The organism is Chitinimonas lacunae, from assembly GCF_042650885.1.
GTDB classification, from domain to species: domain Bacteria; phylum Pseudomonadota; class Gammaproteobacteria; order Burkholderiales; family Chitinimonadaceae; genus Chitinimonas_A; species Chitinimonas_A lacunae.
Genome location: NZ_JBHSBU010000001.1, coordinates 1486104 through 1543774 on the forward strand (window position 1 = coordinate 1486104; position 57671 = coordinate 1543774).

The 57671-nt window shown below is 60.7% G+C and carries 36 protein-coding genes and 1 pseudogene (1 of these 37 only partly in view); 16 read left to right on the forward strand and 21 right to left on the reverse strand.

The genetic code is table 11. From position 1 onward, the window contains the following. Positions 1–371: 371 nt before the first annotated feature. The 3 genes from ACFOW7_RS06300 to ACFOW7_RS06310 form a co-directional block, all read right to left on the reverse strand. On the reverse strand, positions 372–674 hold the full coding sequence (locus ACFOW7_RS06300; RefSeq protein ID WP_378162207.1) for a hypothetical protein: 303 nt from the start codon (positions 672–674) through the stop codon (positions 372–374). Positions 675–748: 74 nt separating this feature from the next. Next, the gene (locus ACFOW7_RS06305; RefSeq protein ID WP_378162209.1) at positions 749–1102 is read right to left on the reverse strand and encodes a hypothetical protein; all 354 of its coding nucleotides are present in this window, start codon (positions 1100–1102) and stop codon (positions 749–751) included. Between the two features lie 114 nt (positions 1103–1216). Continuing rightward, on the reverse strand, positions 1217–1486 hold the full coding sequence (locus ACFOW7_RS06310) for a hypothetical protein (protein ID WP_378162211.1): 270 nt from the start codon (positions 1484–1486) through the stop codon (positions 1217–1219). Positions 1487–1852: 366 nt separating this feature from the next. Here ACFOW7_RS06310 and ybaL point away from each other — a divergent pair, with 366 nt between their 5' ends. Beyond that, positions 1853–3577: a YbaL family putative K(+) efflux transporter gene (gene ybaL, locus ACFOW7_RS06315; RefSeq protein ID WP_378162213.1), complete on the forward strand. Its 1725-nt coding sequence runs from the start codon at positions 1853–1855 to the stop codon at positions 3575–3577. 158 nt (positions 3578–3735) lie between these two features. Here the strand turns inward: ybaL and ACFOW7_RS06320 are convergent, their stop codons facing one another. Then, positions 3736–4212, reverse strand: coding sequence for an SRPBCC family protein (locus ACFOW7_RS06320; RefSeq protein WP_378162215.1), 477 nt, complete (start codon positions 4210–4212; stop codon positions 3736–3738). A 164-nt stretch (positions 4213–4376) separates the two neighbouring features. On the opposite strand from ACFOW7_RS06320, the gene ACFOW7_RS06325 reads away from it, so the two are divergent. The 8 genes from ACFOW7_RS06325 (at position 4377) to ACFOW7_RS06360 (ending at position 14469) form a co-directional block, all read left to right on the forward strand. After that, positions 4377–7457, forward strand: coding sequence for a S41 family peptidase (locus ACFOW7_RS06325; protein WP_378162217.1), 3081 nt, complete (start codon positions 4377–4379; stop codon positions 7455–7457). 624 nt (positions 7458–8081) lie between these two features. Continuing rightward, positions 8082–9416: a HEAT repeat domain-containing protein gene (locus ACFOW7_RS06330; RefSeq protein ID WP_378162219.1), complete on the forward strand. Its 1335-nt coding sequence runs from the start codon at positions 8082–8084 to the stop codon at positions 9414–9416. Beyond that, positions 9413–9658 (forward strand): hypothetical protein, encoded by a 246-nt coding sequence (locus ACFOW7_RS06335; protein WP_378162221.1) that lies wholly within the window; start codon positions 9413–9415, stop codon positions 9656–9658. Before ACFOW7_RS06330 ends, ACFOW7_RS06335 begins: the two co-directional genes overlap by 4 nt. A 5-nt stretch (positions 9659–9663) precedes the next feature. Continuing rightward, entirely contained in the window at positions 9664–10710 is a 1047-nt protein-coding gene (locus tag ACFOW7_RS06340; RefSeq protein WP_378162223.1) for a DUF2169 family type VI secretion system accessory protein, read from the forward strand. Beyond that, a complete protein-coding gene (locus ACFOW7_RS06345; protein ID WP_378162226.1) occupies positions 10707–11822 on the forward strand; it encodes a hypothetical protein in 1116 nt (371 codons plus the stop codon). The genes ACFOW7_RS06340 and ACFOW7_RS06345 overlap by 4 nt, the downstream gene beginning before the upstream one ends. Further along, on the forward strand, positions 11792–12856 hold the full coding sequence (locus ACFOW7_RS06350) for a DUF4150 domain-containing protein (RefSeq protein WP_378162228.1): 1065 nt from the start codon (positions 11792–11794) through the stop codon (positions 12854–12856). Before ACFOW7_RS06345 ends, ACFOW7_RS06350 begins: the two co-directional genes overlap by 31 nt. 20 nt (positions 12857–12876) lie before the next feature. Then, entirely contained in the window at positions 12877–13863 is a 987-nt protein-coding gene (locus ACFOW7_RS06355) for a type VI immunity family protein (protein WP_378162230.1), read from the forward strand. Between the two features lie 141 nt (positions 13864–14004). Next, positions 14005–14469 carry a hypothetical protein gene (locus tag ACFOW7_RS06360; RefSeq protein ID WP_378162232.1) on the forward strand — a complete coding sequence of 155 codons (465 nt, stop codon included), beginning with the start codon at positions 14005–14007 and terminating at the stop codon, positions 14467–14469. A 90-nt stretch (positions 14470–14559) separates the two neighbouring features. On the opposite strand, the gene fumC is transcribed toward ACFOW7_RS06360, so the two are convergent. Then, positions 14560–15966: a class II fumarate hydratase gene (fumC, locus tag ACFOW7_RS06365; protein ID WP_378162234.1), complete on the reverse strand. Its 1407-nt coding sequence runs from the start codon at positions 15964–15966 to the stop codon at positions 14560–14562. Positions 15967–16460: 494 nt separating this feature from the next. Continuing rightward, positions 16461–17390 (reverse strand): LysR family transcriptional regulator, encoded by a 930-nt coding sequence (locus ACFOW7_RS06370; protein WP_378162236.1) that lies wholly within the window; start codon positions 17388–17390, stop codon positions 16461–16463. A 106-nt stretch (positions 17391–17496) separates the two neighbouring features. Here ACFOW7_RS06370 and gstA point away from each other — a divergent pair, with 106 nt between their 5' ends. The 3 genes from gstA to ACFOW7_RS06385 all read left to right on the forward strand — a co-directional run bounded on the left by gstA (position 17497) and on the right by ACFOW7_RS06385 (position 20569). Beyond that, the gene (gene gstA / locus ACFOW7_RS06375) at positions 17497–18105 is read left to right on the forward strand and encodes a glutathione transferase GstA (RefSeq protein ID WP_378162238.1); all 609 of its coding nucleotides are present in this window, start codon (positions 17497–17499) and stop codon (positions 18103–18105) included. Further along, on the forward strand, positions 18102–19181 hold the full coding sequence (locus ACFOW7_RS06380) for an NAD(P)H-dependent flavin oxidoreductase (protein WP_378162240.1): 1080 nt from the start codon (positions 18102–18104) through the stop codon (positions 19179–19181). The genes gstA and ACFOW7_RS06380 overlap by 4 nt, the downstream gene beginning before the upstream one ends. 374 nt (positions 19182–19555) lie before the next feature. Continuing rightward, on the forward strand, positions 19556–20569 hold the full coding sequence (locus ACFOW7_RS06385; protein ID WP_378162242.1) for a DNA-binding response regulator: 1014 nt from the start codon (positions 19556–19558) through the stop codon (positions 20567–20569). A gap of 600 nt (positions 20570–21169) precedes the next feature. Here ACFOW7_RS06385 and ACFOW7_RS06390 read toward each other — a convergent pair. Both ACFOW7_RS06390 and ACFOW7_RS06395 read right to left on the reverse strand, forming a co-directional pair. After that, positions 21170–22012: a hypothetical protein gene (locus tag ACFOW7_RS06390; RefSeq protein WP_378162244.1), complete on the reverse strand. Its 843-nt coding sequence runs from the start codon at positions 22010–22012 to the stop codon at positions 21170–21172. Positions 22013–23762: 1750 nt separating this feature from the next. After that, the gene (locus ACFOW7_RS06395) at positions 23763–24290 is read right to left on the reverse strand and encodes a hypothetical protein (RefSeq protein ID WP_378162246.1); all 528 of its coding nucleotides are present in this window, start codon (positions 24288–24290) and stop codon (positions 23763–23765) included. On the opposite strand from ACFOW7_RS06395, the gene ACFOW7_RS06400 reads away from it, so the two are divergent. Continuing rightward, positions 24283–24846 (forward strand): hypothetical protein, encoded by a 564-nt coding sequence (locus ACFOW7_RS06400; protein WP_378162248.1) that lies wholly within the window; start codon positions 24283–24285, stop codon positions 24844–24846. The genes ACFOW7_RS06395 and ACFOW7_RS06400 overlap by 8 nt on opposite strands. On the opposite strand, the gene ACFOW7_RS06405 is transcribed toward ACFOW7_RS06400, so the two are convergent. Beyond that, the gene (locus tag ACFOW7_RS06405; RefSeq protein WP_378162250.1) at positions 24843–25328 is read right to left on the reverse strand and encodes a hypothetical protein; all 486 of its coding nucleotides are present in this window, start codon (positions 25326–25328) and stop codon (positions 24843–24845) included. The genes ACFOW7_RS06400 and ACFOW7_RS06405 overlap by 4 nt on opposite strands. A gap of 9 nt (positions 25329–25337) precedes the next feature. Here ACFOW7_RS06405 and ACFOW7_RS06410 point away from each other — a divergent pair, with 9 nt between their 5' ends. Continuing rightward, positions 25338–26717 (forward strand): hypothetical protein, encoded by a 1380-nt coding sequence (locus ACFOW7_RS06410; RefSeq protein ID WP_378162252.1) that lies wholly within the window; start codon positions 25338–25340, stop codon positions 26715–26717. A 591-nt stretch (positions 26718–27308) separates the two neighbouring features. On the opposite strand, the gene ACFOW7_RS06415 is transcribed toward ACFOW7_RS06410, so the two are convergent. The 8 genes from ACFOW7_RS06415 to ACFOW7_RS06450 form a co-directional block, all read right to left on the reverse strand. Then, a complete protein-coding gene (locus ACFOW7_RS06415) occupies positions 27309–28316 on the reverse strand; it encodes an IS30 family transposase (protein WP_378162253.1) in 1008 nt (335 codons plus the stop codon). 314 nt (positions 28317–28630) lie between these two features. Further along, entirely contained in the window at positions 28631–29017 is a 387-nt protein-coding gene (locus tag ACFOW7_RS06420; RefSeq protein ID WP_378162255.1) for a hypothetical protein, read from the reverse strand. Positions 29018–29021: 4 nt separating this feature from the next. Next, entirely contained in the window at positions 29022–30419 is a 1398-nt protein-coding gene (locus ACFOW7_RS06425; RefSeq protein WP_378162257.1) for an RHS repeat domain-containing protein, read from the reverse strand. Between the two features lie 123 nt (positions 30420–30542). Continuing rightward, complete coding sequence (locus ACFOW7_RS06430) at positions 30543–31550, reverse strand: IS30 family transposase (protein WP_378162259.1); 1008 nt, start codon at positions 31548–31550, stop codon at positions 30543–30545. Positions 31551–31783: 233 nt separating this feature from the next. Further along, positions 31784–32056: a hypothetical protein gene (locus ACFOW7_RS06435; protein ID WP_378162261.1), complete on the reverse strand. Its 273-nt coding sequence runs from the start codon at positions 32054–32056 to the stop codon at positions 31784–31786. A 29-nt stretch (positions 32057–32085) separates the two neighbouring features. Continuing rightward, positions 32086–32721, reverse strand: a complete 636-nt coding sequence (locus ACFOW7_RS06440) for a tetratricopeptide repeat protein (RefSeq protein ID WP_378162264.1) — start codon at positions 32719–32721, stop codon at positions 32086–32088. Next, positions 32699–33658, reverse strand: a complete 960-nt coding sequence (locus ACFOW7_RS06445; protein WP_378162266.1) for an RHS repeat domain-containing protein — start codon at positions 33656–33658, stop codon at positions 32699–32701. Before ACFOW7_RS06445 ends, ACFOW7_RS06440 begins: the two co-directional genes overlap by 23 nt. A gap of 109 nt (positions 33659–33767) precedes the next feature. Continuing rightward, a complete protein-coding gene (locus ACFOW7_RS06450; RefSeq protein ID WP_378162269.1) occupies positions 33768–34253 on the reverse strand; it encodes a type II secretion system protein GspG in 486 nt (161 codons plus the stop codon). A 257-nt stretch (positions 34254–34510) separates the two neighbouring features. Here ACFOW7_RS06450 and ACFOW7_RS06455 point away from each other — a divergent pair, with 257 nt between their 5' ends. Beyond that, positions 34511–35479 carry an IS30 family transposase gene (locus ACFOW7_RS06455; RefSeq protein WP_378162271.1) on the forward strand — a complete coding sequence of 323 codons (969 nt, stop codon included), beginning with the start codon at positions 34511–34513 and terminating at the stop codon, positions 35477–35479. A 3-nt stretch (positions 35480–35482) separates the two neighbouring features. Here the strand turns inward: ACFOW7_RS06455 and ACFOW7_RS06460 are convergent. The 4 genes and pseudogenes from ACFOW7_RS06460 to ACFOW7_RS06475 all read right to left on the reverse strand — a co-directional run. Then, positions 35483–35662 (reverse strand): annotated as a pseudogene (locus ACFOW7_RS06460) (transposase); the annotation flags it as partial. A 117-nt stretch (positions 35663–35779) separates the two neighbouring features. Beyond that, on the reverse strand, positions 35780–36175 hold the full coding sequence (locus ACFOW7_RS06465) for a hypothetical protein (protein WP_378162273.1): 396 nt from the start codon (positions 36173–36175) through the stop codon (positions 35780–35782). Positions 36176–36511: 336 nt separating this feature from the next. Next, a complete protein-coding gene (locus ACFOW7_RS06470; protein ID WP_378162275.1) occupies positions 36512–36784 on the reverse strand; it encodes a hypothetical protein in 273 nt (90 codons plus the stop codon). Positions 36785–37041: 257 nt separating this feature from the next. Continuing rightward, entirely contained in the window at positions 37042–39960 is a 2919-nt protein-coding gene (locus tag ACFOW7_RS06475; protein WP_378162277.1) for a sensor histidine kinase, read from the reverse strand. Positions 39961–40334: 374 nt separating this feature from the next. Here ACFOW7_RS06475 and ACFOW7_RS06480 point away from each other — a divergent pair, with 374 nt between their 5' ends. Continuing rightward, positions 40335–57671: the 5' portion of a LysM peptidoglycan-binding domain-containing protein gene (locus ACFOW7_RS06480; RefSeq protein ID WP_378162279.1), read on the forward strand. The gene runs 2556 nt beyond the window's last position; 17337 of the gene's 19893 nt are visible here — the first part of the coding sequence; the start codon lies at positions 40335–40337; its stop codon lies beyond the right edge, outside the window.

The following is a 57671-nucleotide window of genomic DNA, read 5'->3' on the forward strand; positions in this document are numbered from 1 at the left end:
ACCAGAATCACGCTACCTCTTTGATTTTTCAGCCAGGAGCCCGTCATGCTCACCACCCGTTCTGTCGCCGTCAACAAAACCCAGTTCTGGCTTGGCATGCTGTGCAATACGGCCGGTCTGCTGATCCTGGTATTCCATATCCTGCCCAATGCGCTGAAGTGAGGGGATAGCGGCTACCTCGGCGACTGCTCAACCGGACCTTTCCCAGCGAACCGACTGGACCTCCATCAAGTCCAGCCAGCCCCTGAAAGACACGCTCAGGTCGAGCAAAGCGGAAAACAGATGCCTCAGCCGCCGTCAGCGCGCTGAGAGCGAGTGGGAGAAGAGGTGATCGGGCAGTTGAGTGGCCTGGGCATCAGGCCACTATCTCGCTACTTGCGCTCATCGATGGTAATGCGCTCATGCGTCAGCACCCGCAGCTTGCCGACTTGGGGTTCGATCGTGGCGCCTGGGTCGCGCGGGTCTTTCAAAGCCGCCTCGGATGAGGCTTTCACCGTATATTTCACCCCATCGACCTGGACGGTGCGCTTTTCATTGGGCTTGAGTGTCAGTTTGTGCAGGGTGCCTTGGGTGGTTTCGAACTGAACGGTCAACAGCGTGGCCCGTTTCGAGGCGGCCAACACCGGCAGTGACAGGCCGATCAGCAATACCAGCACCAGCTTATGCGTTTTCATCTCTGCTCCTCCATGGGTTGCCGGGACAGACAGCGTGTCAGCCGACGCTCCCGTTCGCTCGCCATATCGTCCCGCTACGGTAGACAGGCCAGTACATGCTTGTGGGACAGGCCCAGGCGCTCCAGCTCATCCTCGATCAGTTTGAACACCAGTACCGCCGGCATCCCCTCGGGACTGTGGCGCGCCACCTTGTACTGAAAGCCGGCCAGACGATGCAGCAATTCGTTGAACCGGCGCAGTTCGCGCGGCTGGCTGACCTCGTCGGTGCCCGGCTCGTAGGTGCCGCGTGCATACAGTGAAATCCGGTGGGATAGGCAGCTCAACCACACCAATTGCTCAAGCTGGCTCTTCTTGCGAAATAGGCGCAGTTGTTCCTGCCAGGCGGGTGACAGCATCGCAGTCTCCGCCGATAGGGTAGCTTCCAGCATTTTTCTTCCTTTTCAATAGATTGCGGCATGAAGTGAAAAAGACCAGCGGGAATAGGCTGGTCTTGGGGTGCCATGGTTGCGACGGACCGGTAGGTCCGCCGCCAGGCAGTCCGGCTATTCCGCCTTGAACTCGACCTTCTTGCTTTCCAGATGGATCTTCTTGCAGACGGCCCGCTGTCCCTGCTCGTCGTGCGAGCCCTGGTAGAGGTAGTAGGTATTGCCGTGCTGGAGCTTTTCGATGCCCTTGTCCACGGTGACTTCATAGGTGTCCCCGCTCTTGTGCGGCCACGGGCCGGTACCCCAGGCCAGCGGATCCCACTTGCCATGAACCTTGTTCGGCCGGCAGATCGTCAACTTCTGCTTGTCGCCTTTGCTCTGTTCCATGTCCAACCTCCTTTATGCGCCCGCCGGCAACAAGGGTCTGAAGCGAAGCGGGCATGGCGCCTGAGACCTGGGGATTTCCCTGTACGCCCGGCACCAGACAGCCGGAGCGCCTGTCTGTGTTATCAATATCCGTGCCAAAAAACATCTCGCTCATCCTCAAGCCAAGAAGCCATTTTTAGACAAAAAAGCATTAAATATCCGTAAATTTGACATGAAAATCCCATGTAAAGCCGGGCGCGCTGACACCTGCCCGACCAGGGCAATCTATCGATTCGATCGCCTCACTGCCTTCCATGGACGGCCATATGACTGATCGTCAGGTTACACTTCCAGTCGCAGTTTTTTGACCTCACCACAGGAGCAGGGATGCCACACGAACTCAGTCTTATCAGCACCATTGCCGCCGGCTTCGGCCTTGCCTTGATCATGGGATTCCTGGCTTCACGACTGAAAATGCCGCCGTTGGTGGGTTATCTGCTGGCGGGCATCATTATCGGGCCGTCAACGCCAGGTTATGTGGCCGATATGGCCCTGGCCGGCCAGTTGGCGGAAATCGGCGTGATGCTGCTGATGTTCGGAGTGGGATTACATTTCTCGATGCAGGATCTACTGGCGGTCAAGCGGATCGCCATTCCCGGCGCCATCGTCCAGATCGCGGTCGCGACGGCCATGGGTTGTGCCACCGGCCTCTACTGGGGCTGGTCGCTGGGTGCTTCGCTGGTGTTTGGCCTGTCGCTGTCGGTCGCCAGTACCGTGGTGCTGCTGCGGGCGCTCGAGGCCAAAGGGGTGCTCGAATCGATCAACGGTCGTATCGCCGTGGGCTGGCTGGTGGTCGAGGACCTGGTCATGGTGCTGGTCCTGGTGCTGCTGCCCCCGATGGCCGGGCTGCTCGGTGGCAAGGTCGAGGTCGCGCATGGGGCGGCGAGCGATAGCAATCTGTGGCTGACGCTCGGTCTGACGCTGGCCAAGGTTGGCGCCTTTATCGCCTTGATGCTGGTGGTGGGCAAACGGGTCTTCCCGATGCTGTTGTGGCAGGTCGCCCGGACCGGCTCGCGTGAGCTGTTCACCCTGTGCGTGGTCGCCGCAGCGGTCGGGGTGGCTTACTGCTCGGCCAAGCTGTTCGATGTGTCGTTTGCGCTCGGCGCCTTCTTCGCCGGCATGATGATGCGCGAATCGGAATTCAGCCATCGGGCGGCCGACGAATCGCTGCCGCTGCGTGATGCCTTTGCCGTGCTGTTCTTTGTCTCGGTCGGCATGCTGTTCGACCCGCGTGTATTGCTCGACGAGCCGCTGCGTGTGCTGGCGGTCGCTGCCATCATCATCCTCGGCAAGACTGTCGCGGCCGTGGTGCTGGTGCTGCTGTTCCGCTATCCGCTCAATACCGCGCTGACGGTCGGAGCAAGCCTGGCGCAGATCGGCGAATTCTCTTTTATTCTGGCCGGTCTTGGCGTGGCGCTGGGCCTGCTGTCGGCAGCCGGGCAAAGCCTGATCCTCGCCGGAGCCTTGATCTCGATTGCGGTCAACTCGCTGGTGTTCTCGCTGATCGAACCGGTACTGGCCTGGATGCGCCAGCATTCCGAACTGGCACGGCGACTCGAACGACGCGACGATCCACTGGCCGAGCTGCCCACCACGGTCGATCAGGCCCATCTGACCGGGCAAGTGGTACTGGTCGGTTACGGCCGGGTCGGCCGCCGCATTGCCGGGATGCTGACCGAACGAGGTATTCCCTATGTGGTGGCCGAGCAGAACCGCGAAATCGTCGAGAAGCTGCGGGCGCAGAATATCCCGGCCGTGTCGGGCGATGCGTCGGACCCGGCCGTGCTGATCCAGGCCCATATCGCCCGTGCCGGCATGCTGGTGATTGCCACGCCCGATACCTTCCAGGTCCGCAAGATGGTGGAAATCGCCCGCACCCTGAACCCCGCCGTCGAAATCATCCTGCGCAGCCATAACGAGGAGGAAGCCCGTCTGCTCAGCCAGGAAAATATCGGCCAGGTGTTCCTGGGCGAAGAAACCCTGGCAGTCGGGATGGGGGGGCATGTGCTGGAGCGGATGGGCAAGTCCAAACAGCCCATTGCGGCCCATTAAGGATTTCTAGAAAAAATCCTGCAAAACGTCTGCAAGACATTTAGCCGGATACAAACAAAAATAAAACCTTATCACAACAACTTGCACAGGCCGCAAAAAACGCCTGCCACAGTGGCAGGCGTTTTTCATTGGGGCGGCGTCCACGGCTCCGGACACCTTCACATCCCCAGATCTCCACGTTCAGCCATCTCGCGGATCACCCGGACCGTATGCACGTCGGCGTCGCGGTAAGCGGCTTTGATATAGGGGATGAATTGGGTTTCTTCGTTGCCGCCGTTCTGTTCGGACAGCGGGGTGTGATAGACAAAGCGCAGAAACAGCCGCCCGGGTTCGGGCTGTTCGATGGTCATGGTCAGCGATCCGCCGCCGTGTTGCTCGCTTGGGGTCGTTTCATAGCGGACGCGCCTTTGCGGCTCGAACCAGATGCGGTCATGCACCAGCAGACTGCCAAAGCGCAGTTGGCGCTCCATAAAGCCTTCTTCACGCAAGGTGATGGTGGCATCGTCGAGATTGTCGAGAAACTCGCCGGGCGATTCGGCGCGGTGGATCAGTCCACGCCAGAGCTGGGCCACGCTCAACGGGGTCAGCATCGGATTATTGGGGTCGTTGATTTCGATCAGATGTTCGAAGTGCACGGCAGGCTCACAGTCTTGGGAATCAGGCGGAACGCGCCTGTTGCAAGTTTACGCCATCGCCGAAGCCCTGGCGCGCCCGGCTGGACGGCTGCCGCACCGGCTCGCCACAATCGCCGCCTTGGCCCCTTGCCGGCCCATCTCCCCTCACAGACAGGACACCCTCGATGCCCCTGCGTTCCGCCCTGTTGGCTGCGCTCAGTATCAGCGCGCTGGCCGACGGCCTTCCCACCCTGACCGAACCCGCCTTGTCGCCCGATGGCAGCACCATTGCCTTTGTCTCGGGCGGCGATATCTGGACCGTCCCCGCCAGCGGTGGCGAAGCCCGGCTGCTGGTGGCCCATCCGGCCACCGAATCGCGGCCGCAATGGTCGCCCGACGGCCGCCGGCTGATGTTTGCCTCGACCCGCAGCGGCAATGGCGATCTTTATCTGCTCGACCTCCAGGACAACCGCACCACCCGTCTGACCTTCGACGACCGGCTCGAACAGCCCGGTGGCTGGTCGCGCGACGGTCAGTGGTTCTACTTCGCCTCGCCTGCCCGCAATATCCAGCGGATGAACGATATCTGGCGCGTCAATGTGGCAGGCGGAATGCCGCAGTGGGTCACGGGCGAGCGCTATGTCGACCAGAGCTATCCGGCCATCTCGCCCGATGGCGACAGTCTGGCCGTGGCCGCACGCGGCTTTGACCAATGGTGGCGGCGCGGCGGCTCGCATATCGATCAGAGCGAGCTGTGGCTGCGGGAGCGCGGCCAATACCGCCGTCTGTCCGAACCGGGCGCCCGCGACACCTGGCCGATGTGGGATGCCAAGGGTCAGCGGCTGTATTTCGTCTCCAACCGGGGCGGTCAGGAAAATCTGTGGCGCCGCAGCCGCCAGGGCAAGGCCGAGAAACTGACCGATTTCCGCCAGGGCCGGGTGCTGTGGCCCAGCATCGCCTGGGATGGCCAGAGCATTCTGTTCGAGCGGGATTTCCGGCTATGGCGTTTTGATATCGTCAGCCGGCGGGCCCAGCCTATCGAGGTCAAGCTGACCGGCAGTGCCACCGGTCCTGGCCAGGAAAAGCTCGCAGTCGCCGACCAGGCCGAAGAGCTGGCCCTGTCGCCCGATGGCCGCCAATTGGCCTTTATCGCCCGGGGCGAAATCTGGCTGGCGCCGCTCGAAGGCGGCAGCGCGCGCAATCTGAGCCGCACGCCGGCGGCCGAACATCAGATCAGCTGGGCGCCTGACGGCAACAGCCTGGTCTATGTCTCCGAGCGCGACGGCCCAGGGCGGCTCTACCGTTTCGACCTCACCAGCAACCGCGAGACCCGGCTGACCCAGCACGGCCAGGGCGACGCCATGCCGCGTTTCTCGCCCGATGGCCGTCAGCTGGCCTTTATGCGCGATGGCGAAGAATTGCGGCTGCTCGATCTGCAAACCGGTACGGAAACTTCACGCTGGCGTGGGCTGGTCGGTCGTCCGCCGGTCTGGAACGACGGCGCCCTGACCTGGTCGCCCGATGGCCGCTGGCTGGCGGTGGCGGCAATCGGTGAGCGGCTCTACCGTACCGTCCAACTGGTGCCGGCCGATCAGGGCGCTGCGGTGCCGGTGAGCCGTTACGCCAGCCCGGCCATGGGCAAACGGGTCTGGTACAAGCCCGATGACCAGGGCAACGGCAACCCGCTGCTGCTGTTTACCCCGGACGGGGGCACCTTGCTGATGCGCCTGTTCCCGCATAGCGACCAGGGTCAGGTCGGTGCAGTCGATCTGGCCGCGCCGCGCCCGGTATTTGCCGGCGAAACGGCGGCCAAGGCCGGTCCGTGGCAGCTTGACCGGGCACTGGAGCGCAACCGGCTGCTGCCGATCGGGCTCGATGTCCAGTATTTCGCCCTCCGCCCCGACGGCCGCCAGCTCGCCGTGGTCGCCACCGTGGCCGGTCGGCAGAACCTGTGGCTCCATTCGCTTGACCCTACCGTGCGCGACAATCCGACCCGTCAGTTGACCCATAGCGCCGGCAGCAAGCAATTCCCGCAGTTCAGTGCCGATGGCCAGACTGTCTACTTCTTGCAGGAAGGCCGTATTCAGGCAGTCGGCATCGATGGCAAAGCCAAGACTCTGCAATTCGACGCCCAGATCGAGGTCGATTTCGAGGCCGACAAGCGCCAGCTGTTTGCCCAGACGCTGCAACTGCTGCGCGAGCATTTCTATGATGGGCAGCGCAAGGAATGGGAGGTGCTGGCCACCCGTTTCACTCCTTACGCCCATGGCGCCCGTACCCGCGACGAGCTGCGCCGCACCATTCTGTTGCTGTTGGGGGAACTCAATGTCTCCCATACCGGCATCTCCGCCCCCAAACGCGACACCATCACCGAAACCGGTCGACTCGCGGTCAATCTGACCTCACGCGGCGGCAAGCTGCTGGTGACAGGCGTGGTGCCCAACGGACCGCTCGATCTGGCCGGGGGGCGGATCGGCGATCTATTGAGCGCCATCGACGGCCAGCCCGTCGATGCCCAGACCAACCCCGACTCGCTGCTCAACGGCAAGATCGGCCTCAAGATCACGCTGACGCTGCAAAACGGCGAGGACGGCACACGCGAGGTGACGGTCAAGCCGATCAACTATGCCGACGAGGCCACGCTGCGCTACCGCGAATGGGTGGAGGTCAACCGCGCCTATGTCGATCGGCATAGCGGCGGCCGGGTCGGTTATGTCCATCTGATCAATATGTCGGATGAGGCGCTGCGGCAGTTTCTGCTCGATCTCGACGCCGACAACCAGAAACGCGACGGCGTGGTGATCGATGTGCGCAATAACTTCGGCGGCTATGTCGATAGCCATGTGCTCGATGTATTGAGCCGCAAGAGCCACTTCAAGGTGGTGCCGCGCGGCCTGCCCCAACTGCCGGGCCGGGCCGGGGTGGGCTCGCCGGCCCTGGAAAAACTGACCGTGCTCGTGACCAACAAGATCACCCTGTCCGATGGCGAAGTCTTTACCGAAGGCTACCGCTCGCAAAAGCTCGGTCCGATCATCGGCGAGCCGGGGGCTGGCTGGGTGATCTTCACCAGCGGCCGCCAACTGGTGGACGGCTCGATGCTGCGCCTGCCGTTCGGCAACGTGATCGCCACCCGCACCGGGGAACCGCTCGAAGGCGTGTCGCGCGGCGTTGATCTGCCGGTTGACCTGCCAATCGGGCTATACGGACGCGATACCCAGCTTGATCTGGCCATCAGGATATTGCTCGACAAAACCCCCAGAAAGTAAAAACAGGACGGCTCCCGTGCTGCGGTTGCAACGGGAGCCGTTTTTTGGATACTCACTCTTTTCTAGAAAATATTCTGCAATATATCTGCAACACATGGGCCGCACATAGAATATAAATAAATAAAATCACGCACTTTCTCTCTCATTCAAGATCAAAGCCTCTTCACCTCCCGTCAAATAAAAATCCAGACGCCCAAGCACGCCAGCTTTCCCTCGCCATTCTTACCGGGCATCTACGCCATTCCCGCCTCATTATTCATCTCTGCTGCTGCCGCCCTCCAATACCAGAGTCAATCGGGCGCAGAGTCGGACGGTCCTTATCCGCAAAAAGCGCGACAAACACAGCAGCAATAATGGTTTACGAAGCTTGGCCTGAAAGCCTTATATGAGCCTGTGAACATATTTCATAAACCATTGTTATGAATTAGGTTTACAAATCTCCTTTTACTTGCCGCTTTTTTCAGGCTGTGAATTGTTTCCGTATCAGCAAGGTCGAAATCGGGCTTACGCTGCAAGCTGTGACTTCGCTATATTTCCAACGCGAGATAGCGCTTTCGCCTGATTACAAATGTCCTAAAAGCGCGCTATCAATTTCCTGCCTCCAACCGGCTTCGCTTTCGCGCCATGACAATCGCTGCTTCCCGTCTTGCTGCATCGCCTCCTGCCGTGCCTGCTGGCGCAGTGCTGCATCCGCTGGCCGGTCGCAATCATGAGCGGCTGGCCGATCAATACGCCGATCTGCTGATGCTGGACTGGCAGCGGCGGGCCAAGGTGCTGCGCAATCCCACTCTCGATTTCCATGCGCTGTGGCAGCACGACGACCGTTTGCAAAGTGCGCTCGATTCGCTGTTATGGCTGGGCGAACCGGCGCGGGCGCCTATGCAGGCCTGGCTGAAGGAGCCCCTGCGCCAGAACGAGACCTTCGCGCTCACGCTGTATGCGCTGGCGGCCAGGGACACTGCCTTGCTCGACACCTGCTGTGCATTGATCGTGGCGATTCCCGATCTGCAAGGCGCGTTTACGGCGGCTTTTCTCTGGGCCCCGGTCTCGCCGCTGTTTATCCAGCGACTGAGCCAGTTGCCACCGGCTTTGCGTATTCAGATCGTCAGCCAGCGCCATTTCCATCTGCCCGGCACCATCGACGACACCCTGGGCTGGATGCGCACGCTCGACCCGACGCCCTCGATTGCCGAGCACGCGCTGCATTTCGTGCGTCATCTGGGCGACCCACAGATGGCGCGGGCGGCGCAATCGTATCTGCGCCATGAGGCAGCCGGGGTGCGACTGGCGGCCACCCAGATATTGCTTTTGCTGTGTTCGGCCGAATACCGACCCCTGGCACGAGACGGACTGTTGGCGCTGATCCATGGCGACGACCCGGTAGTGGCGGCTGCCGCCTTGCGTTGTCTGGCGCTGCATGACCCGATTGGGGCGGCTGCACCGGTCGAGGCGCTGGCCCAGCGCGACGATGCGCGGCGTGTCTATCTGAGCGCCCTGGGCTGGCGTGGCGATCTGGCAGCGGTGCCCATCTTGCTCGACTATCTGGACGATCCGCACCACAGCCGCATCGCGGCGGCCGCGCTGATGCTGCTGACCGGTTCCGACCCGGCCCGCGACGGCTGGCTGGCGCCCCGGCCCGATCAGGCGCGCAGCGAGGCCGAAGACCATATTCCGCCGCGTGACGCTGATGACTCGCTGCCCTGGCCCGATGCCCAGGGCTTTCGGCAGTGGTGGCGACGACAGGCAAGCCGTTTTGCCCGCGACCGCCGCCATTTTCTCGGTCAGCCGCTGACGCTACCGTGGCTCGACGCGGTGCTGTACGGCGGTCCTCTGCCCTGGCGTCGGCTCGCGGCCGAGCATCGTCAGCGTCTATTGCGCGGGCCGCTGTTCCCGACCGAATTGCCGGCGGCCACACAGCGCGCCCTGTTCCCCACTTTGCACGCAAAGGCTTCGCCATGAACCCTGAGATCGAACTATTGCTGACCACTGCCTATGACGAAGCCCCCACCGCCCCGACTCCGGCCCCGCCCGCGATCGAAGATGAGTTGATCTTCGAATCCAACCGGCGCATCACGCTGCGTTGCGGCCGTTCGAGCATCACCCTCTACCCCAACGGCAAGATCGCGCTGCGCGGCGACTATATCCTCAGCGAGGCCGAAGGCATCAACCGGATCGCCGGTGGCCAGATCGAACTGAACTGACCGCCATGTGGGCACTCGACAACCGCACGCCCTATGCCGCCGACAGCGGCTGGCTGCGCGATCCTTCCGGGGCGGAAATCTGGGTGGTGGCGGTCAAGGCGACCTATGACATCCTGCCCGACGGCAGCACCAGACTGGCGGCGCAGCAGCCACCGGTCCACAGCGGCCCGCAGCCGCACCCTGGTCTGGAGAGCCTGTGTTACGGCACCGACCTCGGCCCGAGCAAGGCCGCCACCGATATCCTGCTCAACGGCCACGCCTACGCCCAGGATGGCCAGCCGGTCAGCGAGCTGCTGGTCGGGTTCAAGGTGGGCAATCTGAGCCGTTCCGCCCGTGTCCACGGCGACCGGCAATGGCAGCATGGCTTGCTGTTTGCCTCGATCGGACCCGCCGAGCCGTTTCTCAAGATGCCGCTGGTCTATGAGCGGGCCTTCGGTGGGCCGGAAGGGGATGCGCCGGCGCCGCAGCACAATCCGGTCGGGCGCGGCCTGGTGGCCGATGAGGCGGGACGGCTGTGGCTGCCCAATCTCGAATCGATCGACCAGCCGATCTATCGCCAGGATGACCGGCCGCCACCGGTGAGTTTCGGCCCGATCGCCAGCCACTGGCCGGCGCGGCGCCGCTGGGCCGGCACCTATGACCGGCATTGGCGCGAACAGCGCTATCCGCTGCCCCCCAACGATCTCGACCCGCGCCATTGGCAGCTTGCCCCGCCCGAGCAACAGGTGGCCGGTTATCTGCGGGGCGGCGAGGAAGTGGTGCTGATCAATCTGACGCCACCGGGCTTTGCCGTCGGCGGACGGCTGGCTTTTCGGCTGCCCCGGCTGACCCTGGCCTTCCAGACCCGGTTTGAAGACGGCAGCCGCAGTATCAGCCGCTCGGTGATCCACAGCCTGATCCTCGAACCCGACTTTCCGCGCTTCAGTGTGGTCCACCATATGACCCTGCCCTGTCACCCCAAGGTCAACCGGCTCGACCGCACCCGGATCAGCGAGAAACGCCGCCCACTCGACCCGCCGCCCCTACCCGTCCCGCAGGAAGCGAGCATATGACCCCGGCCATCACGATCGTCGCCGCTGCCTGCGGCTTTCCGTCGGGCCCGACCATGGAACTGGCCGACACGGCCGTGCGCAGCCAACTGTCGTTGTTGCAGGCGCATCCGCACTATCTCGACCGCGCCGGCATTCCCGCCAAGGTGAGCTGTTTTCCGGCCGAGCAGCCTTTTGCTGCGGCACGTTGGGAAACCCTGGCGCTGGCCGCACTCGACAATCTGACCTGTCGGCTCGAACGCCAGCTTGGCAGCGACCGCCCCTGGCCACCCAGTCTGCTGTGGCTGGTATTGCCCGACCCGAACCACCGTCCCGCCCTGCCGGCCGGCCTGTTCGAGCGGCTCAGCTCAGCCGTGCGCCGCTCGCCGCTGCCTTGGGAAACCATCGAGCCGGTGCTGGGCGGCCACGCGGCCGGGATGACCGCGCTGGGGCAGGCAGCAGCAGCGCTGGCGCAGCGGCCCGACGCGCTGGCCGTGATCCTGGCGGTTGAGGCGGACCTGAGCGCCGATGCACTGACCTGGCTCGATCTGCAAGCCCTGCTGCACGGCGCCCATGAGCCCTGGCGCGGTCGTTTCCGGCCGCAGCCTTATGGGCGGATTCCCGCTGAAGGCGCCGCCGCGCTGGCGCTGGCCCGCTTGAACGACCCGGTGGCCGGCTGGGCGACGCTGCTGGGTTGCGCCACGGCCGCGGAACCGATGACTTATCGCTGTCCCGAGCCGTGTACCGGGCTTGGACTGACGCAAGCGGTACGGCAGGCGCTGAGCCAAGCCGGCTCGATCAACCCGATCGACTGTGTGCTGGCTGACCTCAACGGCGAGCCGTACCGGGCCGACCAGTACGGTTTTACGGCGCTGCGGCTCAGCGATGTGCTGCAGGCCGACTGGCAGACCCTCACACCGGCCCTGGCCAGCGGCGACCTGGGCAGCGCCAGCGCCATCGCCCATCTGGCGCTGGCGGCCTATTCGCTGTGGCAGCGGCCGCAGGCCGGCACCCAGCTGGTACTGGCAAGTTCGGACGACCCGCTGCGCGGTGCCGCGCTGTTGGGCGCTACCCAACCGATTCCCGCCCTGCCGGAGGTGCAGCCATGGCGATCACCATCAACGTCAACCGCCTGACCCTGTGTCACCGGGCCAGCCAAGGCATCAGCCACAACACCCTGCCCGATGTCTGCAAGACCCCGGAAAAGGGTCTGCCCATGCCCTACGAGAACGAGGCCTACTCGCATACCCTGGTCCAGGGCAGCACCACCGTCTATGCCGATGGCGGCAATATGATCGCCAAGCTGGGCAGCCGGTTTGCCCGCAGCATCTACGACGAGCAGGGCATCATGGGCGGCATCGTGTCGGGCGTGAATATGGCCGAGGCCGATTGGATCAGCCACTCTTTCGATGTGATGATCGAGCGCAGACCCGCCTGCCGGCTGACTGACAAGATGTTCATGAATCACCGCAACACGGTGAATCTGGCCGGCCTGCGCCAACGCGATCTGCCGGAGGCCGATCAGGAATTCTTCGACGAGCTGTGCGAAATGGCCTGCGACTGCCTCAACGCCCTGCGCGGCCGGCTGGCGCCGGGGCAGACGTTCCAGGACTGCGTCAAGAACAAGATCGACGACACCTACTACGACAACGGCTACCCGCGCGCCGATGCGCCGATGTGGCGCGAAGTGCCGTTTGACCGTGGCAATAACTGGAATATGATCGGCAGCCGCAACAACCCCAATGTGCCGACATCGAACTATATCCGGCCCAATTCGCGCCGGCTCGATGTGGCGCGCACCGACGGCAACGGCAATATCACCCGGCTGTTCGATATGAAGTTCGGTGACGATGTGCTGACACCGGAAGCGCAGCGCGACTACCAGCGTATCGCCCGCGAACGCACCGGCAGCGCCGATAATTTCGAGGAATTCCGGGTCGAGGACCGCTGCGACTGCGACCCGCCCGATCCGACCCCGGCGCCCGTGCCGGTTCCGGTACCTGTGCCCGTCCCGGTTCCTGCGCCCTCCCGCAGCCTGCTCGACGAATTCGGCGAGGCACTGACTTCGACCACCGGCCTCAAGGTGACCGGCACTGCATTGGTACTGATCTTTGTGGTGTCCGAAGTGTCGCGGCTGTTTCCGCCGCGCAATCTGGTGCCGATTCCCTGACCCCCACTTGCCTCTACGCCATGGAACCCCATCAAGTCATCGCCGAGCTGATCCAACGTCAGGGCGGCCTCGCTGCGCTGGACCGGCTTCATCTGCCCTATGCCCGCGCCAATGCCGGCCCGGCCGCCAAGTTCGGCCTGGCGGTCGAGCTGTTCCTGCCCGATATCGACCGCGCCGTGCTGCGCGAGCGGGCCGCGCAATTTCTGAGCGACTACTGGCAGACCTTTCCGGAGCGGGTCAATGCCCTGTTGCTGCGCGACAAGCGGCGGGCGGTCAAATTCAGCGGCGACCCGAGCGCCCAGCTTCGTGCCGATCTCGACAAATATCCGATAGACAGCGGCTATAGCGGCGCGCTGTTCGGCGCAGTCGACATCGGTCTGCCCAATGACGATATTCCGCCCTATCAAGCCTCGGTACTGATCAGCCGGCGCGAGGAACACGAACTGTCCTTCGTCTGTGCCACCTTCCCGATCTGCCAGGACGATATCCCCCGCTTCGAGCTGCTGCTGACGCTGGTACTGCGCTGGTGCGAACTGTGCCAACCCGTCCACGGCTCGGCCGGCTATGCCCTGCTGTTTGCGCCGGGCATGCAGCAGAACACCGCGCAGGCGCTATCGCTGATCAAGCGCTTCCCCGGCCTCGACATCCTCAACAGCCCGCGCTTCTCGCTTGAAACCGGCGCGGTGCACGACCGGATCAAATCGGTCAACTGGCTGACCGTGCTCAATGACGATCTGGTGCAGCAGTCAGGCGGACTCGATGCGATGCGGGCGGCACTGGAGCCGTTTTGCAAGGTGCGGACCTATTCGGGCGGCGTGGTCATCCAGGCCGGCATCGACCCGCAGTTGGGCGACTTGCAGACTGGCAATATTGCCGAAGCCTACCGTCAGGTCGCTCGTCATCTACAGCCGCTGCGCTTTGAAAACTATCGTGATGGCTTGTTCCGGGTGCCCAGTGGACTCGATGCGATAACAGAAACCCTGAGCTGGCTGCGACGGTTCGATTAGCAAAAAACATTCGTTTAGGGTCGTCGGCAGATGCGAAATCTTCCCATTCATGCGAGGCTATGCCGCCGCGTCGCGGTCTAGCCCGCTGCGGGCAATGCGACAGTGGCTGATCCGTACTTCCACTTTCGGAGACTTCTACCTGTGAAAAAATTCGCTGCCCGCCTGCTGTTTCCGGCCGTTCTGGCTGCCTCCGCCCTGGCGCACGCCAATTCCTACGACCCTGCCACCAACCGCCTGACCGTCGATTCGGTCCAGGTCGGTGACACCATCTACACCAATGTGGTGATCTCGGTGGGCCAGATCCACAGCATCGGCGGCAGCCGTCCGGCCACCCCGGTGGCACCGACCTGCTCCTCGGCCAATTTCACCACCGCCGCGTTCAATGCCATCAAGGTCGGCATGACGCTTGATCAGGTCAATCAGACCATGGGCTGCCAATACGATGCGGGCGCCACGATCCGGATTCAGGGTGCAGTGGTCTATCGCTGGCAGAGCCTGACCCCGACGGTCAAGATGGTGCAGGTGTGGTTCAACGCCGACGGCACGCTGGTGACGCCCCCGGGCGGCGAATCGACCGCTGCGTTCAAGTCGTCGAGCGGCTTCTGAGCGATTCATGTCGGGCGACAGCCCGGATAGAAAAAAACAGCCATGCTTTGCCCAGCATGGCTGTTTTACTTGGGACGAGCGCAGACGAGCTTAAGGCCGGGTCATCTCCACCGGCGAAATCCACTGCTCGTACTGCTCGCTGGTCAGATAGCCCAGCGCCAGCGCTGCTTCGCGCAAGGTGGTGCCTTCGTGATGGGCCTTCTTGGCAATCTGGGCGGCACGGTCGTAACCGATATGGCGGTTGAGCGCCGTCACCAGCATCAGGTTCTTGTCCAGATTCTCCCGGATGCGCTCGCGATTGGGTTCGATGCCCACGGCGCAATGGTCGTGGAAGGCCAGACAGGCATCGGCCAGCAATTCGATGCTTTCGAGCACGTTGTGCACCATCACGGGCTTGAACACATTGAGCTGGAAATTGCCCTGCGAGCCGGCAAACGCCACGGCGGCGTCGTTGCCGAACACCTGCACGCACACCATGGTCATCGCCTCGCACTGGGTCGGGTTGACCTTGCCCGGCATGATCGACGAGCCCGGTTCGTTTTCCGGAATGGTCAGCTCGCCGATGCCGTTGCGCGGGCCGCTGGCGAGCCAACGCACATCGTTGGCCATTTTCATCAGCCCGCCGGCCAGGGTGCGCAGGCTGGCCGACACATTGACCAGGGCATCGTGGGCCGCCAGGGCGAAGAACTTGTTGTCGGCGCTGCGGAACGGATAGCCGGTCAGCTCGGCAATATGGTGAGCCGCCCGCTCGCCGAATTTCGGATGGGCATTGAGGCCCGTTCCGACCGCCGTGCCGCCGATGGCCAGGTCATACACGCCCGGCAGCGCCGCCCGCACGCTGGCCAGCCCGAAATCGAGCTGGGCAACCCAGGCGCCGATTTCCTGGCCCAGGGTGATCGGGGTGGCGTCCTGCAAATGGGTGCGGCCGACCTTGACCAGCTCGCGATTGGCTTCGGCCTTGGCTGCCAGCGTGTCGCGCAGCCGCGAGACGGCCGGAAACAGACGGCGGTGCATCTGCTCGACCACCGCGATATGCATGGCCGTCGGGAAGGTATCGTTGGACGACTGACCACGGTTGACATGGTCGTTGGGGTGAACCGGATTCTTGCTGCCCGGCACGCCCCCGGCCAGTTCGATGGCGCGGTTGGAGATCACTTCGTTGGCATTCATATTCGACTGGGTGCCCGAGCCGGTCTGGAACACCACCAGCGGGAAATGCCGGTCGAGCCGGCCTTCGATCACCTCGTCAGCCGCCCGCACGATCAGATTGCCCAGCTCGGCCGGCACTTCGCCCAGCTCGACATTGGCCTGGGCTGCTGCTTTTTTCAGAATGCCCAGCGCCCGGATCATCGGTGCCTGCCAGGTGAAGCGCTCGACCCCGATCGGGAAATTCTCGATGGAACGTTGGGTCTGCGCCCCCCAATAACGATCGGCCGGCACTTCGATGGCGCCCATCGAATCGGTTTCAGTACGGGTATGGCGCTCGGTTTGCTGCATGGAACTTCCTCCTCGGTACAGAACTGGCATTGCCCGACCTCGGCCGGGCAAGCAAAACGGAATCGACCGCTAGCGCTCGATTCCTACGCAAGAACAGACGTTCATCGCCACGACAGGTTTAGGCAAATCCGTCGAGGGTAAAGGCAGGGAGAAACAGTTTCAGCGAAATATTATTTATTTGTTTTTGTTAACAGCTATATATCTAGCAACTGTTTTGCAGGATATTTGTTTTTCTTGAATGTTCCAGTAGCGCCAACACTGGGTATCGAGCAAGGGCGCATCGAAGTGTAGCGGAGATCCCCCTGCCTCGCGCCTCGGCCTCCAGCAAGCCTTCTGCCCCTTGCCGGCGGACAGGCACACGGGCTTTTCGCTTGAACGGGTGTCTGGGCATTCCAACCTGTCTGGCCACCTTGGCTCGGCGGCATGGTCTGAGCGGATTTCCAGTCGATCCGGAATCGGAAGGGTATGGACGTCAAAGCTCAGCCGCGTAGCCCTCACCCAGACTTGGCGACGACTTTGCCGACTTCGGCCAGCAGAAAATCGATCAGTACCCGCACCCGCAGCGGCATATGGCGGTTGCGCGGATAGAGCAGAGAAAACGGCCGCGAGCGGCCGCCGAAGTCCTGCATCACCTCGACCAGCGTTCCCGCTGCCAGATCGCGTTCGACGATAAAGCGGCAGGTCTGCAACAGGCCGCCACCGTGCCGGGCCAGGGTGAGGCCGCCCAACAGGTCTTCGCTGCAACAGATGCCACCCCGGGTTGGCAGATCGATATCGTGGCCCTGCTCCCGAAACAGCCAGTTCACCCGCTGGCCGCTGCTTGGCAGCACGAATTGCAGACAGTCGTGCTGCGGCAGATCGGCCAGGCTGTGCGGCACGCCGGCCCGGGCCAGATAGTCGGGAGAGGCCACGACCACCAGTTCCGCCTCTTCGAGCTTACGTACCACCAGACCCGAGTCGGGCGGATTGCGGCCACGGACCGCCAGATCGTAGTCGTCGCTGGCGAAATCGATATTGCGGTTACTCAGCTGTACTTCGAGCTCCACCGCCGGATAGCGCGCCCGGAATGCCGGCAGTAGCGGCAAGACCCGATAGTGGCCGAAGGGGGTGGGAAGGCTGAGTCGGACGGTGCCGACCGGTGAGGACTGCTGGCCCGTCAATTCGCGCTCGGCTTCGTTGAGCTGGCCCAGCGCCTGACGGCATTGGCGGTAATAGGCTTCGCCGCCTTCGCTGAGGCGGATGCGGCGGGTGGTGCGGACAAACAGCCGGGTGCCGAGTTTTTCCTCCAGGCGCGAAATCGCCCGGCTGACGGCAGCCGGCGTCAGGCCGCAGGCAGTAGCGGCTGCGGTAAAGCTCCCCAGCTCCGCCGCCAGACAGAACAATTCGATACTGCCCAGCATGGTGGCACCGAATTGGCGCGCCATATTCTTTACCTGATGTAATGAATGAAATGCATGATCCCATATTTATCGTGTTTCGCCCGCGCCATACGATGACAGCCGTTTTCACCCACTTCTAGAAAGCCCTGTCATGAAACTGTTCTTCTCTCCCAATGCCTGCTCGCTTTCTCCCCATATCGTCTTGCGTGAGGCCGGCGTGCCGGTCGAGCTGGTCAAAGTCGATCTCAACAGCCATCTGACGGCCGACGGCATCGATTACTACACCATCAATCCCAAGGGTCAGGTGCCGCTGCTTCAGCTTGAAGACGGCAGCTATCTGAGTGAGGGCGCCATCATTGCCCAGTACATCGCCGACCGCGCCGATCACGGCCTGTTGCCGCCGGTAGGCGACCCGGCCCGCTACCGGGTGCTGGAATGGCAGAACTACATCAGCACCGAGCTGCACAAGGCGTTTTCCCCGCTGTTCAACCGAGAGCTGAGTGCCGACACCCATCAGAAGCTGCGCGCATTGCTGCGCAAGAAATTCGAATGGGTCGATGCCCAGTTGCAGCAGCACGGCCCTTATCTCCATGGCGAGCGCTTTACCGTCGCCGATGCCTATCTATTTACCGTCACGCGCTGGGCCGGCTATGTCGGCCTTGATCTGAGCGATCTGGCCTCCTTGCAGGCCGCGCTGCGCCAGATGACCGAGCGGCCCGCGGTCAAGGCGGCCCTGGCAGCCGAAGGGGCCGCCCAATGAACCCCTGGCCCGCCACCGACTTCACCCGTCGCCTGGGCTTGCGCCTACCCGTGGTCCAAGGCCCGTTTGGCGGCGGGCTGTCCTCGGTCGAGCTGACCGCAGCCGTCAGCGAAGCCGGCGGTCTTGGCTCGTTCGGGGCGCATCATCTCGACGCCGCCGCGATCCGCGACACGGCAGCAGCGATCCGGCAACGGACCGGGCGGCCGTTTGCGCTGAATTTGTGGATTCCACACGAACAAAGCGACGCCCCGCCCCTCGACGACCAAGGCTTCGATGGCTATCTCGCCACCCTCGCGCCTTATTTCCAGGAATTGGGCGTCGCACTGCCGACCCGACCGGCACGCTTTATGCCGCCCTATCAGGAACAGGTCGAAGCGTTGCTGGCGGTGCGACCGGCGGTGTTCAGCTTTGTGTTCGGCATTCCGGCGCCCGAGATCTTGCAGCGTTGCCGCGAACTCGAGATCACCACCGTGGGGGCCGCCACCACGGTGGACGAGGCCTGCGCACTCGAACAGGCGGGCGTCGATATGGTGGTCGCAACGGGCTTTGAGGCAGGCGGCCATCGGGTCTCGTTTCTGCGCCGGGCCGAGGATTCGCTGACCGGCACTTTCGCCCTGATTCCCCAGGTGGCGGATGCGGTGCACTGTCCGGTGATCGCGGCCGGCGGCATCGCCGACGGTCGGGGCGTGGCCGCCGCGTTGACCCTGGGTGCAGCGGCGGCACAGATCGGCACGGCTTTTCTCGCCTGCCGCGAATCGAACGCCAGCGCCCTGCATCGGGAGCGGCTGTTCAGCCCCGACGCCCGCCATACCGGCCTGACCCGGGCCTTCAGCGGGCGATTGGCGCGCAGCATCCGCAATCGTCTGATGGAAGAAGTCAAACAGTCCGCGCCCTATCCGATCCAGAACTGGCTGACCGCTCGCCTGCGCCCGGCTGCCACCGAGCAGGGACGGGCCGATCTGATGTCCTTGTGGGCCGGGCAGGCAGCACCGCTGTTGCGGCATCGTGATGCGGCAACATTGCTGGCCGCTTTGCAGCAGGAAACGCTGGCGGCGCTTGGGCGGTTTGGCCGTTGAGGGAAGTGGTTCAGGGGAGGCGGACACTGTCCGCTTCTGCCTGCCTGGGAGAGGAAACCGGTGTGTCATGCACAAAATCCGCGCTTCTCGACACTCGGAGCTGATTGGCGGATCAAAGGGCAATCACGCCGTTTTTTTCCACTCATGGGCCGCAAGTCGCGGATTTTGAGCTGATTTTCGCCAGAAATGGACTGCTGTGGCGGCTTCGCCGGACTTACGCGATTTGGGGCAGGCGGCGGAACGTTGGATAATCGCCCTGATGGCCATCTGCATCGGGGAGGAGCCCCCAATGGTGCGCGATGCAATGGCCAGGTTTCTGCCGGCCCGGCCGCATGGCGCGGGTCCACTTTCACAGCCGTCAGGAAAGCCCGTCCATGTCGTTCTTCAATTCGCAAAAACTTGAACAACTTGAAGCGAAGCAAGCGGACGAAACCGATCGTTCCATCGTATTGGTGGTGGACGATGAGGAACACAACCGCCGGGTCGTCAGCCAGATCCTATCGCCCTACTACACCGTTCTCGAGGCGGTGGACGGCGAAGACGCCCTGGCGGTGATCGACCAGCTTGCCGATCCCGCCATGCTCGCCTGCATCATCAGCGACCAGCGCATGCCACGCCTGACCGGGGTCGAGCTGTTCCAGCGTCTGACCCCGGTATTGCCGCGGGTGCTGCGCATCATCGTTACCGGTTATCTCGATATCAACATCATCGTTGACTCGATCAACAAGGCCGAGATCTACAAATTCATCATCAAGCCCTTCGACCGGCATGATTTCCTGCTGACCACCCGCCGGGCCGTCGAAGCCTACGAGATGCAGCGCAAGCTCGACCGCTACCACAGCGATCTGGAGCAAGAGGTGCAGGAACGCACCCGCCAATTGCTCGAAAAAACCGAAGAGCTCGACCGCGTGCTCAATATGCTGCGCGAGCACCGCGCCCATCACCGCGAACGCCGCGCGGCGGAGGAGTCCTGGAACCGCCGCTACTGCGCCATCAGCGATGAATCGGGCATGCCGTCCTATTACGAAATCGGCTTCGAGTCGCTGGTGCAGAGCGAATGGCGCAGCAAGAACCCGACTTGGCCACAGGCCGAGATTGCCGCCTTCCTGCGCGACAGCGAAAACGAATTCATCGGCGACAAGATCGTGCTGGCCAAACGCCGTATCGAAGGGTTGTGGTTTATCTGGGCCCGCAGCAAGCTGCCCATCGACCTGCTGACCCGACGTGAACTGACCGTGGTCGAGGCGATGGCCGAGGGGCTGAGCCATAAGGAAATCGCCATCCGGCTCGACCTGTCACCCGCAACGGTGCGCTCGCATATCCAGCGCATCCACGAAAAGCTCGAAGTCAAAACCAATGCCGAGCTGATCGCCAAATGCCTGATTTAAGCTGTGGGTCAATGCTGCCGCTCTAATAGCAAATAACCTGCAAAACCTATGCAAGTACAGGCGCAGGTTATATTGAATATTTAAATTTCTTTGCAATAGTCTAGGTTATTTCAACCCAGACGGTTCGAGGAGGCCAACCGGCTCCCCGACCGTCTGCAATCCCAGCGCCAGCAGGCTCGATACCCACCCGGTAAGACCGCCTGATCAGCCACGCAACGACGCGTCCAGACGCCCCGACACGCCAAAGTCTCGTAGGATGCGTCAGGCCAAAGGCCGTAACGCGCCGCTGTTTCCGTCCTCGCTGACAATCGAGCGACAGCATGTGACGGAAGCCCGGTGCGTTACGCCGCTTTGCGGCCAACAGCCCCCTTCCGGGCCGTCGATTCGGACCCCGAGGTGCTCGCTGCAACCCACCCGGCTCTCGGCTTTATCCTCTCTATGTCTGGCTCGGAGCTAACCGGGCCTGCGCTAGCCACAAAGCGCTCCGGACGCTCCGGACGCTCCGGACGCTCCGGACGCTCCGGACGCTCCGGACGCTCCGGACGCTCCGGACGCTCCGGACGCTCCGGACGCTCCGGACGCTCCGGACGCTCCGGACGCTCAAAAGTAAAGCAGATCGCTTGGTGGATGACGGCTTGGTTGCTGGCCGGTCAGTTGCACGATGGTGGCCGACTTGAAGTAATTGATACTGCCCAGCGGCTGGCCCAGTTCGGCGAAATATTGATCCTGCAAGGTGACGGCGCGGAGCTGGAGTTGATAGAGCGTGCGCAGCAGCGGGTCATCGCTGTTCGGATCGAGCCATTCCGAGGTGATCAGGGGCTTGAGGGCCGGCTTGTCGGCGCGGACCAACCATACCTTGGAGGCGGACGCCAGCCACAGGAAATTGCGCAGCTTGTAACTGCGGTCACGGGTCGAGAAATCGCTGTCGGTGCCCTTGCCGCCGTTCTGCTCGACGAAATCCGGGTCGTTCGGGTATTCCTTGGCATGGAACAGGATGCCGAAGTCGCGCACGCCATCACGCTCGAACGCAAAGATATGCCCGTGGAACAGGTCGTTCTTCCCCAGGCTGACCTGATGCCCCCGGCGCGCCATACCGCTGCGTATCGTCTCGAACAGTTGCGGGAAATAGCCTTGCAGTGCCGCATTCTTGAACTGCCACGCCATCTGGCCGCCGCTGCCCCACTTCCTGACCGGCTCGGGCACCGAAACGGCCACCCTCTCCTTGCCCTCGACCCAGACAGCCTGCAATGCCTGGACAAAGGCGCCACTGCTCATGCCGCGCGGCAGGGGCAGTGTGGTGGCCACGCTTTCGGCGTAAGGGCCGCCATCTTCGCGCACCAGCCGATCGACGATCGAGCGGGCCAGCTCGGTACGCTCGCCGGCAAAGGCCGGCAACAGACAGGTCAATCCCAGCGACAGCAACAGCGGTAATTTCTTGTACATCGAACCTCCTCGAAAAAACGGCCAGGAATCCCTCGTCCCGGCCCGGCTGCAAAAGAGAGCGGACTATACAAGATCAGCCCTTTTGCCACCGCCGTCCGGTTTTGTTAGCCCGGGCGAACTGTCTGTTCTTTCGGGGCATTTTTTTGACCCGCACCAAGCTGACGGTAGTGCTGGATCATCCAGCGCTGAAGCCCCCTTCTCACCTCCCAAACTCATCCGTGGCCACTTTTTTGCGTAGCCGGAACAAGCCTCAGACCCAATAGAAAATTTCAGGAAAATCAACTGCAAGACTCAGTAAGCGCTATAAAATAAATTCATAATAATACGCCACATCAATTGCTGAGCAGCCGACAGACTCCGCACCAACCCCTTCCTTATTTCCCCACTCTGTTCCATTTATTCCCGTCGCAGCTTTTTGTACAAGATTGCCGCCAATAACTTTCCCGATTCTTACCATCACAAAGACATCAATATAAGCCCAGGAGGTTTTTGGCTATCTTCATCATCGGCACGAAGAGAATTTACAATTACTCGATCCGGATAAGAAATTCATGGTGTATTTGTGCAATTAAATCCAAATATACCGGCATCAGTCCGCAATATCACAACCGTACAGAAGGCCATTCTTCTTTTGAAAGCATTTCAGCTCGACCGTTCAATTTTTATGATTTTCTGCCAAACAAGACGAATAGTTCAGTCAGTCTGCCCATCAATAAGCAGCTGATCGGAAAGCGTAAACGTGATGCAAAGTGGACAGTGCAGACTCTTGTTCATGAGGTCAGGCAGCATCGAGGGAATTGCTAAGTCTCGGGCTGGAGAATCCGCAGCAGGACAGGTGTTTCGACTCCTGATCCAACTCTGCCGTAAGGCGCCCAAACCGGCGCCAAGCCAGATCTGGCGCGGTTGTTCCAGATGAGCTGATTGAGGTCGAGCCCAGGAGGGAGCGGGCTGCAAAAGCAAGCCGCTTGCCTAAAGAAGGTGGGAATTTGATTTTTAGATAGTTGAACGTACCGCAATTTGTTTTTTGGGATAGGCACGCTGAAATGTTGATACCGGCGGCATAGCGAGTGCTCGGGTTCCTTCTTCCGCTTGTCCTTTTTGTTCAAATATCTACACTAAATGAGCAGGAAAAATAAAAAATCCGGCAAAATTCTCATAAAAAGGCAACGCATACCAATCAATAACCAGAACCGGATGAGTCATATCGAAAATTGTGTTCTCACGGCAACGCGAAATTATTTTTTCTAAAGACGTTGTTGCCATTTTTGCAGAACCCTCTTACTGTGATTCCACACGGTTGTTAATTAAGAATCTCAGCAATAGCACGCCGATGCCTCACCCTCTCTTATTAGAAATGGGCACGGCAGGAGGAAAACCCATGCTGTCTTCCGGTTCTACCGCTCTGGCTGATCTCTCTCTCCGGATCGCACCGCCGTAATCCGTTCCGATTTCTTTTTTCAGGTTCCGGCCTGAGTCATTTCACGTCGCGTCGCCTTTCTCAGCGCCGTCATGCCGGGCCCGGCTTTGCCGTCGGGTCGGCCGCTGGCAGGGAGAAGTGCGTCTGCAACAGGGGATGACCGGTTACTCCCGACCGACCCGACAGGGTCGATGGCATCGCATTACTTATCGAAATCAACAGACTGTTTCTGCTCGCGCCCCGGGGTGCGATGCGGCGGGAGGAAACGCCGCGGCGACAGGGCAAACAGTGTTCAGGAGGTTCCAAAGCATTATGAAAACGAATCGTCTTACCTTAATCGCCGTCTGCGTCGCCACAATAGGCAGCGCACAGGCTGCATCCGATCTCGATCCGGCCAGCCTCAACGAATACATGAATCGCTTCCACCGCGACCCGGCATCCACGATGCGGGAGTTGCCAGCCAAGCGACTCGCTCACCAGCCGCAAGCTCAGGCCAACCAAGCACAACAAGGACAGGATCAAGGTCAACAGAATCCGGGGCAGCAGAACCCCGGCCAACAAAACCCGGGCCAAGGTCAGGGTCAACAAGGGCAAGATCAAGGTCAACAGAATCCGGGGCAGCAAAACCCCGGCCAACAGAACCCGGGCCAAGGCCAGGGTCAACAGGGGCAAGATCAAGGCCAGCAGAATCCGGGGCAACAAAACCCCGGCCAACAGAACCCGGGCCAAGGCCAGGGTCAACAGGGACAAGATCAAGGTCAACAGAATCCGGGGCAACAGAACCCCGGCCAACAAGACCCGGGCCAAGGCCAGCAAAACCCAGGTCAAGGCGGGCAGGATGGCGAACAGTCCTGTGAACAAACGCCGGATCAGGGCAAGTGCCAGCAACCTGACCCCGATCAGGACCAGAACCAGAATCCTGGTCAACAAGATCCGGGCCAACAAAACCCCGGCCAAGGACAAGGACAGCAGGGTCAGAACCCGGGACAACAAGATCCGGGTCAGCAAGGTCAAAATCCTGGCCAGCAAAACCCCGGTCAACAGAACCCTGGTCAAGGCCAAGGGCAGCAAGGTCAGAATCCTGGCCAGCAAAACCCCGGTCAACAGAACCCAGGTCAAGGCCAAGGTCAACAAGGTCAGAATCCTGGCCAGCAAAACCCCGGTCAGCAGAACCCTGGTCAAGGCCAAGGTCAGCAAGGCCAGAATCCTGGCCAGCAAAACCCCGGTCAGCAGAACCCTGGTCAAGGCCAAGGTCAACAAGGTCAGAATCCTGGCCAGCAAAACCCCGGTCAGCAGAACCCTGGTCAAGGCCAAGGTCAGCAAGGTCAGAATCCTGGCCAGCAAAACCCCGGTCAACAGAACCCTGGTCAAGGCCAAGGACAACAAGGTCAGCATCCTGGTCAACAAGGTGTGCTAGCTGCACGTGGTCCGGGACAGCAGAACCCCGGCCAAGGCCAAGGGCAACAAGGTCAGCACCCGGGACAACAGCAGGGCCAACATCCGGGTCAGCAGCAGAACCCCGGTCAAGGCCAAGGACAGCAAGGTCAGCATCCGGGACAACAACAAGGCCAACATCCGGGTCAGCAGCAGAACCCTGGTCAAGGCCAAGGACAGCAAGGTCAGCATCCGGGACAACAACAAGGCCAACATCCGGGTCAGCAGCAGAACCCCGGTCAAGGCCAAGGACAGCAAGGTCAGCATCCGGGACAACAGCAGGGCCAACATCCGGGTCAGCAGCAGAACCCCGGTCAAGGCCAAGGGCAGCAAGGTCAACATCCGGGCCAGCAGCAAGGCCAACACCCCGGTCAGCAGAACCCTGGGCAACAAAATCCTGGCCAGCAGAACCCGGGCCAAGGTCAAGGGCAACAGGGTCAGCAACAGGGCCAACACCCTGGTCAACAAGGCGCTGTGCCGCAGGCAGCCGCTGCCCCGACGGTTGGTGGTCAATACAGCCCGTTCTTCTCGGCTGAAGACATCGCCAGCATGCGCTATGTCGAGCACAAAAACGCCACCCGGCTGTGGATTCTGGGTAATAACCACCAGAACATGACCGCGCTGGCCGCCATCCAGTACGGTAATGACAACCCGGCTCGTCTGGTTGATTTGGGCTACTCGCTGGTATCGAACATCCACACCATGGATGCCCGTAACCTCGGCACCGCCCGGCTCGCTTCGCAACCGTGGTCCGATACCTACTGGCCGCTGTACAACGGTTCGCTGGCAAACCGTTATGCCGATTCGCGTCAGTGGAACTACCCGACCAACACTTGGAAGGATTACTGGAATTTCGCCAACACCACCCTGCCCTTGGCGACCTATCTGGCCGACCAAACCCACCTGCTGTCGCCGGCAGAAAAGTATGACCTACTGGTCGGCGATACCAACTTCGGTCTGACCAAGCAGATGTGGAACGCCGGCAAGCGCTACTACGACAGCTACGGTAGCGTCGAAAGCTGGATGGGCTACTGCCATGGCTGGGCACCGGCGGCTTATGCGGTTGCCCGTCCGAAAAAGTCGATCGAGGTGACGAGTGTCGATGGCCGGAAGATCACCTTCCATCCGTCTGACATCAAGGCACTGACCACCCTGATGTGGGCCACGGCTTCGCCGGCTGTGCGCTTCGTCGGCGGTCGCTGCAACACCAAGAACCCGACCCGCGACGCCAACGGCCGCATCATCGATCAGAACTGCTTCGATACCAATCCGGGTAGCTGGCACCAGGCTGTAGTCAACCAGATCGGTATCAGCAAGCGCAGCTTCGTGTTCGATGCGACCTTCGACTATCAGGTCTGGAACCAACCGGTCCTGGGCTACAAGGTGTCGTACTTCAACCCGCAAACCAACCAGACCTTCGCAACCGCCAAGGAAGCGATGATCGCCCGCTCTGCCTACACCAACGACAAGTTCAAGAGCTACCGTGATGCAACGGCTCACAGCATCGTTGGCGTGCGGATGCAACTGCAATACATGATGGAGACCTCGCCTTCGCATCGCACGACCGATAGCCCGGCCTACGACAGTATTGCAACCACTTCCTACACCTACGATCTGGAGTTGGATGCCAACGGCAAGATCCTCGGTGGCGAGTGGTACAGCAACAACCATCCGGACTTCATGTGGACGCCTGCTCCGAACGCCCGCGCGTTGTCCTATTCCAACCCCAACCTGGCCTGGACTGCTGGTGCACCGCTGCCTGCCGGCTACAAGAACGCCGCTGTTAGCAGCTCACGCTATGCCCAACCGGTCACCAACATCGTAGAACAGATGGTCCGCTGGTCCAGCCAGTAAGCAGTTGAGCAGTAACACGCGCCGGCCAGCTCGGCCGGACCCCGCGTGACAACGGCGGACGCTTAGGCGTCCGCCGTTCTTTTGGTTGAGGAAATGGGAGAAAAATAGCGGAGACTTCTTCCCTATCTTCGACCGCCAATTTCCTCGCACATCTGAATCGCCTTCTGCTTCACGGAATCAGCCACGCCTTGACGACGCGGAGCTCAGCGGCGCAGCGTTGTAGATGTACCAGAGAGGCGAGACAGGCCCATGGGAGGTAGTGATCTCACGTGAATAAGTCTTGAGCAAACAACCCTATGAGCACAACGACGACCACCGTTGTGGTGATCATGTGAACCACTCCGGCAGCAATGAGGACTCTGTCACCCGAACGAAGGAAGCTCATTCCGAACAGCAACTTCCAGATGGTTGCGGTTGACCGGGGAGTTGCGAAGAACATTGAAATCCGCTCCGATGAGCACTCATCTTTGAGGTGGGAATTGGCCCGCCATACAACGATGCAGTGCGATACGAAGTGAAGCACTACCAGGGCTAGAAAAAAGTATTCAGCCACACCTTTTCCAGTTTACGTTGACTAATAGAGGGGCGAATTCAATTTTGAAGTGCAACACCGGCCTTCAAGCGATTGATATGTTCCTGAAATACTTCTTCAGGGGTACGAAAACCCAGACATTTGCGAGGCCTGGTGTTGAGGCTTCGCGCAATGTCGTTGAGGTAGGTTTGAGAGAAAACAGATAGGTCGATACCTTTGGGCAGGTACTCGCGGATGAAGCCATTCATGTTTTCGTTGCTCGGTCGCTGCCAAGGGCTATGAGGGTCAGCGAAATACACCTGAATCTTGAGCCGTCGAGCCAGTTCGGCATGATGAGCCATCTCTTTGCCCTGATCGTAGGTCAGCGTCTTACGGACGCTGGCGGGCACATGGCGAAGTCGTCGTGTAAAGGCTTCCAACGCCGCGTCAGCGGTCGCGTCCGTCATCTTCGCCAACAGGACATACCGGCTGGTTCGCTCAACCAGGGTGCCGACAGCGCTCCGATTGTAGGCGCCCTTGATGAGATCACCTTCCCAGTGACCCGGGATGGCGCGCGACAGCCCCTCTTCTGGCCGATCGTGAATGGAGATCATGTCGATCAAGCTGCGCCGGTCGGTGCCTCGCGCACGGGGGAGGCGCGATTTATGCGACTTCCGTAGTAATAAAATCAATTCCTTGCGTAGCTCGCCGCGAGGAATCGCATACAGCGTCCGGTAAATGGTTTCGTGGCACACACGCATCGTCAAATCATTCGGGTACATCGCCGGTAGCCTGCCCGCAATTTGCGCCGGCGACCAGCCCTGACGCAATTTGTCGATCACCTTGTTCATCAGTGAAGACGCCGGTTTCAGCTTTACCGCACCACGGCGCCGGCACCGATGAGCTAACTGTCCAGCACGCACCGCGTCGTACTCCGCCGTCGGCGCATTACGCCTCAATTCCCGTGACAGCGTTGAGACTGAGCGATTCATCCGACGGGCGATCGTACGCAAACTCTCCCCCGTCAATAATGATCTCTGGAGCTGATTACGCTCTGCCGCTACCAAGTGGCTGTAATGATTTGTCATGCCCACACTCTGCCATGCCATCCGGCTGAGTGTTGCACTTCATTTTAGAGCGCGCCCCTCTAGAGCACATCTGATTAGTTCAATTTCCACAAAGCGACAATTACCAATCCAAACTGTGTCCTTTTAGCTATTGGCGAACTCGAATTAAAAGTACATGCTCTAAATATAGTTTTCAAAAACTAAATTTTTGGTTTTTGCTCTCACGATTTCTTAGAGCATTTCCACTCACCTCGGAGTCTTTACGGACAACACGGTATTAGAGTCAGTGCGTCCCGAGGTCAGAACGCACTGACTCCGAGTTTTCTGGAAAAGCTCTAATGGTATTTTTTCTTGAGTCTTTTCAGATCTCTGCTTAAAATCCCATCGTTTTTGTCGTCAAGTTTTTCTGTTTTACTTGACTGTTTAATACAAAACTCTAGAGTTCCAATAGCTAATTTTGGCTGCCCCAGTTTTTCATAAGAATCAGCTAAGTATGCACATGCAACCTCATTTTCAATGTCTAGGGCGCTTGCATGATTAGCTAATATTATTGCACTTATCAAATCACCAGAATCTGCTGAGTTCTTTGCCTGAATAGACAGTGCCATTCCTTTTGCACGCTGTAAACTACTGTTTATTGTGGCATTGGTAAACCATCCCGCCAAAAAAGCAGTAATTCCTATAAAAACAGCTGCTAGTCCTAGCCGAGCATTATGCCTCATGATTTTATTTTCTCACACCGGTAGTGTTAGTATATTGGTCAACTGCAGCACCCGTACAAAATTTAAGCATTTCTTTGAAAAGCCCAGGTTCCTTTTTTTCCATGCAACTCATAACTGCATCTGACTCATACTCAGCATTATACTTCATGCAAAAGTCTAGGGTCCCTGCTTGGTTAAGCTCCTCCTTGCAAGTTTTTTGGACATCAAACAACTTGGAGTTTGCACTCATGCATTTATAATATTTTACTATTGGAATCTTTTCAAAAAAGAAATTTGCCCAATTAAGACCTTTTGGATCGATTCGGCTTAGGGGATTGCCGCCTACGTAGGCGTAGGTATTTAATCCGCCTTCAAGTCCTATAGGATCGGAGGTAACGTATCGACCCATTGCGCTATCATAATCTCGAAGATAATTATAGTTTCTTCCTGTTTCGCCATCATAATACTGACCAGAAAAACGCAGATTAAAGACGACCTGAACACCATCATTATCGGGATCAGTATTTGCCGCATTTGCACCAAACGGTTCATCCTGATTCCAGCTCCAGACCACCTGCTTAGTGGTTGAGTCAACTAACTGACGCGGCGTAGAGAGATGATCTGTCATCACATAGTAAATTTTTCCTGCTCTGAGCGAAGCGACCGGCCGATTTGCAAACCAGATGATCTCCTCTTTGGCTTTTCCGTTAGCGTCATACTCTCCGATCAGTTCGCCAGCTGGACTATAAACAAAGATCGAGATTTTACCGTCCGGGCCGATTTTCTGAATGCGCTCCCCATTCGCGGCGTAACGATAAGTCCAGGTCTCTCCTTCTACTGTCGAAGTCGCCAAACGATTGGCACGGTTATAGGTATCAACCACTCGCCCATCGTTCAAACGATTGCCCACGGCATCATACTCAAACCGAGTATTGACACCGGTACCATTGAGATGAGTCACCCGATTACTGGCTTTATCAATGGTATAGTCAATTTTATGGTTATTAATGACTTGCGTGGTACGGTTACCTGTCCCGTCATAGCCATATGCATAGTTCGTTGCACCAACCTTGGCATTAGTAAGTCGATCTAACACATCATATTGGTAAGTCTGACTATTCTCGCCAAAACTTAAAGCACTGATGTTGCCATTTGCGTCGTAGTTGATCGACTCATCTTTATTCCCCAACGTCACCCCAGTCGGTCGACCAGCCCCATCCGCTGTAGCCTGCCATATCTGACCATTTCCCCAGGACCATCCTTTAGGTTGACCATTTGCTTGATAAACGATATTTGCCAACAGCATCTGATCATTGATTTTGATGGAACCAATCTCTCCATTTTTCCAATCAACATCAACCTTCAGGCCGCTTGGATAAATATGCTGATGTGGCAAATCGCCCTTATAAGCAAATTGCTGCACAAACGATTTCCCAGCCACATTCAGGGTCTGAGTCGTTAGCCGGCCAGGCGTATCGTAGCCATAAACTTGTTCGGCACTCGGGTTAATGGCTCGGCTTAATCGACCTGCGGAATCATGGCGAATTCAATTTTGAAGTGCAACACCGGCCTTCAAGCGATTGATATGTTCCTGAAATACTTCTTCAGGGGTACGAAAACCCAGACATTTGCGAGGCCTGGTGTTGAGGCTTCGCGCAATGTCGTTGAGGTAGGTTTGAGAGAAAACAGATAGATCGATACCTTTGGGCAGGTACTCGCGGATGAAGCCATTCATGTTTTCGTTGCTCGGTCGCTGCCAAGGGCTATGAGGGTCAGCGAAATACACCTGAATCTTGAGCCGTCGAGCCAGTTCGGCATGATGAGCCATCTCTTTGCCCTGATCGTAGGTCAGCGTCTTACGGACGCTGGCGGGCACATGGCGAAGTCGTCGTGTAAAGGCTTCCAACGCCGCGTCAGCGGTCGCGTCCGTCATCTTCGCCAACAGGACATACCGGCTGGTTCGCTCAACCAGGGTGCCGACAGCGCTCCGATTGTAGGCGCCCTTGATGAGATCACCTTCCCAGTGACCCAGGATGGCGCGCGACAGCACCTCTTCTGGCCGATCGTGAATGGAGATCATGTCGATCAAGCTGCGCCGGTCGGTGCCTCGCGTACGGGGGAGCCGCGATTTATGTGACTTCCGCAGTAATAAAATCAATTCCTTGCGTAGCTCGCCGCGAGGAATCGCATACAGCGTCCGGTAAATGGTTTCGTGGCACACACGCATCGTCAAATCAGTCGGGTACATCGAAGGTAGCCTGCCCGCAATTTGCTCCGGCGACCAGCCCTGACGCAATTTGTCGATCACCTTGTTCATCAGCGAGGACGCCTGTTTCAGCTTTACCGCACCACGGCGCCGACGCCGATGAGCTAACTGTCCAGCACGCACCGCGTCGTACTCCGCCGTCGGCGCATTACGCCTCAATTCCCGTAACAGCGTTGAGACTGAGCGATTCATCCGACGGGCGATCGTACGCAAACTCTCCCCCGTCAATAATGATCTCTGGAGCTGATTACGCTCTGCCGCTACCAAGTGGCTGTAATGATTTGTCATGCCCACACTCTGCCATGCCATCCGGCTGAGTGTTGCACTTCATTTTAGAGCGCGCCCTTGGAAGCTGATTGGTTTCTCTGATTCCCACGATCCCCACCGCTCCCGCCCTTACTTCTGGCCCGTCAGTGCAGAATCAAGGACGCGAGTGTGTTGCCACGTAGGCAGGGATTGGGAGAAACGCATTTGTGTTTCGCATCCATCATATGGATTTTTTGCGAAATTGCAAAAGATTTTCAGTGGATTTTGCTTCCCGCCTTGACTCGGGCGAATTTTATCAGAGAGGCGATCAAACAATAATAAAGCACATTGATAACCATAGACAAAACCAAGGCCGCTTCAGCGCTGGAGACCAAGCCAAAATACCCAACAAAAACACCAGGAGCAATAACGACAAGCAATGCAAGTAAAAAACCAGAATATGCAACCGTATATCCATATTTCTCGACCGCGCCCGCCAAAATAATGGCAAGCCCAGTTGACAGCGCGTACACCCTGGCGTTCAGCATCCGCAGGACTCCATATCACCCGCCGCAAGTCATTTACTTTTTTCCAGATATTCTTTTGCTTGCCAGCAACCAAGCTCGGCCGCCCTATGCATCATCTCTTTTATGCGAGAGATTGATTCGGCGCTGCTCGGCTCCGCCTCTAAGAACAGTGCTGAATAGTAAATGGCCTTGGGCCATTCAGACTTCGTGGCCTCATCTAACCAATACAATTCCAACTCTGGATTGGCCTTTTGTCCACACCAGCCATGAGCATAAATTCTGGACAAATGAAATTGCGCCTCGCCACCCCCTGCACTGGCCAACTCAGAAAACAATCGAAATGCGCGAGCATTATCAATAGCAACACCGTCGCCGAACTGCAGCATGTAGGCCAACTTGAGTTGATAAGCAGAAATCCCCTCGGCTGCTTTCGTCTCAATACTCTGGACGTACCGCTTCTTGTATCGAGCGGCTTGCAGTTCATCTTTCTCCGCACCGTCCCCGTCGCGGTAAATCAATGACAAATAGAGAAAAGCCTCTTCGCAACCCCGTTCGGCAAGTGTCAAGAACTGCGAGATCGCAGCCTCCATATTGTCGTCTTCGTAATTCTGAATTGCCGCATGTAGCAATTCCTCCTGAGCATATGAATTCTGACACTCCCCATTAGTTTGGGTTGCATGTTTCATCAAGCTGGTTCCCAACGTCAGCGCTGCACGTCTCTTGATAGCTATCTGACATCAGCACACCAAATATCGCGCCAAGAGTTGTCAGGTAGCGCGTCCTAAGTTTCGGCAGCCGATCAGGACGGTGATGAAAAACCTCTCTCGCGGCTCTTCTAAGGTACTTTTGCTCATTGTCACTCAGGTTTTTGCAAACCTTCAGCTCCTTCTTGGTGAAGTTGCCTTCCGGATCCAATGGCCTGTTATTAGTAACGTCCCAGCGCTTATTTGGGTGGTCATTGATATGGACATGATACGCAGTCTTACCATCTACCTGCGTGGTGTGTTCCCCATAGTTAGAGCCCCCAGCAGGCCTAGGATTCCCATGGAATTCGACGCCATCTTTTGTAAATATGACTTCGAGTCCAAATGGATCGATATTGCTCAAGGGGTTGTTGAAACCGTAACTGTAGGTGTTGAGCCCACCGCGCAGTCCTATTGGGTCACTTTGGATGTACCGCCCGGTACTCGGATCATAATCCCGGAAGTAGTTATAATTTTTCCCAGTTTCTGCGTCGTAATACTGCCCAGGAAAACGTAGGTTAAAAGTAACTTTAATCTTATCAGTATATGCATCAGCAGCACTGGCACCAAATGGCTCATCTTGCTCCCAGCTCCAAACCACCTGCTTAATGGTTGAGTCAATCAACTGACGCGGCGTAGAGAGATGATCTGTCATCACATAGTAGACTTTTCCTGCTCTGATCGAAGCGACTGGCCGATTTGCAAACCAGATAATCTCTTCTTTGGCTTTCCCGTTAGCGTCATACTCTCCGATCAATTCGCCAGCTGGACTATAAACAAAGATCGAGATTTTACCGTCTGGTCCAATTTTCTGGACCCGTTCACCATTTGCAGCGTAACGATAAGTCCAGGTCTTTCCTTCTATTGTCGAAGTCGCCAAACGGTTGGCACCTGCTGGCCCGACACCCTGAACGGCAGGTCGCCGAAATCCACGTATGCTGTGCGATCTTGAATCGCTTCGTGCTGCTGGGCATGCCTACCACGGTGGTTCACCCCTGAATTCCGTCCGGCAAAGGGGTAACTCGACCTGAGATTGGGTTATGCAACAAAGCCCTATTGTGCAGATAAACGATATCATCCCCTCCTCCATATTCATCAATCCCATTTTCCCCTAGAGAATAGAGCAAAAAAGGCCTTTTTTCCGACGTAGCCTTTCTATAAATGAGTGGTTGATACCATCCGTCCCTCAAAGTTCCCTCATAGTAATTTTTTCGCCTAAGAATATCAGACCATTCTTCACGGCCCGGATATTTCCCTTGTTCTTTCTTGTAGCGCTGAAGCGCATCTCCAATCAGAAATAGAGTGTCCTGTGTTCTTGCATATTCTCGACCAGCCTCATCAACCGTTTGCCTGAACAACCAAAAAAAGACCAAGACCCCAGCAAATATATTTAACACAAAGAGCAACACTGCTTTTTTATTAGGCAGATTCATTTTTCCCTTTGCATTTACAATCAGCACTAAATATTGCGACATTCCTCATAAAGACCATTTAAGCTCAAGGGCTTTGAACGAGATATCCCCCACATTTTTGCAGGCTTTTTACCTAAGCGTAAATATCTATCCTGAAATTCATAAAATTCTCTATTTCTAATTGCTTTATAATTCAGCCCAGCCCGCTTGAGCAGGGGCGAATTCAAATTTGAAGTGCAATCGGGAAGCAAAGAAAAAAGCAGAGGGAGGCGAAGTGCTATAGGATGAGCTTCCGTTTTCCGCCAAGAAAATAAAAACCCATGAATTCCTACAGGCACTTCAGCCAAGCCGAACGATACCAGATAGAAAAAGGGTTGTGGGAAGGAATTTCACAAAAAGCGATTGCGGAGTTGCTGGGTAGAAGCGCGTCCTCAGTGAGCCGAGAAATCAAGCGAAACGGTGGCCAGCCAGGGTATCGAGCCGTGACAGCTCAAGAACGCAGCAGTCAAGTGAAAAGAACTGGCTCGTACATAAAAGAATCTCTGTGGCAAGACGTTGTGCTCAAGCTAAAAGAAGATTGGAGTCCTGAGCAAATCTCGGCTTCATTAGGCCGGGCCATCAGTCATGAGGCCATTTATCAGTGGATTTATGCCAATCCGGAGAATCAGCTGTGGCGCCATCTACGCCGCCGCCAACCGCGTCGGCGTCCATGGCGACGAGGGGTGAAGCGTTGCATCCTGATGAATCGTCGAGATATTTCGAACCGCCCAGCGGTGGTGGAAAGCCGAGAACGGGTGGGTGACTGGGAAGCCGATACGGTGATTGGGGCGGGTCAAGCAGGGGCGATCTTAACGCTGACCGAGCGTAAAACAGGTTTAATGTTGACCTATCCGCTAGCGAAGAAAACGGCCGAGGCGGTCAAGATAGGCATGATCCATTTATTGACACCGATTCGGGAGTGGGTCAAAACGATTACGAGTGACAATGGGACAGAGTTTGCGCGTCATGAACAAATTGCTGAAGCATTAGAAGCGGATTTCTTTTTTGCCAAGCCGCATTCCCCTTGGCAGAGGGGGAGCAATGAAAACGCGAATGGTCTATTGCGCCAATATTTCCCCAAAGGATCACCCTTGGATAAAGTGCGAGAGGCCGAAGTTCACTTTGCTATGCAGCGCTTAAATACTCGCCCGCGAAAGCGGTTTGGCTATGTGGCGCCGCTGCAACAATTCGAAAAGCTAACGGGAATGACGCAAGTCCATAATTTAATTGGAATTGCACTTCAAAATTGAATTCACCAGGCTTTTGACCAAGCCGATGGCCTGCCGCAATGCCAGGCCAAACAGCACCTTGATCGACAGGCAGAACTGGATGGCGGCATCAGAGAAAGTGGGTGGGTGGCCGGGCTTGCCGCTGGCCGGCGCATACCAGTGCATGGCTGGATCGAGCCAGATCAACAGCGAGCCTTGAGGCCGGCGTTGTAGTCACGCCCGTTGGGGGGCTTGTACTGAGCTGGAACGGCTTGGGTCAGGCCCGGAGTTTATCGGCTGGGCTCAGGTGTGAGGAGTCGTGCAATAAAGCCGTTGTAACCCCTAATCAACCAATCGTCCGTTAGCAATAGCATCTTCGATCATCCTTAATGAAACAGGAGGGTATATTTTATCGAATCGACGAACTATGGCCGCTCCTCTCAGATAACGCTCGATCGGCAATAATAATGCTAGCAAAGCATCCATAGAAAGTTCGCTTGGAAAATGTGCCCACACGTTAAATGAGGTTAAATCAACGCCAAATTTCCTATGCAAAACCTCCAAGTCTTCGACAATGCTGTCGCCGCATATCCCAAGATCATGCAACAGCCGAGTGCCTTCAGTCCAAGTTTCAATTATTGAGTCATCATACCCCAAAGCCTTTAAATACGCTCTAGCCAATGCACCTACGGGTTTTTCTAAAGTCATAGCGAAGCTTTCAATCGCACTGAAATGCATCGTAAAGCTCCAAGCCAGCAATCGCAGCCGTAGCTCCCGGCAATAACTTAGAAATGAGCCGCCCGGCACCGCGCAATGCGTGCCTAGCGCTCAAACTAATCTTTTTATTCTTATACAACTCGCCTACCGCCTGACTATACGGAGATGTAGCAGATCCAGCTGGCCCACCTCCTGCAGCACCAGTACGTGGCTTATCTGCAAACGGTCCAAAAGCGCCATTCGCCCCTCCAAGCGCAGCATTCCCGGCAGCCCCAGCCGGGGTTCCTTCATCACACTTTGGAACACGAATATTAAACCGGTTGTGGGTGTTGGTCTGTAATAACACCCTGTAACACATCAGCTCTCTACCTTATTCCCCATAGCAAGCAAAACCTCCTGCGCGTTCTGCCGCAACCAAGGATCAACATCCTTCTGGGAGAGTAGCCAGCGCGCCAATTCGGCCACACGGGAATGGCGCCGGTAGGACAGGATGCCCAGCGCCAACGTTGCGCAGGAAGATTCCTCGGGATAATGCTCGACCAGCTCGACCAGTACTGCATCAGGAACGGCATCCCAATCAGGCTCGTGGGGATAGAGAAGCTGGATTTCTTCATAGAGCGCGAGTGACATGGCTTTGTCCTCCTCAACAAGATGCACAGAACAGCTCAGAAGTGGGTGGAGCAGAAGATACCGATAAAATTATCTTCTGCTTATTCGTGTTTGATATGGCGTCTTAAATTCTCCCACCCAGTCATGTCAACAAGACAGGAAAATCTTCAATTTCCCCTATTTTTGTCAGAATCGAGACAATGGTGCGTTACGCCGATTTGCGGCTAACGAACGCTACAAGTGACGGGTTTTTGACGCCACATTTAAAGAGAGTCGTTTTATTCCTCCTGTACCGGCAACTTCACGGTGAAGCATGAGCCTTCACCTTCGACAGAACTGACCTCGATCAAACCACGGTGGCGTTCGACGATACCAAACGAGATCGACAGGCCAAGACCCGTGCCCTCGCCTACGGGCTTGGTGGTGTAGAACGGCTCGAAGATGCGTGGCAGTACCTCAGGAGCCATGCCGCAGCCATTGTCCTGGAAACTCATCTCCAGCCATTCGCCATTCTGCCGGCTGCGGATCACCAGTTTGCCCTGCGGGGAAGCCGGGTCGGCGCGGCGGCGGCTGACGATGGCCTGATAGGCATTGCTGATCAGATTGAGAAATACCTGACTCAGTTGCGCCGGCCAGCATTCGAGCGTCGGATTGGCCGCCAGTTCGGCATCGATCTGCACATAGGGCGCCAGTTGACCGCGTACCAGATTAAGGGTCGGCTGCAGGCAATCACCGATCCGCACCGCCTTGCGCTCCGCCTCATCGAGACGGGCAAAGGTACGTAGATCACGTACCAGATCGCGAATCCGGGTCGTGCCTTCGATCACCGTATCGGTCTGGCCGATCAGTGCATCGACGCGCCGGTTAAGGCTCGCCACCAGCGCCTCGGGGGCCTCTTCGCCGGCCAGTGCCAGCAGGAATTCGCGGAACGACTCCAGCTCAACCGCCAGCGACTGGGCACCGACATGGGCGAAGTTGGCCGGGTTGTTGATCTCATGGGCAATGCCAGCAGTCAGCGTACCGAGTGAAGCCATTTTCTCGGTCTGCACCAACTGGGCCTGCGCCTGGCGCAATTCGCGCAGCGTCGCGTCGAGCTTGCGGTAGGACTCGGCATTATTGAGCGCGATCGCCCCATAAGCGCACAGAGTGCGGAAGATCAGCCGCTCCAGCTCGCTATAGGCATCGGCCAGTTCGGACTGGATCGACATTGCACCCAGCACCCGGTCCTCGGCACTGAGCGGGGCAAACAGCGCCGTGCGGATACGACGCGGTCCGGGCAGCCGATTGGCGATTTCCTCGCCCGGATCGACATCGCACAGGATTTCGGTCTGTTCGCGCACGGCCCGGGCAGTCAGCGACTCGGGCGAATCGAGTGGGATGCGCATCGGCGCCAGCGGCTGGCCACGTTCGAGACCGACGATCATGTCGAGCGTGCCTTCGGCCTGGTTCAACTGGTAGATCGAGACCAGCTGACAGTCGAGCATTGCCGCCACATGCTGGGTCAGCGCTTCGAACACCTGACGACTGTCGAGGCAACTGGTGATCTTCTGCCCCAGCTCGCCCAGGGTCAGCAGCGTCGAGGACATGGTTTCCAGCGCCCGCGCCCGCGCCGATTCGGACTCGGCCAGTTGACGCTGGTGCTCGGCGGCCAGCTTGGCCTTCTCAGCCTCGTTGCTGAGTTGCAGCGCCTTGACCTGCTGCATCGCCTTCTGGGTGCCTTCGCTTTCGAGCAGCGTGGCACGGCGGCGTTCGTAGTCGAGCGCCTTGGCCAGATCGCCCGCCTGCTCCCAGGCGGTGGCGTAGTCGGCCAGGATGCTGACCTCGGGGATATAGCCCGGAGTGATGTTCTTGACCGCCACATAGCGGTCCAGATAGTGCAAGGCGGCCTGCGGGGCCGGCAGCTCGAGCCGCTTTGACGGCAGGCCATGACGGAGATGGATCGTGGCCAGCACTTCAAGCACCGTATCGTGGGCGCCGTGATAGCCGTTTTCGGACGCTTCGAGCGCCCGTTCGGCCGTGGCAAGCGCTTCGGTGCCGCGTCCAGTCAGCGATAGGGCCAGCGCCTTGCGCCCCAGCACGCTGGGCAGCACGCCACGATGCCCGCCTTCGACCACCGCCGCCTCACTTGCCTCCAGCGCCGCCAGCGCCTGCTCGAAGGCACCGGTTTCCAACTGCACCAGCGCCAGTTCGTGCGTCACCACGGCATAGAGCCAGGAGCGCGACAGCGGTTTAAGACAGGTCGCGGCTTCTTCATACACCGGCAGTGCACCGGCAAAATCGCCGACGGCCCGCATTGCCTCGCCCAGCGAGCGCAGGCTCTGGCCCATGCTGAACGGCCAGCCATGGGGCCGCGCCAGTGCCAGTGCCCGCTCGGCCAAGGCCGACTCGCGGGCGAAATCGCTCTGATTGCCGGCCGCCGTGCTGGCGTTGTTGAAGCTGGTAATGGCCAGCCGGATCAGCCCGAGCGCTTGCAGCCGTTCGGCCGCGCATTCCCAGCCATCGGCGGCATCCTGGTAGCGGCCGTCGCCGCAGGCATCCCAGGCATGGCAGAAATCCAGAAAGCCCGTGACCTCGACCTGGCCGGGCCGTTCACGTGCCCAGGCTTCCAAGGCGTCGATCGACTCGGTCTGTCGTTCAAAATTGGCGAAATAGGCAATCCAGCCCATCGCCGACGCCTGCCGTGCCACATCGCCCGCCTCGCTGAACAGCGCCAGCGCCGACGCCAGACACTGCCGGCGCGCTTCGGGCTGACCGCGATCCCAGGCCAGTTGGGCTGCCAGCAGCAGGCTGTCGCCCTGCCCGATCGGATCATCGGCCCGGGCAAAGCCCTGGCGTGCCTCGGCCAGTTTCTGTTCGGCCACGCCAAGGTCGGCGTACAGCCAGGCAATCTCACCGCGCAGCAGTGCCAGCCGGGCCGCCAAGGCCGGCGACTCGGCCACCTCGTCCTCATCGGCCATCAGTTCGCCCACCGTCCCGTCGGCCAGCACCGTGGCGGCCAGGGTGGTGCGCAGGGCAACGCTCGCACCGAGTTTCTCCTCGGCCAGATCGGCCAGCGCCAGTGCGCAGCGACTGTCGCGTTGACGCAGATGCCAGGCCAGATGGATCAGCACCGGCACCGGCCACTGTTCGGACGGACCAGCCAGGTCGGCCCGCCAGCGCGCCAGCGCGGCGTCATCGAGATAGAGCGCGGGGTTCATAAGACAAGCTCCTCATTATCGGCCGTATTACTGCCACAGCGCCGTTTTAGCGCTTTTTCTGACCGGGTTGATGCATTTGCATGATGGTTGGACAGCCATGATGGCGCTATCGTCCGCCCGTACCGGCCAAATTCGCATGCCGGACGCGCCAGCCACACCGTCGCGCTAGCCGCCATCAAAACATATTCAGTTTTTAAGAACAATCATTCTGCAAATCCAGATCAAGCAGAAAAGCGAAACAACCTAGACAATATCACGGCAATTTTCGATTTTTGATCGAAATTTTCGAATATAGCTTCGAATCCTTACGATTCCATGCTGCCTAGCCAAGAAACAGAACGCCGTGCCATCGACACGACGCCAAGAGGAAAACCATGACAACGCTTATCGGAGGACAGGGCGCCGGCCTGCTGGACAGCTCGCTGTTTCTGCTCAATCGTCAGGATCGTATCGGCCAGGCAGCGCCAGGTGCCAAGGATGCGGTCTATGTCAACGTCGCCACTGGCCGTCTGGTCGTGCGTCATGCCGATGCCTTTCTGCCTGCCCAAGGCGCCGACTACAGCCCAATCCGCACCTATAACAGCCACGGCCGTTTCGGCGACGCCGGCTGGAGCCATCTGGCCGTTCTCGACCAAACCGACCTGACCCAGGGCCGCCTGACCCTGCGTCAGGCCGATGGCAGCGAATTCCTGTTCCAGCTCGACGGCGATCGCTATCTGTCGGTCGATGGCGCCGGCGCCTACCAGACGCTGACGCTCGATGCGACCGACCAATCATTTATCGTGCACCAGGCCGACGGCGGCACCCAACGCTTCGACAGCACCGGTCGGCTGATCGACAGTGCCGACCGGCATGGCAACCGCATTCGCTATATCTATCAGGACAATCTGCTGGTCCGGGTCGAAGACCAGAGTGGCCAGGTCATCCACTATGGCTATCAAGCCGGTCTGCTGACCACGCTCAGCGACGAAACCGGCAGCGTGCTGGCCCGCTACGGCTACGACGCCGCCGGCCGGATGACGTCGAGCACCGACCGGGCCGGTCGCACCACCCGCTATCACTATCACACCGAGCATGGCGGTCTGAGCGCCATCGAGCTGCCAACGGCCATCGACCCTGAACTGCTGCACAGCGACAGCCGCTACTATCTCGACTGGCGTGCCCGTCTGGGCGTGGTCGGTGCCGACGGAGCCGGCAAGCTGGCTGCGGACCTCACCGCGGCCGACCGGGCGCAGATCGAAGCCGGTGCAGCCACCCAGGCCCGACGACTGAGCTTTGAATACCGCCGCACCGAGGCGGTCGATCCGGCGCAGACCTGGGTATTGAGTGCCCTGGTCGATGCCGAGGGCAACCGTACCGAATTCACCTATCAGTTTGCTTCCCAAGGTGGCAGCACCAGCGTGATCAGCGCGCTGGGCCTGGCCCGGATGCGCTCCAACGAGGCCGAATACGCCGACTGGCGCGCCGCCAATGGCTTCTACCGGACCTACCACGAAGCGGCCTATCAGCAGGATGCCGCCTTCCGCGCCCAGGTCGAGGCAATCGGTGCCGGTCACACCACGCGCTACGAGTTCGACGCCAAGGGCGCCATCGTCGGCATCACCGAAGCGCAGGGCTATCGGGCCAGTTATGAATATGATCAGCACGAGAATCTGACTGCGATCATCAGCGCCGAAGCCGATGCGGTCAGTCGCAGCGACGCCGAGCACTATCTGGCCCTGCGGCGCGAGCTTGGGGTGTGCTATACGGCCGCCTCACCCGGGGTCAGTCTCAGCGATATCGGGCAGGGCAAGCGGGTCAAGGATCTGTCGGCCGACGAAATTGCCCTGCTGCGCGAGCGCTTCACGACGCGGCTCAGTTACGACGGGCATGGGAATCTGCTGAGCCGACGCGATGGCGAAGGCAATCTGACCAGCTACACCTATACCGACTTCAACCAGCTCGCCAGCGAGACCTCGGCCCAGGGCCATGCGCTGGTCACCAGTGACGAGGACTGGGCCCGCCAGCGCCGCCAGGAACTGGGCTTCATCGACCATACGCTGCAAGCGCCGGCCGGCAAGACCGTGGCCCAGCTCAATGCCGCCGACCGCTCGGTGCTGCTGGCGCTGCATACCAAGGTCTATCTGTACGACGCCCGCCACCAGGTCAGCGCCATCCTCGAAGGCGGTGATGAGATCAGCCGCTTCAGTTACGACGACTTCGGCAACCTGCTCAGCAAGACCGTGTTCACCGAGCCGGGCAACCTCGCCAGCGCCCTGGTGACGCGCTATACCTACCACCCGTCTGGCCTGGTCCATACCGTCACCGCGCCCGACGGCGGTGTCACCCGCTCCAGCTACGACCGCTTCGGCAATCTGCTGAGCCTGACCGACGCGGCAGGCCAGATCACCCAGTATCAATACGATCAGGACAACCGGCTGCTCAGCGTCAGCGATGCGCTGGGCAATCTCACCAGCTACTGCTACGACGCGGTGGGCAACCGCATCAGCATCACCGACAGTGGCGGGCGCACCCGTTACGAGCTCTACGACCGCAACAACCGGCTGCTCACCCGCTACGAGCCGGCACAGGCCGGCAATGCTTTCGACCGCCAGACCCACTACCGCTACGACGTCAACGGCAACCAGACCTGCGTGACCGACGCCGAGGGCCGCAGCACCGAATACCGCTACCGGGCCGACAACCGGCTGGTCGAGGCCATCAGCAGCGAAGTCGTCGATGGGGCCGGCCAGAAGGTGCGTTATGTCACGCGCTACGATTACGACGCCCGTGGCAACCAGATCAGCATCACCGACCGCAACGGCCATACCAGCCGCTATCTGTACAACGGGGCCAATCTACAGATTCAGGCCATCGATGCCGCAGGCGGAATCAGCCGCTACCGCTACGATGCCGACCTCAACCGGATCGAAGTGCTGACCGGCGCCCAACTGATCCCGGGGCTGCAACATAAGCTCACCTTCCGCTACGACAGCGCCGGCCGCCTGAGCGCCGAGATCGATGCGATGGGCAATGTCAGCGGCTCCTACCAGTACGACGCCGCCGGCCGTCGGGTGGCCGTAACGGACGCCAACGGCCAGCGCACCGAGTTCAGCTACGAGTACAACGAGACCGGGCTGTTGATGACCGAAACGCGGCCGGCGCTGCTCGATCCGCTCAGCGGGCAAACGGTGCGCTATCAGATCCGCCATCAGTACGACCGGCGCGGCAACCAAGTGATGCGGATCGACGAGAACGGCCAGCGCAGCCATCTGGTGTTCGATGCGCTGAACCGACAGGTGCTGAGCCGCGATGCCAACGGGGTGGAGACGCTGTACCGCTACGACGAGCGTGGCAACCGGGTGGCGATCGAAATCGGCGTCCGCACCCATCTCGCCCCCAACGGCGAGCTGGTGATCGACAGCACGGCCGGTGCCCGGGTCGAGACCTACCGCTACGACGAATTCAACCAGCTGGTCGGCAAGACCGACGGCCTGGGCCATGCGCTGACCCATAGCGACGAGGCGCAATACCTCGCTCTGCGCCGCCGGCTGGGCTATGTCCGCCCCGACGGTCAGGCCCTGACCGTGGCGGAGTTGTCGAGCGAGCAGAAGTCGGCATTGGCGGCGGCCTATACCGAGACGTATCAATACGACTGCGTCGGCAACCGCATCGCGGCCACCGACCATCGCGGCAGCAGGACCGAATACCACTACGACGGCCTCAACCGCCTCAGCAAGCTGGCCGAGGCCGTCGGCACGGCTTTCGCACGCGAAACCCGCTATGGCTACGATGGCAACGGCAACCAGGTGAGCGTCACCGATGCCAATCTGCTGCCGCTGCTGAGCAGCGACGAGGATTACTACCGGAATTTCCGCCAACGGCTCGGTCAGGTCGATGGCGCAGGGAAAGGACTGGCCGCCCAGGCACTCAGCGCGGCCCAGAAACAGCAGATCAGCGACAAGCTGACCAGCCGGATGCGCTACGACGCGCTCAACCGGCTGGTCGAGACCGTGGGCACGGCAGGTCACAGCCAGCGCAGCTACGACGCCTTCGGCAATCTGGCAAGCGAGACCCGGGCGGATGTCACGCTCAATTATCGCTACGACGCCAATCATCGGCTCAGTCAGGTGATCGATGAACAGGGCCGGCTGCGCACCCGCTATGACTACGACGCGGCCGGCAACCGTCGCTTTGTCACCGATGCCTTGGGGCGGCGTACCGAATACGTTTATGACGCGCTGAACCGCAATGTCCGGATCATCGACCCGCAAGGCTTCGCCACCCGCTTTGAATACGATGGCGTGGGCAACCGGCTCAGCGTGATCGATGCCAACGGCGGGATCAGCCGCTTCAGCTACGATCCGGCCAGACGCCTGATCAGCATGGTCGATGCCGAGCAGCGCACTACCAGCTATCAGTACGATGCGCGCGGCAACCGGATCGCCGTTACCGATGCCAACGGCCATGCCCTGGTCAACAGCGACCTCGACCATTACCGCAATCTGCGCCGCGAGTTGGGCATGGTGGACGTACACGGCGAGGGACTTGCCGCCGCCACGCTCAACGACACCCAGAAGGCGCTGCTGCTGGCGCGCCATACGGTGCAGTACCTGTATGACGCCGACGACCAGTTGACGGCCGTGATCGACGGCCAGGGCCAGCGCAGCATCACCGAGTACGACCTCAACCATCAGCCCAGTGCCACCATCGATGCCAACGGCCAGCGCACCGTCTACCACTACGACCCGCTCAAGCGCCAGATCAGCGTCACCGACCCGCTTGGTCACACGACCCAGTATCGCTACGACGCTGCCGGCAATCGGCTGAGCGTGACCGACGCGCGCGGCAATACGGTGCGTTTCGACTACGACCCCCAGCACCGCGAGATTGCCCGCACCGATGCCTTGGGCCAGACCACGCGCTATCGCTACGACGCGGCCGGCAATCGGATTTCGATCACCGATGCGCGCGGCAATATCCAGCGGTTCGATTACGACAGCGATGGCCGCCTGGTGGCAGAAACCGCTGCCGACGGCAGTGTCACGCGCCATCTCTACGATGCGGCCGGGCAACGTATCGCGGTGATCGACGCCAATGGCTGGGCCATGCTGCACCGGGACGAGGACTACTACCGCGACTACCGGCGCCGGCTCGGTTTCGTCGGTGCCGATGGTCGCGGCCTGTTGGCGGCCCAGCTCAACGAATCGCAAAAAGCGGCCCTGGGTGCCCATTTCACCACCCGCTACGAGTACGACGCCAACGGCCGGGTCAGCGCCATCACCGACCCGCTGGGCGGCGTCACCCGCTACCGCTATGACAGCCGGGGCAATCGGATCGAAGTCACCGATGCGCGCGGCTATCGCAGTGTCAGCTATTACGACGCCGCCAATCAGGTCGTGCTGTCGGTCGATGGCAGCGGCTACGCCATCAGCTATCAGCGTGACGCCAATGGCAATCTGCTGCGCCAGACCCTGCATGCCCGCCCGCTGAATCTGCCGCTTGATCCGGCCGTCCGCCCGCTGCTGACTGGCGACCCGGCCGACTGGGAGGTGAGCTTTCGCTATGATGCGCGCAACCGGGAAATCGAGCGGCGCGATGCCGAAGGCTATCTGAGCCGCAGCCATTACGATGCGGTCGGCAATCTGATCCGGACCGAGCAGGCGCTCGACCAGGCTGCCAGCCGCTGGGCCAGCGTGCGCCGCTATTACGATGCGGCCAACCGCGAAGTCCTGCGTCTTGACGGCGAAGGCTATCTGACCGAACGGCGCTATGACGCCGTCGGCAATCTGACCGCCACCGTGGCCTACGACCTGCGCCCCGAACTCGGCGCCGATGGCCGACCGCAGCCGCCGGCCGGGACGCGGCGAATCAGCCGCTTCTATTACGACGCCAACAACCGCGAAGTCAGCCGGGTCGATCCCGAAGGCTATCTGACCGAGCAGCGCTACGATGCCGTCGGCAATCTGAGCGAGCGTCATGTCTATACCATAGCGGTCAGCGTCTACGACGGCGAAGCCGCACCGCGTCCGCGCCGTGGCGACACGGCACGGCTGACGCGCTACGAATACGATGGCGCCAACCGGCTCAGCGCCAGCACCGATGCCCTGGGCGGCATCACCCGCTACCGCTACGACGCCGTGGGCAACCGGATCGGCGCCACCAATGCCAATCTGACCGCGCTGCTCGGCAGCGACGAGCCGTATTACCGCGAACAGCGCAAATTGATGGGGGTAAGCCACTTTCCGGGCGGGCCGGGCAAGACCGTGGCCAGTCTGACGGCGGCCGATATCGAGAAACTCAGCGCAGCCTGCACCATTACCTATGCCTACGACGGCGCCAACCGGCTGGTGCGTACCACCGACCCGCAGGGCAATGGCGTGCAATACCGCTATGACGCGGCCGGCAACCGGATCGAGGAAACCGACGCCCTGGGCCACACCAGCGTGGTCTATTACGACGGGGCCAACCGTGCCGTATTGAGCGTCGACCGCGAAGGCTACGCCGTTGCTTCGGTCTACGATGGCGCGGGCAACCGGATCGAGCAGACCCGCCATGCCAAACCGCTGACCTTGCCGCTTGACCCGACCGAGCGGCCGATCCCGCCGCGCGATGCCCAGCGCGACCAGACCACCCGCTTTGACTACGACCGCAACAACCGGCTGATCTGCCGCACCGACGCCGAAGGCCAGCGCACCCACCATCGCTACGATGGGGCGGGCAATCTGGTCGAGACGGTGCGGACGCTCAGCCTCGACGGCAGCGAAACCGCCCGTACCCGCTATTACTACGACCGCAACGGCCGCGAGGTCTTCAGCCTCGATGCCGAGGGCTATCTGACCGAGCAGCACTACGACGCCGTCGGCAATGTGCGGGAACGTATCCGCTATGCCAACCGGCCGGCCGAGCCGGCAGGTGAGACCCGACCGGTGCCGCTGGCCAGCCCGCATGATCGCCAGACCCGTTATCTGTACAACCTCAACAACCGGGTGATTCACGAGATCCGCACCATCGACGACGGCCACCATGCCTCGTTCAACTATCTCTACGATGCCGCGGGCAACCGGGTATCGATGACCGAAGGCAATGACTGGCTGGGCGCCGGCGCCGAGGATCAGCGCACCACGACCTATGGCTACGATGCCAATGGCCGGCTGGTCAGCACCACCGATGCCCTGGGCCATATCACCCGCTCGGTCTACGACGCCGTCGGCAACTGCGTCAGCGTCATCAATGCCAACGCCGCCGCGCTGGTCCAGAGCGACGAGCCGTATTACCGCAAACAGCGCGAGCTGCTGGGGATGGTGGCCCAGGTCTGGATCGACGACCCCAACGGCGGCCATGCCGAATGGGGCGGCAAGCTGGCCAGCATGCTGAGCCCGGCCGAGATCGCCACGCTGATCGAGCGCTGTACCACGCGCCATGTCTATGACGCCAATCAGCGCCTGGTGGCGACCATCGACCCGCTCGGCGGACGCACCAGCTATCAGTACGATGCCGTCGGCAATCGGGTTCGCAGCACCGATGCGCTGGGCAATTCGACCTTCAGTTATTACGACCGCAACAACCGGCTGGTGCTCGAAGTCGATGCACTGGGCTATGCGACCGGATTCGATTACGACAATGCAGGCAATCTGACCGGCAAGACCCGTTTCGCCAGCGCACTGGCCCTGCCGCTCGATCCGGCCGTGCGGCCGACGCCGGTTGCGTCGGCCGCCGACCAGACCCTGCAACTGCGCTATGACCGACTGGGCCGGCTGCTGGAAAGCCGCGATGCCGAGGGCTATCTGACCCGCTACCGCTACGACGGTGCCGGCAATCTGCTCGAACAGGCACGCGCCATCGATCTGGCGGCCAGCCGCTTTGCCCGCACCCTGCACTATTACGACCGCAATGGCCGCGAAGTCTTCCTGCTCGACGCCGAGAACTATCTGACCGAAAAGCGCTACGACACGGCCGGCAATCTGCTGGCGCAGATCGCCTACGGCCCAAAGCTCGCCACCCCGGCCCCGGGCAGCCGACCGCAGGTGCCCGGTGGTACGGTGCGCGCCACGCTGTATTGCTATGACCGCAATAACCGCGAAACCCACCGGATCGACCCGGAAGGCTATCTGACCGAGCGCCAGTACGACGGACGCGGCAATCTGCTGCGACAGATCGCCTATCAGCAGCCGGTCTCGGCCCCCGCCGACGGCACGGCCCCCAAGCCCCGTGCCGGCGATAGCGGCCATATCACCGAGTTCGGCTACGACCTGACCGATAAGCTGCTGTCGATCACCGACCCAACCGGCGCCACGGTGCGCCATCGCTACGATGCCCTGGGCAACCGGCTCGCCACCGTCAATGCCAATGCCGATGGACTGATCGGCAGCAACGAGCAGATCTACCAGTTGATGCGGCTGCGCTACAGCCTGCCGCAGGACTACACCCAGCTCACCACCGCCCAGAAGGACAGCCTGCTGGCCTCGTGCACCACTCAGTATCTGTACGACGCCGGCCGCCGCCTGATCAAGGTGACCGATCCGCTGGGCAATGCGGTGCAGTACCGCTACGACGCCAACGGCAACCGTACCGAGGAAATCGACGCCCGCGGCAATGCCAGCGTCAGCTACTACGACCGCAATAACCGCGCGGTGCTACAGGTCGACCGCGAAGGCTATGTCACGGCCAGCCAGTACGACGGTCTGGGCAATCTGCTGAGCCAGACGCTGTATGCCAAGCCGCTGACCCTGCCAGTCGACGTCAGACAGCCGCCTGCCACCGCCCCGTTGTCCGACCCGCAACGCGACCGCACCACCCGCTTTGGCTACGACCGGCTCAACCGGTTGATCGAGCGTATCGACGGCGAGGGCTATCGCACCCGCCACCGCTACGACGGCGCCGACAATCTGGTCGAGACCGAACAGGCGCTCGATCTGGCCGGCAGTCAACTGGCGCGGACCTATCGCTACTACGATCTGAACCGGCGGGAAATCTTCCGGATCAGCCCGGAGCGCTATCTGACCGAGCAGCACTATGACGCAGCCGGCAATGTGATCAGCCGTATCCAGCATGCCGAACGGGTCGAGATACCGCCGCCAGGCGCGCTGCCTGTCGCGCAGAGCGACGCGGCCGACCATCTCACCCACTATCTGTACGATCGCAACGGCCGTCTGCTGTTCGAGCGGCGCCAGCTCGACGCCGACCGCCAGCAGGTCACGGGCTATCTCTACGACGCTGCCGGCAATTGTCTGCGCCGCAGCGAGGCCGATAACTGGCAGGGCATGCTCAGCCCCGATCTGCGCGTCACCACTTTCCAGTACGACGCGGCCAACCGGCTGACCGACACGGTCGATGCGCTGGGCCAGCGTACCCATCTGGTACTCGATGCCACGGGCAAGGTGCTCAATCGTTATGAGGCCTTCGGCAGCAGCGAACAGCGCCTGTTCAGCTATCAGTACGACCGCAACGGCCGCCTCAGCTCGGAAAAGGACCCGCTTGGCAATCTGACGCTGACCGGCTACGACGCCAACGGCAATGTGTCATTCCGCACCCGGGCCTTCGGCACGCCCGAAGCCAGCGAAGAGCGCTTCAGCCACGACCGCAACAACCGGCTGATCTCACACAGCAACGCCGCCGGCGAAACCGTCAGCTACGGCTACGACGGCGCCGGCAACCGCATCAGCAGCACCAGCGCCAATTACGCGGCCATGCTGGAAAGCGACGATCCTTACTATATGGCGCTGCGCGGCCGGCTCGGGCTGGTGCGCAACACCGCCGGCGCCATGGTGCCACTGACGGCGGCCGAGCTGCGGGCCGACCCCGTGGCCAGGAAGACCGCTTTCGAGCGCTGCACCACGCGCTATCTGTATGACCGCGATAACCGGCTGATCCAGGTCAGCGACCCCAACGGCCTGGTCACCTATTACGGCTACGACGGCTTTGGCAACAAGACGCTCGCTTCGCAACCGACCGGTCCGACCCTGGCCGCTCCTCGCCGGCTGACCCGCTATCGCTATGACCTCGACAACCGTCTGATCGAAGTCATCGACCCGCTGGGCGGCAAGACCAGCTATGAATACGACGCCCTGGGCAATCAGACCCGCAGTGTCGATGCCAACGGGGCCGTGCAGACCAGCCGCTTCGACCTGCTGGGCCGGCTCGTCTCGGTCGAGCGTCACCTCGGCGATGCAGCCGGCACTACGCTGAAGACCAGCCACAGCTACGATCTGCGCGGCAATATCGTCAGTACCACCGAATCCTACGGCGACGGCAGCGATGCCCGCACCACGCGCTACGGCTATGACCTGCTCGACCGTCGGATCAGCATCACCGATGCCGAAGGCTTCACCACCCTGATCGGCTACGACGCCGCCGGCAACCAGATCTCGGTACGCAACGGCCTCTATCTTCTCAAACCCGGCCAGGCGGGCTACGACGCCAACCGGGCGGCGCTCGCCTTCGAGCTGGAGAGCCGCTTCGACTACGACGCGGCAGGGCAGCTGCGGAGCACGACCGATGGGAAAGGCAATCTGACGATTCATGAATACGACCGCCTGGGCCGTCGCCTGCGCACGACCGAAGCGGCCAATGGCTTCGGCGTGCCGGAAGGCCATAGCGCCCCGGACACCGACCAGGTCCGCGCCAAGCCGCGCAGCACCAGCTATCGCTACGACCAGGCCGGTCGGCTCGAAGAAGTCGTCAATCCCGAAGGTGGCAGCACGCGCTACCGCTACGACGCCAACGGCAACAAGATCAGCGAGCACGTGCTGCAACGCGCTGCCCGTACCTATCTGGTGCGCAATGGCGATACCTGGGCCTCGATCGGGCTGGCACTCTATGGCAGCGACGATGCGTCGCTGATCAGCCAGCTGCGTGCCCAGACGGGCTCGGACAGCTATCCCAATCCGCAACCGACCGCCGGCACCACGCTGCGTCATCTGCCCTTGAAACTGAGCGGCTTCGATGGCCAGCACAACCTGGGCGACTATCTGCCCCATGCCCAGACCGGCGAATTGTGGAGCGAGCGCCAGTTCCAGTATGACCAGGGCGACCGGCTCAGCGTCGAAATCGACCCGTATGGCACCCGTACCGAATACCGCTACGACGGCGCGGGCAATCTGACCGAGACCCTGCGCGCGGCCGGCACGGCACTGGCGCGCAGCGTGCGGGCCGAATACGACCTCAATAACCGCAAGACCGCCGACCTCGACGCCTATGGCCGTCGTACCCGTTATGACTACGATGCAATGGGCAACCGCATCGGCGTCACCGATCCGCTTGGCAACCGCGCCCGTTACTACTACGACGGCGCGGGGCGGCTGATCGCCCTGCTCGACGCCGAGCACTACCTCACCACCTATCGTTACGACTCGGCCGGCAACCGGCTCGCTGAATGCACCTATCTGGACCGGCCCGATGGCCCGATCAGCCACCGGGTGGCGCCGCAGCCCCGCCCAACCTATCAAGGCCAGGTCCAGCTCGACCGGCGCGTCGAATATGGCTATGACCGCAACAACCGGCAGATCTGGCGCAGCGAGGCCGACGGCACACGGGCCGAGAGTCGCTACAATGGCGCCGGATTAAAAATAGAGGACAAACTGTATTCAAATACAAATGCACCTCGATACATGAAATACAAATATGATGCGAATGGCCGCGTGATGCTGTTCACCGATGTCGACCAGAGCACGGTGAGCTATGTCTACGATTGCGCCGGCAACAGGATCAGCGAGACCGTCAGCGACCCCGGCATCGCCGGCCGTCTGCGCATCACCGAATACGGCTATGACCTCAATAACCGCCGTATCACCGAGCGCTGCTACGGCAGCGGTCTGGCCCTGCCCGGCAGCGGCGACCCGCGTGTGTTGCTGTCGAGCCGCCGCTTTGGCTATGACCTGCTAGGCAATCTGGTCAGCGAGACCACGCTGAACGGCCCCAGGCCCGACAGCGCCGAGCCGCCGGCGCCGCTGTCGGCCGCCAAACTGTATCGCTACGACCTCAACAGCCGGCTGAGCGACGAGTTCGATGAGGATAACCGGGCCATCCACCACGAGTACGATCTGCTGGGCAACCGGATCAGCAGCAAGGACCGGCGCCAGCACACCACCACCTTCGACTACGACCTCAATGGCCGCCGGATCAGCGAAACCGGCCCGACTGTGGCGCTGTTCACCCTCGACAAGCAACACCACAACGCCGCACCCGTCAGCACCACCCAATACGACGCGGCCGGCCGGGTGGTCCAGACCACCGACGCGCGCGGCTACCCGACCACCAGCTTCTTCGACGGCAACCACCGTCTGGTGGCCCAGTACAACGCCGACAATGCCCTGATCGAATTCGATTACGACGGCGCGGGCCGGCTGATCCGCAAGACCGAGTACATGACCCGGCTCGGCGTGGCCCATAACCCGTACAGCCGGCCGCAGGCGCCGGCCGGTCCGGCCCGTGTCACCAGCTATGAGTACGATGCGGCGGGCCGGCTGACCGTCACCACCTTGCCGGCGGTCGATGTGAGCAGTCTGGTCAATCCGGGCGACGCCATCAGCGCGAGCGTGGCCGCCAATCGCAAGCTGACCCTGAAGCAGCGCTACAACGAGTACGGCGACGCAGTCGAGACCTTCGATCAGCGCGGCCAGCGCACCCTGCACTATTTCGATGCCAAGCACCGCGAAGTGCTGCGGGTCGATCCGCTCGGCTATCTGACCGCCACCGATTACGACCAGCAGGGCAATATCACCGAGCTGCGGCGCTACAGCATCCCCGTGGCCGACCCAGCGGCGCTGACCCCGGCCATGCGGCCCCGGCCGACCATCGGCGGCGAGATCCGCACCACCAGCTATCTGTACGACGCCGCCAACCGGCTGATCCGGGAAACCGGCCCCGAGGTCGAAGTCACCGATCCTTATGCCTATGTGCCCGGTAGCGCCGAGCAGCCGGCCACCGCGCTGCCCGCTATGCGCAAGATCCGGCCGGTGACGAGCTATGGCTACGATCTGGCCGGCAACCAGATCAGCAAGACCACCGGCAGCGGCACCGATAAGCTGACCGAATACCGGCTGTACGATAAACAGCGCCGGATGACCGCGCTGGTCGATGCCGGCCGCGTGCTGACCACCTTCGAATACGACGCCAACGGCAATCTGACCAAGCAGCGCCGCTATCTTGGCACCCTGCCCGCTTCGATCGTCATCACGCCCGACACCACGGCCGACCAACTGGCCCAGGCCATGTACAGCAGCCCCGACTACGACAATTGGGGCGACAAGATTCAGACCTATCTGTACGACGGCCTGAATCGCCTGATCATGGAAACCGAGCTGCTCAAGCAGCCGGGCAGCAATCTGGTCACCAGCCTCGACAAGTCCTACCGCTACGACGCCAGTGGCAACCGGACCTGGGTCCAGGACGAGGACGACTTCACGACCCAGATCGGCTACGACGCCATGCGCCGGGCCATCGAGACCATCGACGCCGAAAAGCAGACCAATTCGGCCTTTGAATACGATGTGGCCGGCAATGTGGTGCGCTCCTACACCGGGCTGACCGGCAGAGCAGTCAAGATCGCCACCGATCTGGCCGCCAGCAGCCAGGATGGCCAACTGGCCGTCAACTGGCGCGTGCCGGCCGGCTGCACCCAGAGCTGGGTGGTCTACGGCAGCAGCAGCATCGGCGAGATCGACGCCTACGCCGATCTCACCGGCTATGGCCATCTGACCAATGCCCAGAACACCAGCACGGCCGACGGCCGACCCGCGGCACTCAAGGCCCAGTTGGGCCAGGTCGGCTCGACGGTGTATTTCCGGGTGGTGACGCGCGATGCGGCGGGAAATCTGGCCTGGACCGAGGAGCGCAAGATCAGCGTGCCAGCCCTGCCCTCTGCCGTGACGGTCAGCGAGCAGCCCACCGAAGTCAGCTTCAGCGTGGTGTTCCCGGCCGGGATCAAGCAGCCGACCCTGCGTTATGGTGCGCCCGGACGGCTGTATGAATCGGTGGCCTTCAAGCTCGACAGCGGCAACAGCTATAGCGCCACCCTCAAGATCAGCCAGCCGTTCGATCCGGCCAGCCTTGTCTATGTGATCCACTGGCACGATGGCGACGGTACGGCACGGCGCAGCAATGAAAAGCCGCTGCCGGGCGATCTGACGCCAGGCGGCGCTGCCGTGACGGTGGCGCCGGCCCAGTTGTTCAACCGGGCCCATCCGCTCACGCCACAGACCACCGCCCACAGCCGCGCCGGCATGGCCACTCCCAATGGTCAGCTGGCCGGCTATCTGACCCAGAGCCGCTATGACGCACTCAACCGCAAGGTCCACAGCAACGATCAGGACGGGCTGTTCCGCAGCTTCGGCTACGACGCCAACGGTGCCCTGATCAGCCAGACGCTGCGTGGTGTCGACGACAAGGGATCGATCACCAGCTATTTCGAGGTCGACGGCCGGGGCCGCATCGTGGCCCAGTACGACCCGACCATGACCGCGCCTGACGGCAAGCAGCACCGGCCGGTGACACGTTATGGCTATGACGCCTTTGATCGGGTGATCAGCCGGGAAACGCCGGGAGCGGGTCAGGCTTGGCAGTATGTCTACGACGCCAACGGCGCCTTGCGCAGCCAGACCGACCCTGAAGGCAATACGGTGCGCCATTTCGTCGATGCCTTCGGCCGTACCGTGGCGACGCTGTCGGCCCGGGGTCATGTGTCGCTGACGCTGCGCGACAAACTCGGGCGGGTGGTGCGCGAAGTCGATCCGCTGGGCAATGCCACGGGTTACCGCTACGACGCCTTCGACCGCAAGATCGCCCAGACCGACGGCCGTGGCATGGCCTCGGCACGCGAAGGTGACTTCACCATCCGTTATCAGTACGACAGCCGCGACCGGCTGGTGGCGGTACAGCAGGCACAAGGCTGGCATCTGGCCTACGACGACGACCATATCTACGACCAGGAGCGGATGCAGCTTGGCTATATGGTGGTGGAAAGCCTGCCGTTCTCGCTGCGCGGCAAGAACGTGGCGGAACTCAAGGACAAGGAACAGCAGGCGTTGATCGACCTCTACACCACCCGTTTCGTCTACGACGGCCGTGGCAACCGGGTCAAGACGATTGCCAATGGCGATAACGCCACCGGGGTGCGTCAAAACGTCCAGATCACCGAACAGGTCTACGACGGCCTGGGCCGGGTGATCAGCACCAGCCGCCATCTGACCGTGGGCGGGGTGAAGAAGGTGGCCAGGGAAACGGTGGCCTACGACAGCTACGGCAATGTGATCGAGCGGCGGGACGCCGAAGGTGGGGTGGAAACCCTGCGCTACGGCAGCTTTGGCCGGCAGACCGAACAGACCGGCCGCGATGGCCGCACCGTCCACTACGACTACGATGATTTCGGCCGCCGGGTGCGCGATTACACCGTGTCGCAGCCGGGCTTCACCGGCGAGCAGCGCGATATCCGGCGCAGCTTCGACCAGGCCGGCCGGGTGCTGCGGATCGACGACCATGGCACCGACGTCCATACGATCTACCGCTACACCCTCGACGGACTGGTCCATAGCGAGACGCTGACCACCCCGGGCCAACACCATCGCGAACTGCGCTACGACTACGACGCCAACCGTCGTCTGGTGCGCTGGACCGACCGCTTGAGCCGCGCCCACCAGAACATCGACTACGACGCCGACGGCAACCGGGTCCGCGTCTATACCGACGCCAAGCGCGACCAGCGCGAGCAGGCCTATGCCCTGTGGGGCTGGTCCAATCTGGTGCTGCCCGAGCAGATCGAGGACGACGCCCGCTTTATCGACCACAAATACAAGTTCGACGCGGCAGGTCGCATCCTCAGCGGTCCGGGCTTTGCCTACACCTACGATGCCGCCGGCAACCGCCTCAGCGAAAAGCAGGAAAACGCCCGTTCGTTCGGCGGCGGCGTCACCTACGGCAAGCTGACCTGGAGCTATACCGCCGGCGACGGCAGCGCCGGGATCGACGCCAATAACCGGGTGGCCGTGGCACGCGGCATGGACGACTACTGGGGCGACCAGGGCGAGCGCCAGACCTGGAGCTACGATGCGCGCGGCAATGTGCTGAGTTCGGTCGAAGCGACCCAGAAAGGCGCCAATATGGTGCAGCGGGTCGAGACGATCTACAACGAGGCCGACCAGGCGATCCGCGTCACCACCTTCAACAAGGGCAAGGACCCGCTCAAAGCCGACAAGCAATACGATCTGAACGGTCTGTTGCTGTCGATGCGCACCGCCTATATCGATCGTTCGAACGAGAAGGAGAACGCCGGCTACTACACCCGCTATCTGTACGGCTACGACAAGATGGGCCGCGAGACCTCGACCCAGGTCGACCGGGTCGAGGTGGACGACGATGGCTCGGTCGATGAGATCATCGGCCAGGGCAAGACCACTACCAGCTACGACGTCAACGGCGTGCGCAAACACACCGACTATGGCGTGCCACCGGGCTGGCAGCGGCGCGAAACCCGCGATTTCGTGGCCGACAATCAGGGCCGGATCGTATTCGTCAACCACGACAGCGGGATCAACTACAACCCGGGCTACGGCAACTTCCCCGATACCGACACCGAGTATTACTACGCCAACGGCAATCCGGTCGGCCAGATCAGCCGGGTGGTAGGCACCACCTACGGCCCGAGCATCACGTTCGATCGGGGCAGCTACGGCCCTACCCGTACCATCGCCAACGGCCGTGGTCCGGGGGCCAACTCGAGTTATACGGTCCAGGCCGGCGATACGCTGCAATCGATTGCCAGCGCGGCCTATGGCGACGCCTCGCTATGGTTTGTGATCGCCGAGGCCAACGGGCTGGAACTGGCCGCCGACTTGAAACCGGGCAGTTCGCTGCGGATTCCCGACACCGTGCGCAATGGCCGCATCGACGCCCAGCGCCACAATCCTTACAACGAAGCCGCCATGATCGGCAGCTCGCTGCCCAACGCCCCGTTCGATCGACCCAGCGCCTGTGCCCAGGCGGCGGTGATCATCGGCGTGGTGGTGATTGCCGTGGCCGCCGCCATCGCCACCTATGGCGTGGCCAGCGCTGCCTCGGGCGCACTGATCGGGGCGCTGGCCACCGCGCAGGGGGTCAGCGCCGCCGCAGCCAGTGCCACCGCAGCAGGCGCGGCCATCACCATCGGTGTCGGCGCCGCCACCGGCGCGGCAGTCGGGGCGCTCGCCTCGGCTGCGACCCAGGGCATCCAGATCGCCGCTGGCATGCAAAGGAAATTCGACGGAATGGACCTGTTGGCCGACAGCCTGACCGGCTTTGTCGGCGGCGCGGCCCAGGGCTTGGGTCAGGCCACCAAGGCACTCAGTGCGGCAGGCAAGCTGTCCTCGCTCGGCTCGACCTTCGCCCGGGTGTCGCAGACGGCACTGAGCGTGGGCGGCCAGATGCTCAACCAGCAGATCCGCTATGGCCGGATCGAAAACTGGAGCGGCATCGCCGCCGCCGCGTTCAAGGGCGCGGTCAGCGTCGGCAGCGATCTCTATATCCAGAACGCCGCCGACCCGACCGCCGCGCTCGCCTCGGCCGGCCGCATCGGCGAAGGCCTGCAGACCGCGGTGGGGCTGGCCGCCCCGTGGGCCGGACTGGCCGAGAGCTATGCCCGCAAGGGCTCGCTCAGCGCACTCGATTGGCGTGGCGCCATCGGCGGCACCCTGTCAGGGGTGATCGGGCTCGGCGGTGAAGCAAACCACATCGAGAGCCGGCTCCAGCAAGGCGCCATGCAG

Excerpts from the sequence above, each read along its gene's own strand:
- ACFOW7_RS06310 (WP_378162211.1), bottom strand. The coding sequence starts at position 1,486 with ATGGAACAGAGCAAAGGCGACAAGCAGAAGTTGACGATCTGCCGGCCG.
- ACFOW7_RS06355 (WP_378162230.1), top strand. The coding sequence starts at position 12,877 with ATGGAACCCCATCAAGTCATCGCCGAGCTGATCCAACGTCAGGGCGGC.
- ACFOW7_RS06475 (WP_378162277.1), bottom strand. The coding sequence starts at position 39,960 with ATGAACCCCGCGCTCTATCTCGATGACGCCGCGCTGGCGCGCTGGCGG.
- ACFOW7_RS06415 (WP_378162253.1), bottom strand. The coding sequence starts at position 28,316 with ATGACAAATCATTACAGCCACTTGGTAGCGGCAGAGCGTAATCAGCTC.
- ACFOW7_RS06340 (WP_378162223.1), top strand. The coding sequence starts at position 9,664 with ATGTGGGCACTCGACAACCGCACGCCCTATGCCGCCGACAGCGGCTGG.
- ACFOW7_RS06300 (WP_378162207.1), bottom strand. The coding sequence starts at position 674 with ATGAAAACGCATAAGCTGGTGCTGGTATTGCTGATCGGCCTGTCACTG.
- ACFOW7_RS06420 (WP_378162255.1), bottom strand. The coding sequence starts at position 29,017 with ATGAGGCATAATGCTCGGCTAGGACTAGCAGCTGTTTTTATAGGAATT.
- gstA (WP_378162238.1), top strand. The coding sequence starts at position 17,497 with ATGAAACTGTTCTTCTCTCCCAATGCCTGCTCGCTTTCTCCCCATATC.
- ACFOW7_RS06390 (WP_378162244.1), bottom strand. The coding sequence starts at position 22,012 with ATGTACAAGAAATTACCGCTGTTGCTGTCGCTGGGATTGACCTGTCTG.
- ACFOW7_RS06385 (WP_378162242.1), top strand. The coding sequence starts at position 19,556 with ATGTCGTTCTTCAATTCGCAAAAACTTGAACAACTTGAAGCGAAGCAA.
- ACFOW7_RS06335 (WP_378162221.1), top strand. The coding sequence starts at position 9,413 with ATGAACCCTGAGATCGAACTATTGCTGACCACTGCCTATGACGAAGCC.
- ybaL (WP_378162213.1), top strand. The coding sequence starts at position 1,853 with ATGCCACACGAACTCAGTCTTATCAGCACCATTGCCGCCGGCTTCGGC.
- ACFOW7_RS06435 (WP_378162261.1), bottom strand. The coding sequence starts at position 32,056 with ATGCTGAACGCCAGGGTGTACGCGCTGTCAACTGGGCTTGCCATTATT.
- ACFOW7_RS06345 (WP_378162226.1), top strand. The coding sequence starts at position 10,707 with ATGACCCCGGCCATCACGATCGTCGCCGCTGCCTGCGGCTTTCCGTCG.
- fumC (WP_378162234.1), bottom strand. The coding sequence starts at position 15,966 with ATGCAGCAAACCGAGCGCCATACCCGTACTGAAACCGATTCGATGGGC.
- ACFOW7_RS06470 (WP_378162275.1), bottom strand. The coding sequence starts at position 36,784 with ATGTCACTCGCGCTCTATGAAGAAATCCAGCTTCTCTATCCCCACGAG.
- ACFOW7_RS06440 (WP_378162264.1), bottom strand. The coding sequence starts at position 32,721 with ATGAAACATGCAACCCAAACTAATGGGGAGTGTCAGAATTCATATGCT.
- ACFOW7_RS06305 (WP_378162209.1), bottom strand. The coding sequence starts at position 1,102 with ATGCTGGAAGCTACCCTATCGGCGGAGACTGCGATGCTGTCACCCGCC.
- ACFOW7_RS06430 (WP_378162259.1), bottom strand. The coding sequence starts at position 31,550 with ATGACAAATCATTACAGCCACTTGGTAGCGGCAGAGCGTAATCAGCTC.
- ACFOW7_RS06380 (WP_378162240.1), top strand. The coding sequence starts at position 18,102 with ATGAACCCCTGGCCCGCCACCGACTTCACCCGTCGCCTGGGCTTGCGC.
- ACFOW7_RS06370 (WP_378162236.1), bottom strand. The coding sequence starts at position 17,390 with ATGGCGCGCCAATTCGGTGCCACCATGCTGGGCAGTATCGAATTGTTC.
- ACFOW7_RS06350 (WP_378162228.1), top strand. The coding sequence starts at position 11,792 with ATGGCGATCACCATCAACGTCAACCGCCTGACCCTGTGTCACCGGGCC.
- ACFOW7_RS06465 (WP_378162273.1), bottom strand. The coding sequence starts at position 36,175 with ATGCATTTCAGTGCGATTGAAAGCTTCGCTATGACTTTAGAAAAACCC.
- ACFOW7_RS06450 (WP_378162269.1), bottom strand. The coding sequence starts at position 34,253 with ATGTCGCAATATTTAGTGCTGATTGTAAATGCAAAGGGAAAAATGAAT.
- ACFOW7_RS06455 (WP_378162271.1), top strand. The coding sequence starts at position 34,511 with ATGAATTCCTACAGGCACTTCAGCCAAGCCGAACGATACCAGATAGAA.
- ACFOW7_RS06330 (WP_378162219.1), top strand. The coding sequence starts at position 8,082 with ATGACAATCGCTGCTTCCCGTCTTGCTGCATCGCCTCCTGCCGTGCCT.
- ACFOW7_RS06325 (WP_378162217.1), top strand. The coding sequence starts at position 4,377 with ATGCCCCTGCGTTCCGCCCTGTTGGCTGCGCTCAGTATCAGCGCGCTG.